General features: G+C 72.1%; 52 protein-coding genes (1 of these 52 cut by a window edge). 25 read left to right on the top strand and 27 right to left on the bottom strand.

The features are described from left to right. Both ACWDN5_RS22450 and ACWDN5_RS22445 read right to left on the bottom strand, forming a co-directional pair. Window positions 1-963: the 5' portion of an MFS transporter gene (locus ACWDN5_RS22450; RefSeq protein WP_449677647.1), read on the bottom strand. 246 nt of this gene lie to the left of the window's left edge; the window shows 963 of its 1,209 coding nt (coding positions 1-963); the start codon lies at window positions 961-963; its stop codon lies beyond the left edge, outside the window. A 65-nt stretch (window positions 964-1,028) separates the two neighbouring features. Then, a complete protein-coding gene (locus ACWDN5_RS22445) occupies window positions 1,029-2,024 on the bottom strand; it encodes a LacI family DNA-binding transcriptional regulator (protein ID WP_310975520.1) in 996 nt (331 codons plus the stop codon). A gap of 129 nt (window positions 2,025-2,153) precedes the next feature. Between ACWDN5_RS22445 and ACWDN5_RS22440 the strand changes: the two genes are divergently transcribed. The 4 genes from ACWDN5_RS22440 to ACWDN5_RS22425 are packed head-to-tail and all read left to right on the top strand — an operon-like array spanning window position 2,154 to window position 6,378. Next, window positions 2,154-3,809, top strand: coding sequence for a peptide-N4-asparagine amidase (locus ACWDN5_RS22440; RefSeq protein ID WP_449677646.1), 1,656 nt, complete (start codon window positions 2,154-2,156; stop codon window positions 3,807-3,809). Window positions 3,810-3,822: 13 nt separating this feature from the next. Then, a complete protein-coding gene (locus tag ACWDN5_RS22435; protein WP_449677645.1) occupies window positions 3,823-4,392 on the top strand; it encodes a hypothetical protein in 570 nt (189 codons plus the stop codon). A gap of 10 nt (window positions 4,393-4,402) precedes the next feature. After that, window positions 4,403-5,047 (top strand): class I SAM-dependent DNA methyltransferase, encoded by a 645-nt coding sequence (locus tag ACWDN5_RS22430; RefSeq protein ID WP_449677644.1) that lies wholly within the window; start codon window positions 4,403-4,405, stop codon window positions 5,045-5,047. A 53-nt stretch (window positions 5,048-5,100) separates the two neighbouring features. Then, window positions 5,101-6,378, top strand: a complete 1,278-nt coding sequence (locus ACWDN5_RS22425; RefSeq protein WP_310975526.1) for a cytochrome P450 — start codon at window positions 5,101-5,103, stop codon at window positions 6,376-6,378. Window positions 6,379-6,381: 3 nt separating this feature from the next. On the opposite strand, the gene ACWDN5_RS22420 is transcribed toward ACWDN5_RS22425, so the two are convergent. Beyond that, window positions 6,382-7,008, bottom strand: coding sequence for an alpha-ketoglutarate-dependent dioxygenase AlkB (locus ACWDN5_RS22420; RefSeq protein WP_449677643.1), 627 nt, complete (start codon window positions 7,006-7,008; stop codon window positions 6,382-6,384). Window positions 7,009-7,073: 65 nt separating this feature from the next. Further along, window positions 7,074-7,649: a dihydrofolate reductase family protein gene (locus ACWDN5_RS22415; RefSeq protein ID WP_449677642.1), complete on the bottom strand. Its 576-nt coding sequence runs from the start codon at window positions 7,647-7,649 to the stop codon at window positions 7,074-7,076. A gap of 245 nt (window positions 7,650-7,894) precedes the next feature. Between ACWDN5_RS22415 and ACWDN5_RS22410 the strand changes: the two genes are divergently transcribed. After that, on the top strand, window positions 7,895-8,473 hold the full coding sequence (locus ACWDN5_RS22410; RefSeq protein ID WP_449677651.1) for a hypothetical protein: 579 nt from the start codon (window positions 7,895-7,897) through the stop codon (window positions 8,471-8,473). A 21-nt stretch (window positions 8,474-8,494) separates the two neighbouring features. Here ACWDN5_RS22410 and ACWDN5_RS22405 read toward each other — a convergent pair whose 3' ends face one another. Both ACWDN5_RS22405 and ACWDN5_RS22400 read right to left on the bottom strand, forming a co-directional pair. Then, window positions 8,495-9,430, bottom strand: a complete 936-nt coding sequence (locus ACWDN5_RS22405; protein ID WP_449677641.1) for an RluA family pseudouridine synthase — start codon at window positions 9,428-9,430, stop codon at window positions 8,495-8,497. A gap of 15 nt (window positions 9,431-9,445) precedes the next feature. Continuing rightward, on the bottom strand, window positions 9,446-9,823 hold the full coding sequence (locus tag ACWDN5_RS22400) for a DUF5313 domain-containing protein (protein ID WP_449677650.1): 378 nt from the start codon (window positions 9,821-9,823) through the stop codon (window positions 9,446-9,448). An 86-nt stretch (window positions 9,824-9,909) separates the two neighbouring features. Between ACWDN5_RS22400 and ACWDN5_RS22395 the strand changes: the two genes are divergently transcribed. Further along, window positions 9,910-10,347 carry a MarR family winged helix-turn-helix transcriptional regulator gene (locus ACWDN5_RS22395; protein ID WP_449677640.1) on the top strand — a complete coding sequence of 146 codons (438 nt, stop codon included), beginning with the start codon at window positions 9,910-9,912 and terminating at the stop codon, window positions 10,345-10,347. A gap of 53 nt (window positions 10,348-10,400) precedes the next feature. After that, window positions 10,401-11,282: a TIGR03854 family LLM class F420-dependent oxidoreductase gene (locus ACWDN5_RS22390; RefSeq protein ID WP_310975532.1), complete on the top strand. Its 882-nt coding sequence runs from the start codon at window positions 10,401-10,403 to the stop codon at window positions 11,280-11,282. Window positions 11,283-11,314: 32 nt separating this feature from the next. On the opposite strand, the gene ACWDN5_RS22385 is transcribed toward ACWDN5_RS22390, so the two are convergent. Then, window positions 11,315-12,823, bottom strand: a complete 1,509-nt coding sequence (locus tag ACWDN5_RS22385; RefSeq protein ID WP_449677649.1) for an MDR family MFS transporter — start codon at window positions 12,821-12,823, stop codon at window positions 11,315-11,317. Between the two features lie 121 nt (window positions 12,824-12,944). Here ACWDN5_RS22385 and ACWDN5_RS22380 point away from each other — a divergent pair, with 121 nt between their 5' ends. After that, the gene (locus tag ACWDN5_RS22380) at window positions 12,945-14,105 is read left to right on the top strand and encodes a DUF1015 family protein (protein WP_310975534.1); all 1,161 of its coding nucleotides are present in this window, start codon (window positions 12,945-12,947) and stop codon (window positions 14,103-14,105) included. On the opposite strand, the gene ACWDN5_RS22375 is transcribed toward ACWDN5_RS22380, so the two are convergent. Continuing rightward, complete coding sequence (locus ACWDN5_RS22375) at window positions 14,102-15,025, bottom strand: squalene cyclase (protein ID WP_449677639.1); 924 nt, start codon at window positions 15,023-15,025, stop codon at window positions 14,102-14,104. The genes ACWDN5_RS22380 and ACWDN5_RS22375 overlap by 4 nt on opposite strands. Continuing rightward, window positions 15,025-15,531 (bottom strand): DinB family protein, encoded by a 507-nt coding sequence (locus ACWDN5_RS22370; RefSeq protein ID WP_310975537.1) that lies wholly within the window; start codon window positions 15,529-15,531, stop codon window positions 15,025-15,027. The genes ACWDN5_RS22375 and ACWDN5_RS22370 overlap by 1 nt, the downstream gene beginning before the upstream one ends. Window positions 15,532-15,585: 54 nt before the next feature. Here ACWDN5_RS22370 and ACWDN5_RS22365 point away from each other — a divergent pair, with 54 nt between their 5' ends. Both ACWDN5_RS22365 and ligD read left to right on the top strand, forming a co-directional pair. Further along, on the top strand, window positions 15,586-16,665 hold the full coding sequence (locus ACWDN5_RS22365; RefSeq protein WP_310975538.1) for an ATP-dependent DNA ligase: 1,080 nt from the start codon (window positions 15,586-15,588) through the stop codon (window positions 16,663-16,665). After that, window positions 16,662-17,666: a non-homologous end-joining DNA ligase gene (gene ligD, locus ACWDN5_RS22360; protein WP_310975539.1), complete on the top strand. Its 1,005-nt coding sequence runs from the start codon at window positions 16,662-16,664 to the stop codon at window positions 17,664-17,666. The genes ACWDN5_RS22365 and ligD overlap by 4 nt, the downstream gene beginning before the upstream one ends. Here the strand turns inward: ligD and ACWDN5_RS22355 are convergent, their stop codons facing one another. Further along, window positions 17,667-18,794: an MFS transporter gene (locus tag ACWDN5_RS22355; protein ID WP_449677638.1), complete on the bottom strand. Its 1,128-nt coding sequence runs from the start codon at window positions 18,792-18,794 to the stop codon at window positions 17,667-17,669. Window positions 18,795-18,886: 92 nt separating this feature from the next. Between ACWDN5_RS22355 and ACWDN5_RS22350 the strand changes: the two genes are divergently transcribed. Then, complete coding sequence (locus ACWDN5_RS22350; RefSeq protein WP_449677637.1) at window positions 18,887-19,435, top strand: TetR/AcrR family transcriptional regulator; 549 nt, start codon at window positions 18,887-18,889, stop codon at window positions 19,433-19,435. Here the strand turns inward: ACWDN5_RS22350 and ACWDN5_RS22345 are convergent. After that, window positions 19,432-19,680 (bottom strand): hypothetical protein, encoded by a 249-nt coding sequence (locus tag ACWDN5_RS22345; RefSeq protein WP_310975542.1) that lies wholly within the window; start codon window positions 19,678-19,680, stop codon window positions 19,432-19,434. The genes ACWDN5_RS22350 and ACWDN5_RS22345 overlap by 4 nt on opposite strands. A gap of 68 nt (window positions 19,681-19,748) precedes the next feature. After that, the gene (locus ACWDN5_RS22340; RefSeq protein ID WP_449677636.1) at window positions 19,749-20,774 is read right to left on the bottom strand and encodes a CobW family GTP-binding protein; all 1,026 of its coding nucleotides are present in this window, start codon (window positions 20,772-20,774) and stop codon (window positions 19,749-19,751) included. Between the two features lie 453 nt (window positions 20,775-21,227). Here ACWDN5_RS22340 and ACWDN5_RS22335 point away from each other — a divergent pair, with 453 nt between their 5' ends. The 3 genes from ACWDN5_RS22335 (at window position 21,228) to ACWDN5_RS22325 (ending at window position 24,310) form a co-directional block, all read left to right on the top strand. Then, window positions 21,228-22,361: a nitric oxide synthase oxygenase gene (locus ACWDN5_RS22335; RefSeq protein ID WP_449677648.1), complete on the top strand. Its 1,134-nt coding sequence runs from the start codon at window positions 21,228-21,230 to the stop codon at window positions 22,359-22,361. Between the two features lie 91 nt (window positions 22,362-22,452). Continuing rightward, window positions 22,453-22,959, top strand: a complete 507-nt coding sequence (locus ACWDN5_RS22330) for a flavodoxin domain-containing protein (RefSeq protein ID WP_310975544.1) — start codon at window positions 22,453-22,455, stop codon at window positions 22,957-22,959. A gap of 79 nt (window positions 22,960-23,038) precedes the next feature. Then, a complete protein-coding gene (locus ACWDN5_RS22325) occupies window positions 23,039-24,310 on the top strand; it encodes an MFS transporter (protein ID WP_449677635.1) in 1,272 nt (423 codons plus the stop codon). 26 nt (window positions 24,311-24,336) lie between these two features. On the opposite strand, the gene ACWDN5_RS22320 is transcribed toward ACWDN5_RS22325, so the two are convergent. The 3 genes from ACWDN5_RS22320 to ACWDN5_RS22310 form a co-directional block, all read right to left on the bottom strand. Beyond that, a complete protein-coding gene (locus ACWDN5_RS22320) occupies window positions 24,337-25,251 on the bottom strand; it encodes a hypothetical protein (RefSeq protein WP_449677634.1) in 915 nt (304 codons plus the stop codon). Between the two features lie 269 nt (window positions 25,252-25,520). Next, a complete protein-coding gene (locus ACWDN5_RS22315; RefSeq protein WP_449677633.1) occupies window positions 25,521-26,180 on the bottom strand; it encodes a response regulator transcription factor in 660 nt (219 codons plus the stop codon). Between the two features lie 9 nt (window positions 26,181-26,189). Next, the gene (locus tag ACWDN5_RS22310) at window positions 26,190-27,389 is read right to left on the bottom strand and encodes a sensor histidine kinase (RefSeq protein ID WP_449677632.1); all 1,200 of its coding nucleotides are present in this window, start codon (window positions 27,387-27,389) and stop codon (window positions 26,190-26,192) included. 171 nt (window positions 27,390-27,560) lie between these two features. On the opposite strand from ACWDN5_RS22310, the gene ACWDN5_RS22305 reads away from it, so the two are divergent. Further along, a complete protein-coding gene (locus tag ACWDN5_RS22305) occupies window positions 27,561-28,169 on the top strand; it encodes an MmpS family transport accessory protein (protein ID WP_449677631.1) in 609 nt (202 codons plus the stop codon). An 86-nt stretch (window positions 28,170-28,255) separates the two neighbouring features. On the opposite strand, the gene ACWDN5_RS22300 is transcribed toward ACWDN5_RS22305, so the two are convergent. Both ACWDN5_RS22300 and ACWDN5_RS22295 read right to left on the bottom strand, forming a co-directional pair. Further along, window positions 28,256-29,749: a sialidase family protein gene (locus tag ACWDN5_RS22300; protein ID WP_310975555.1), complete on the bottom strand. Its 1,494-nt coding sequence runs from the start codon at window positions 29,747-29,749 to the stop codon at window positions 28,256-28,258. Window positions 29,750-29,863: 114 nt separating this feature from the next. Next, the gene (locus ACWDN5_RS22295) at window positions 29,864-30,832 is read right to left on the bottom strand and encodes a YeiH family protein (RefSeq protein ID WP_449677630.1); all 969 of its coding nucleotides are present in this window, start codon (window positions 30,830-30,832) and stop codon (window positions 29,864-29,866) included. 70 nt (window positions 30,833-30,902) lie between these two features. Here ACWDN5_RS22295 and ACWDN5_RS22290 point away from each other — a divergent pair, with 70 nt between their 5' ends. The 3 genes from ACWDN5_RS22290 to ACWDN5_RS22280 all read left to right on the top strand — a co-directional run bounded on the left by ACWDN5_RS22290 (window position 30,903) and on the right by ACWDN5_RS22280 (window position 34,218). Next, on the top strand, window positions 30,903-31,802 hold the full coding sequence (locus tag ACWDN5_RS22290) for a LysR family transcriptional regulator (RefSeq protein WP_449677629.1): 900 nt from the start codon (window positions 30,903-30,905) through the stop codon (window positions 31,800-31,802). Between the two features lie 268 nt (window positions 31,803-32,070). Then, window positions 32,071-32,877: a PadR family transcriptional regulator gene (locus ACWDN5_RS22285; protein WP_449677628.1), complete on the top strand. Its 807-nt coding sequence runs from the start codon at window positions 32,071-32,073 to the stop codon at window positions 32,875-32,877. Window positions 32,878-33,186: 309 nt separating this feature from the next. Continuing rightward, the gene (locus ACWDN5_RS22280) at window positions 33,187-34,218 is read left to right on the top strand and encodes a class I SAM-dependent methyltransferase (RefSeq protein ID WP_449677627.1); all 1,032 of its coding nucleotides are present in this window, start codon (window positions 33,187-33,189) and stop codon (window positions 34,216-34,218) included. 1 nt (window position 34,219) lies between these two features. Here ACWDN5_RS22280 and ACWDN5_RS22275 read toward each other — a convergent pair whose 3' ends face one another. From ACWDN5_RS22275 to hrcA, 7 genes are all read right to left on the bottom strand, one after another. After that, complete coding sequence (locus tag ACWDN5_RS22275) at window positions 34,220-35,539, bottom strand: M14 family zinc carboxypeptidase (protein ID WP_449677626.1); 1,320 nt, start codon at window positions 35,537-35,539, stop codon at window positions 34,220-34,222. A 181-nt stretch (window positions 35,540-35,720) separates the two neighbouring features. Next, window positions 35,721-41,189, bottom strand: a complete 5,469-nt coding sequence (locus ACWDN5_RS22270) for an ATP-binding protein (protein WP_449677625.1) — start codon at window positions 41,187-41,189, stop codon at window positions 35,721-35,723. A 248-nt stretch (window positions 41,190-41,437) separates the two neighbouring features. After that, the gene (locus ACWDN5_RS22265; protein ID WP_310975569.1) at window positions 41,438-41,677 is read right to left on the bottom strand and encodes a hypothetical protein; all 240 of its coding nucleotides are present in this window, start codon (window positions 41,675-41,677) and stop codon (window positions 41,438-41,440) included. 148 nt (window positions 41,678-41,825) lie between these two features. After that, complete coding sequence (locus ACWDN5_RS22260) at window positions 41,826-42,809, bottom strand: hypothetical protein (RefSeq protein WP_449677624.1); 984 nt, start codon at window positions 42,807-42,809, stop codon at window positions 41,826-41,828. A gap of 239 nt (window positions 42,810-43,048) precedes the next feature. Then, complete coding sequence (locus ACWDN5_RS22255) at window positions 43,049-43,801, bottom strand: 16S rRNA (uracil(1498)-N(3))-methyltransferase (protein ID WP_449677623.1); 753 nt, start codon at window positions 43,799-43,801, stop codon at window positions 43,049-43,051. 3 nt (window positions 43,802-43,804) lie between these two features. Next, window positions 43,805-44,971, bottom strand: coding sequence for a molecular chaperone DnaJ (gene dnaJ / locus ACWDN5_RS22250; RefSeq protein ID WP_310972431.1), 1,167 nt, complete (start codon window positions 44,969-44,971; stop codon window positions 43,805-43,807). A gap of 31 nt (window positions 44,972-45,002) precedes the next feature. Continuing rightward, the gene (gene hrcA / locus ACWDN5_RS22245; protein WP_191307451.1) at window positions 45,003-46,028 is read right to left on the bottom strand and encodes a heat-inducible transcriptional repressor HrcA; all 1,026 of its coding nucleotides are present in this window, start codon (window positions 46,026-46,028) and stop codon (window positions 45,003-45,005) included. Window positions 46,029-46,238: 210 nt separating this feature from the next. Here hrcA and ACWDN5_RS22240 point away from each other — a divergent pair, with 210 nt between their 5' ends. Genes ACWDN5_RS22240 through ACWDN5_RS22225 form a run of 4 tightly spaced genes read left to right on the top strand, consistent with a single transcriptional unit; the run spans window position 46,239 to window position 48,644 of the window. Continuing rightward, window positions 46,239-46,649, top strand: a complete 411-nt coding sequence (locus ACWDN5_RS22240) for a YbaB/EbfC family nucleoid-associated protein (protein ID WP_449677622.1) — start codon at window positions 46,239-46,241, stop codon at window positions 46,647-46,649. Continuing rightward, window positions 46,649-46,975 (top strand): type VII secretion target, encoded by a 327-nt coding sequence (locus ACWDN5_RS22235; protein WP_449677621.1) that lies wholly within the window; start codon window positions 46,649-46,651, stop codon window positions 46,973-46,975. Before ACWDN5_RS22240 ends, ACWDN5_RS22235 begins: the two co-directional genes overlap by 1 nt. Beyond that, window positions 46,972-48,153 carry a PPE domain-containing protein gene (locus ACWDN5_RS22230; protein WP_449677620.1) on the top strand — a complete coding sequence of 394 codons (1,182 nt, stop codon included), beginning with the start codon at window positions 46,972-46,974 and terminating at the stop codon, window positions 48,151-48,153. The genes ACWDN5_RS22235 and ACWDN5_RS22230 overlap by 4 nt, the downstream gene beginning before the upstream one ends. Then, window positions 48,150-48,644, top strand: coding sequence for a hypothetical protein (locus tag ACWDN5_RS22225; protein ID WP_449677619.1), 495 nt, complete (start codon window positions 48,150-48,152; stop codon window positions 48,642-48,644). The genes ACWDN5_RS22230 and ACWDN5_RS22225 overlap by 4 nt, the downstream gene beginning before the upstream one ends. Here the strand turns inward: ACWDN5_RS22225 and ACWDN5_RS22220 are convergent. Continuing rightward, window positions 48,625-49,683, bottom strand: coding sequence for an aldo/keto reductase (locus ACWDN5_RS22220; RefSeq protein ID WP_449677618.1), 1,059 nt, complete (start codon window positions 49,681-49,683; stop codon window positions 48,625-48,627). The genes ACWDN5_RS22225 and ACWDN5_RS22220 overlap by 20 nt on opposite strands. Window positions 49,684-49,795: 112 nt before the next feature. Here ACWDN5_RS22220 and ACWDN5_RS22215 point away from each other — a divergent pair, with 112 nt between their 5' ends. Next, window positions 49,796-50,620 carry a helix-turn-helix transcriptional regulator gene (locus ACWDN5_RS22215; RefSeq protein WP_449677617.1) on the top strand — a complete coding sequence of 275 codons (825 nt, stop codon included), beginning with the start codon at window positions 49,796-49,798 and terminating at the stop codon, window positions 50,618-50,620. On the opposite strand, the gene ACWDN5_RS22210 is transcribed toward ACWDN5_RS22215, so the two are convergent. Then, window positions 50,592-52,082 (bottom strand): CoA-acylating methylmalonate-semialdehyde dehydrogenase, encoded by a 1,491-nt coding sequence (locus tag ACWDN5_RS22210; RefSeq protein ID WP_449677616.1) that lies wholly within the window; start codon window positions 52,080-52,082, stop codon window positions 50,592-50,594. The genes ACWDN5_RS22215 and ACWDN5_RS22210 overlap by 29 nt on opposite strands. Window positions 52,083-52,215: 133 nt before the next feature. On the opposite strand from ACWDN5_RS22210, the gene ACWDN5_RS22205 reads away from it, so the two are divergent. Both ACWDN5_RS22205 and ACWDN5_RS22200 read left to right on the top strand, forming a co-directional pair. Continuing rightward, on the top strand, window positions 52,216-53,853 hold the full coding sequence (locus tag ACWDN5_RS22205; protein WP_449677615.1) for a PucR family transcriptional regulator: 1,638 nt from the start codon (window positions 52,216-52,218) through the stop codon (window positions 53,851-53,853). Window positions 53,854-53,881: 28 nt separating this feature from the next. Next, window positions 53,882-54,244, top strand: a complete 363-nt coding sequence (locus tag ACWDN5_RS22200) for an SSI family serine proteinase inhibitor (RefSeq protein ID WP_449677614.1) — start codon at window positions 53,882-53,884, stop codon at window positions 54,242-54,244. 113 nt (window positions 54,245-54,357) lie between these two features. On the opposite strand, the gene ACWDN5_RS22195 is transcribed toward ACWDN5_RS22200, so the two are convergent. Beyond that, window positions 54,358-55,791 (bottom strand): DUF4153 domain-containing protein, encoded by a 1,434-nt coding sequence (locus ACWDN5_RS22195; RefSeq protein ID WP_449677613.1) that lies wholly within the window; start codon window positions 55,789-55,791, stop codon window positions 54,358-54,360. Between the last annotated feature and the right edge of the window lie 682 nt (window positions 55,792-56,473).

Genomic DNA, 56,473 nt, shown 5'->3' with positions numbered 1-56,473 from the left:
CTGCGAGCAGACGTTCCAGATCAGCACGGTCGCCGTCAGCGAGATCAGCACGGCACCGACCAGCGGCGGCCACGGCGGGACGATCGCGATCAGCAGCGTCACCACGGCACCGAAGCTCTGCGAAAACCGCATCGACCACGAGTAGCCGAGCCGGTCCACCACCTTCTGCACCACGAACGACGACGCGACCCAGCCGACGGCGAGGCAGGCGAGCAGCAGGCCGTAGCCGACCGGGCCGACGTGCAGGACCTGCGTCGCGTAGAGGACGAACATCGAGTTGCCGGCGCTCGCGGCGAACGAGCCGAGGGCGACGTTGATCGTGATCGACCGCAGCAGCGGCGTGCGCACCAGGTGCCGCAGCCCGCCGGAGAGGTCCCGCAGCGGGTGCGTCGTCGCGGCCACCACGGACTCGGACGGGATCCGGCGGGCCAGCAGCACGGCGAGGAGCGCACAGCCGGCGGCCAGCCACGAAGGCGCCCCGGCGGCGACGGCGATCAGGAACCCGGTCAGCGGCGGCACGACGAACCGCACCACGCCCTGGTCGATCACCGTGAGCCGCGCGTTGGCGTGGGCGAGCCGTTCAGGGCCGACGACGTCGGGGACGAGCGCACCGCTGGCGCCATCCCCGAGCACCCGCGCCGAGGTGATGACGAAGGCGACGACCAGCAGCACGGGCAGGCTGAGCACCCCGGCGGAGGCGACGGCGGCGAGCACCACGGCAGACCCGGTGAGCACGGCATAGGCCCAGGCCAGCACGGTGGTCCGCCGCACCCGGTCGATGAGCACCCCGGCGAACAGGGACAGCAGCAGCCACGGCGCTTCCCCGACGACGTTGATCAGCGAGACCTCGCGCGGATCGGTGGTGACGGAAACCGCCAGCAGCGGGATGGCGGCCAGCAGAAGGCCTTCGGCGGACGAACCGGACACCGCGACGGCCTGCAGCCGCACCCACCTGGACGCCATGAGCCCGAGCTTGCCGAAGCGATCGGTGAATTCCAACCGATTTACCGGTCAGGGGTGGGAAAAGGTCAGCGGCGCACCCGGGTCGATTCGCGGACGACCAGCTCCGGGGTGAAGACGACGGCCTGCCGTTCGGGTTTCGTGTCCGACGTCTCCGCCAGCAGCAGTTCCGCGGCCGTGCGGCCGAGGCGGCGAGCGGGCTGGCGGACCGACGTCAGGGGGACCGCCGCCGCGGCCGCGAACTCGATGTCGTCGTAGCCGACGATCGCCATCTCGTCCGGGACGCGCACGCCCGCGCCGACCATCGCCTGCAGCACGCCTAGGGCGAGGAGGTCGTTCGCGCAGAAGACCGCCGTCGGCCGCGGGCTCGTGCCGAGCAGGCGTGCACCGGCGTCGCGGCCGGAAGGGACGTCGAGGCCGATCGCCTCCAGCACGGTCAGTTCCGCTCCGGAGCCGGCCAGCGCGGTGCGCAGGCCCTGCTCGCGGTCGCGGCACTGGGCGAGGATGGCGGGGCCGTTGACGAAGGCGATCCGCCGGTGCCCGGTCTCCAGCAGGTGCCGTCCGCCGAGCGCGCCGCCGGCGACGTCGTCGACCGACACCGAGCTCGCCTCCGACGCCGGGGCCTTGCGGTCCACGAAGACGTACGGCGTGCCGGTGCGCCGGAAGGTCCGCAGCGCCTCGCCGGACGTCGCGACCGGGCTCAGCAGCACCCCGCGCACCCGCTGCTCGGCGAACATCGCCAGGTAGGACGCTTCCAGCTCGGACCGCTGCCCGCTGTTGCAGGTGATGATGTTGAGGCCCTCGGCGTGCGCGGCCTGCTCGGCCCCGCGGGCGACGTCGACGAAGAAGGGGTTCCCGAGATCGAGCACGAGCAGCCCCATGACGCGGCTGCGCCCGGCCCGCAGCTGCCGCGCGGACTCGTCCCGCACGTACCCGAGCTCCTCGATCACCGAAAGCACGCGGCTGCGTGTGGCGGCCGCGACGACGTGCGGCCGGTTGACCACATTGGACACCGTGCCGATGGAGACGCCCGCGCGCTTGGCGACGTCCTTGATGCCGACCACCGGACCCCCTCGTTGAGACGTGCGAGCCTACCACGATCTGAAACGTTTCAGGAGCCGATTACCGACGTTGGTCGGATGATCGCGCCGCTAGGCTCGGGCCGGGTGTGCCTGCCACGGGGAGGAGTCCGGGTGCGGATCTTCACGATCGTCCTGTCACTGGTGCTGACGTGGGTGTTCGCCGGGGCGATCGCCTCGGCTGCGCCCATTGTGGAAGGCGACACCGACAATCCCGTCACCGCCGCGCCGGGCGTCACCCGGCCCGGTACGCCGCACTGCACCGTCACGCTCGCCGACGGCTTCCGCTCGAACGCCGCCGATGGCAGCCCGCAGTACTACGAAGGCACCCTCACCCCGCCCAAGGCCTGCCCCGGGCCGTGGGCGAAGGTCGTCATGGATCAGACCGTCACCGTCAGCGGACGGCAGTACGACCGGATCGGCGACCTGCGGATCGGCGGTACCGAGGTCTGGTGGGGGACGACCGAGGAGCCCAGCGGCGAGGGCCGCCGCGCGATCACCTACCACTTCGACAAGGACCTGACGCCGTACTCCGCGCTGCTGCGGACCCCGCAGCCCTTCCACGGCGGTGTCGAGAACTACACCTCGCCGATCTACACCGGCGTCTACGCCCAGACCGTGACGCTCACCTACTACCAGGCCGATCCCCGGCACCCCGCGCCCGAGACGCCTGCCCACGTCGCCGGGTTCGGGCACGCCGACGCGACGCCCGCCGCGCCCACCGTGCACTTCACCGCCCAGGCCCTGCCGCGCAACATCACCCGCGCCTACCTCGAGGTCACCCTCGAAGGCCACGCCTGCGACGAGCAGTGGTTCGACGACGTCCCCGACGAGGTGGCCGCGAAGTACCCCGCGGCCGGCCTCTGCGGGAAGGGGCCGTACCGCGAGGCGAACTTCGCGATCGACGGGATCGCCGCCGGGAGCGCGTTCACCTTCCCGCACATCTACTCCGGCGGGATCGTGCCGCAGCTGTGGCGGCCGGTCGTCGCGATCGACACCTTCAGCCTGCACGCCGAGACCTACGACGTCACGCCGTTCGCGGGCCGTCTCGTCGACGGCAGTACCCATGACCTCTCGTTCTCCTTCCCGGACATCGGCGGCGAATTCACCGTCGTCCCGACGCTACTGCTCTACACCGACAAAAACGCGGCGCAGACGTCCGGAGCCCTCATCCAGCACGACGTCGCGGCCGCGCCGGCCCGGCAGACGACGGTCAAGGACATCTCCGGCGGCGTGAACGTCACGGTCACGGCCAAGCGACACGACGTCACGGCCGGCTACGTCGACACCTCCGCCGGCCGGGTGTACACCCGCGTCGAGCGCACCCGCGACTACCGCAACAGCGACGACGTCACCGGCGGCGGCTTCACCCAGCACGTCGTGCAGGCGGACTCCGGGCAGCAGACGTCGACGTCCACAGTGGACGACTTGGTCCGCGCGACGAGGCACACGTGGTCCTACCCGCTGACCACGGACGCGACGGCGAACATCACCGACGACCAGAACCTGCGGATCTCCGGCTCGGTGGGCATGACGAAGATCCTCGGCGACGCCACCGGCGACGGCCGGAACTGGCGGCCGGTGAACGCGTCGCGGGAGTGGCTGGCTTCATCCGGGGTGCTGGCCCGCACGAACGGCGTGAACACCGAAGCCGACGGCCGCTCGAAGACGCTCTTCACCGGCTCGGACGACCTCGGCCGGCCATACTTCCACTACGTCGCGAGCGAGCACGGGTTGATCACCGAGAACCGGGAACTGCCACCGCACTGACTAGGCTGCCGCCATGGCTTCCGGTCAGGTCTCGGTCTGGGTACCGATCGTCGTGGGCGTCATCGGCCTGGTCGGGGTCGTCACGGGCCAGTTGATCAACAGCCGCCGGGAAGACCGGCGGTGGGAGCGGGAAGCCGCGCGGGAGGAACTGCGGCACCGGCGAGAGGTCGAACGCCTGGCCGCCGAGCGCGCCCACGCGATCACGCTGCACTGGTCGCAGGAGCGCAAGGACGCCTACGCCGGTCTGCTCAAGGAGACCGGCGAGTACCTGAGCGAGCTGCTCAAGTGTATGGAGGCAGTGGCGCGTGGCGAAACGCCCGGTGAGTCCATGAAACTCATGGGCGAGCATGCGCACGCCGCCGCGTCCTTCCACGCGGCGGTCGACATCCTCGCCTCGCCCCGCATTCGCGCGCTGGCCGACGATCTCGTGCAGGCTGCGGTCGGCGCGCGGATCACCGTCAGCTCCTCCACGGGCATGGACGTCCGCTCCCGGGAGGTGGCTCTGCGCGAGGCCGAGCGCGCCAGGGACGCGTTCCTGGCGGAAGTCCGCGCGGAACTCGGCGTCGACACCCCGGCCGGATAGGGTCCGGCCCATGACCGAACCCGCCTTCGTGACCGAGACCCGGATCGCCTACGACACCGTCGCCGGCTCCTACGCCGAGCAGTTGCGGGACCTGCTCGACGAGAGCCCCTGGGACCGGGCGATTCTGACCACCTTCGCCGAACTGGTCGGGACGAGCGGCCCGGTCGGTGATCTCGGCTGCGGCCCGGGCCGGCTGACCGGGTACCTGGCCTCGCTCGGGCTGGACGTGTTCGGCGTCGACCTCTCGCCCGGCATGGTCGAGGTGGCCCGGCGGACGCACCCGGCGCTGCGCTTCGAGGTCGGTTCGATGGCCGCCCTCGACCTCGGCGACGGCCACCTGGCCGGGGCGGTGGCGTGGTACTCGCTGATCCACACCCCGCCGGCCGAACTGCCGCCGGTGGTGGCGGAGCTGGCGCGGGTGCTGGCGCCCGGCGGCCGGCTGCTGACCGGGTTCCAGGTCGGCGACGAGCGCCGGCACATCACGCACGGCTACGGCCACGACGTCTCCTTCGACGCCTACCGGTTGCCGCCGGACTACGTGGCCGACCTGTGCGTCGCCGCCGGGCTGGTGGTGGAAGCGCGGCTGGTCCGGGAACCGCACGGTCCGTACGAGAAGACGCCGCAGGCGTACCTGCTGGCCCGCAAGCCGGCGTGAACCCCGTCTCGCCTTCCCTCACCCGATCGGGCTAGTACGGTACTGTCGGTCCCATGGGGAGTCTCCGCTCACGGGTCCTGGGCTGGGTCGGCCGGCGCTACCTCGCCCGGCAGTCGAAAAAGGGCTTCGACCTCGAAAAGATGTCGTCGATCCTGCCCGATTCGGCGCTGCTGCCGCTGAAGCGGGACGGCCTCGACCCGGTCCCCGCGATGGCCGCGCAGCGCAGCGAGGCGCCGATCGGCAAGCTCGACCTGCCGTTCGGGATGAACGCCTGGCTCGTCACCGGCTACGACGAGGCGAAGGCCGTCCTCGGGAAGGCCACCGGGTTCTCCAGCGACTTCGGCAACCTCGTCGGCAACGCCGGCGTGACCGCCGACCAGAACCCGGGCGGCCTCGGCTTCGCGGACCCGCCGGTGCACACGCGGCTGCGGAAGCTGCTGACGCCGGAGTTCACCATGCGCCGGCTCGGCCGGCTGGCCCCGCGCATCGACGAGATCGTCGCCGAGCAGCTCGACGCGATGGCCGCGGCCGACGGCCCGGTCGACCTGTGGCAGGCGTTCGCGCTGCCGATCCCGTCGCTGACCATCTGTGAGCTGCTCGGCGTGTCCTATGAGGACCGCGAGGACTTCCAGCGGCTGAGCACCGCCCGCTTCGACCTCTTCGGCGGCGCGGGCGCCTCGCTCGGCGCGATGTCGGAGTCGCTGACGTACCTGCTCGACATCGTCAAGAAGCAGCGCGAACAGCCCGGGGACGGCCTGCTCGGCATGCTGATCAAGGAACACGGCGACGAGATCGACGACCGCGAGCTGGCCGGCCTGGCCGACGGCGTGCTCACCGGCGGCCTGGAGACCACGGCGAGCATGCTGGCGCTCGGCGCGCTGGTGCTGCTGCGCGACGAGAAGGCGATGGACGCCGTCCGCGGCGACGACGAATCCGTGCACCGCTTCGTCGAGGAGCTCCTGCGCTACCTGACCGTGGTGCAGATGGCGTTCCCCCGGTTCGCCAAGGAGGACATGGAGATCGGCGGCGTGCGCATCGCCGAGGGCGACATCGTGCTGGTGTCGCTGTCGGCGGCCGACCGTGACCCGAAGCTGGGCGCGGACATGGAGACGTTCGACGCGACCCGCGAGCCGACGTCGCACCTGGCGTTCAGCTACGGCATCCACCGCTGCATCGGCGCGGAGCTGGCCCGGATGGAACTGCGCACGGCGTACCCGGCGCTCGTCCGCCGCTTCCCGAACCTGCGGCTCGCGGTGCCGGAGGAGCGGCTGTCGTTCCGCAAGGTGTCCATTGTGTACGGTCTGGACGAGCTGCCGGTGCTGGTGGACTGACGCTCAGCGGACCCCACGCGGCCGGAACTGGATGCTGATCCGCGGCCCGGCCGCCCGGGTCGTCTTCGGGACCGCGTGTTCCCACGTGCGCTGGCACGAGCCGCCCATGACGATCAGGTCGCCGTGGCCGAGGGCGTACCGGCGGAGGTCGCCGCCGCCGCGCGGGCGCAGGGCGAGCCGGCGGGCGGTGCCCACCGAGAGGATCGCGACCATGGTGTCCTCGGTGCTGCCGCGGCCGATCGTGTCGCCGTGCCACGCGACGCTGTCCCGGCCGTCGCGGTAGTAGCAGAGCCCGGCCGTGCGGAACGGCTCGCCGAGTTCGCCGGCGTAGTGCTCGCTCAGCGCGGCGCGGGCTTCGGCCAGCACGGGGTGGGGGAGCGGCTCCGACTCGCCGTAGAAGCACAGCAGCCGGGGGACGTCGACGACCCGGTCGTACATCTTCCGCCGCTCCGCCTGCCACGGGACGCCGGTGACGAGGCCGGCGAACACCTCGTCGGCGCCGGCGAGCCAGCCCGGCTGCACGTCGACCCACGCGCCGGAGCCGAGTTCGGTCCGGCGGGGCGCCAGGGCGTGCAGCGTGACAGGGCCGGACTCGCCGAACAGCGATGCCTGCAGAGCCGGAGTGGTCATGGGTCCGACCCTACACGATGTTCGAACAGATGTTCTACGTGAAACATCGTGAGGGCCGGCCGCGGTCAGTGCGTGACGTCGTAGACCAGCTTCTGGACCCCGTTGCCGTAGGCCTCGCTCTCGACGAGCTTCAGGCTCTGCTTGTCCTTGTCGGTCTCGCTGAACAGCCGCTTGCCGGCACCGAGGAGGACCGGGAACACCAGCAGGTGGTAGCGGTCGATCAGGCCCGCGTCGGCCAGGCCGCGGTTCAGGGTGGCGCTGCCGTTGACGATGATCGGGCCGCCCTCGGTCTCCTTCAGGGCCGCGACCTCGTCCAGGGAACGCAGGATCGTCGTCTCGCCCCAGTTGTCCACCAGGTCCGCCTCGGTGAGGGTGGTCGACACGACGTACTTCGGCATCGCGTTGTAGCCGGCGAACTCCACGGTCATGCCCGGCCAGACCGGCGCGAACGCCTCGTAGCTGACCCGGCCCATCATCAGCGCGGTGGCCTCTTCCTGCTCGCTGCCCTTGATGGCGTAGGCGGCCGGGTCGAACTCGATGTCCTTGAACGTCCAGCCCGCGTTGCGGTAGCCCGGCTCCCCGCCGGGGGCCTCGACGACGCCGTCGAGCGAAACGAACGAGGTGGAGATCAGGGTGCGCATGCGGTGCTCCTCGGGAGGTGGTCGATCCTGCTTCTGCAAGTCTGTCGAACGGGGCGAGCCGGATTCGACACCGCGTCCGGAGAAAACTTCCGACACACCGCGCGGCCGGAAAGTGGGTCTTGCCCGCCGTCCCGCGGGCTCGTACAGTCACTGGCACGCCGGATAAAGGTCTGGACCTTTCGCCGAGCCACCGCCGCCTCGAGTGACACAGGAGGTTGACGGTGCGCAGACTTCACGGTGCGGGCGTGCTCGCGGCGGCGGCGCTGGGGCTCACCCTGCTCACGCCGGTGGCGGACGCCCAGGTCGGGACCGGTCCGTGGACCGCGGACTCGCCGGGCTACTCCGAACAGGAACGCGGGTGCGGGCAGATCTCCGGGCTGACGTTCCAGCTCACCTGCTCGACCGGCAGCGGCGACCAGCGCGCGGAACGCCGCTACACCACCTACACCGGCGGCACCCACCAGTTCGAGGGCTCCTTCAAGATCACCAGCATGTCCGGCTCCCGGATCAGCCTCAAGCAGACCTTCCGGGACGGCTCGAACGCCGGGCCGTACTTCATGCTGGCCGTCGAGAAGGGCGGCCGGATGTACGCGGTGGAGGGCGGGGCGACGCTGGGCAGCGGCGCGACCGTCGGCACGTCGGTGCGGGTCAACACGATCAACCAGGTCGGCAGCTCGCACAAGGTGTACCTCAACGGCTCGCTGAAGCAGACGATCGCGAGCCCGGGCGGCAGCTACTACGACAAGTTCGGCAGCTACCGCACGGCGAGCGGTGCCGGGCCGATCACGGTGCAGTGGAGCGGCGTCAAGTTCTGGCGCAAGTGACGGCCGCGGCGGCGTCCCCGGTCACGCCGGGGGCGCCGCCCAGGCTTCGGGGTCGTCCCAGGCGGACAGCCGCCGCCGGCTGGTGAACCGGCGGTGCGCGCCGGTCAGCGGGTCGTCGAAGTCGAGGACCCTGGCCAGCAGCTGCAGCGGTTTCGTGAAGTCGCCCAGGGGTTTCTCGCGCAGCACCGGGTAGAAGTCGTCGCCGAGGATCGGGACGCCGAGGCCGCTCAGGTGCACGCGCAGCTGGTGCGTCCGGCCGGTCGACGGGACCAGCCGGTACCGGCCCCGGCCGGAGCGGTGTTCGAGCAGCTCGACGTAGGTCTCGGCGTTCGGCTCGCCCGGCACCTCCTGCGCGGCCAGCACCCCGCGGTCCTTGACGATCCGGCTGCGGACGGTCCGGGGGAGGGCCAGGGCCGGGTCGTAGGGCGCGATCGCCTCGTACTCCTTGTGCACCCGGCGGTCGCGGAACAGCGTCTGGTACCTGCCGCGCAGCTCCGGCGTGATCACGAACATCACCAGCCCCGCGGTGACGCGGTCCAGCCGGTGCGCGGGGGACAGGTGCGGCAGGTCGAGGTCGCGGCGCAGCCGCACCAGCGCCGTCTCCAGGATGTGCTGGCCGCGCGGGATCGTCGCCAGGAAGTGCGGCTTGTCGACGACCAGCAGGTGCTCGTCGCGGTGCACGACGTCGATCGCGAAGGGCACCGGCACCTCGTCGGGGAGGTCCCGGTGGAACCAGATGAACGAGCCCGGCGCGTACGGCGTGTCGATGCCGAGCGGCCCGTCGGTGCCGTGGATGCGCTCTTCGCGCAGCATCTGCTCGATGCGGTCGGGCGCGACGCGCGGCAGCCGGTCGACGAGGTGCGCCAGCAGGGTCGGCCACTCGCCGTCGGGCAGTTTCAGCCGGGCGGGGTCCAGCCCGTGGCGGGGCGGGATCGGCGGGCGGAGCTTGCGTCTCATCGCCCCCGACTGTAGCTAACCCTCGGACGGCGTCCGGTAGCGCGCGAGGTAGCGGGCGGTCGCCTCGGCGTTCTTCGCCTCGGCGGCCTCGGCGCGGATGCGGCGCCCGGTGTTGTGCGGGAAGCCCTGCCGGCCGAGCCGGTGCTCGACGCTCTCCTCCATGTACGCGCACGAATAGAAGTACGCGACCAGGGCGGCCATCAGGACCAGCGAGAGCCGCAGCCAGATCGACCCGGGCAGCAGCAGCCACACGGCGCACAGCGGCGCGATGCCGATCGACCGCTGGAGCACGAACCGGGCCCGCCAGTGCTTCGACGTCGCGTCGTGCAACGCCCAGTTGTTGTAGCGCTCGGGGAGCCGCACGCCCACGGCGTAGCCGAACCAGCGGAGCACACTCGGTCGTTCCATGAGTCTGATAGTACACTAATGCTTAGTGCACTAATCAATAGCGCGATCGACGACACAGGAGGATCGGGGCCATGATCGACCTGGGTGAGGACCCCCTGAAGCTGGACCGGCAGGTGTGCTTCGCGCTGTCGGTGGCTTCGCGCAGCGTGATCGCGATCTACCGGCCGCTGCTCGAGCCGTACGGCCTGACCCATCCGCAGTACCTGGTGATGCTCGCGCTGTGGGAACGCTCGCCGCGCTCGGTGAAGGAACTCGGTGCGGCGCTGCGCCACGAACCCGCGACGCTGTCACCGCTGCTCAAGCGGCTGGAGGCGCTCGGGTACGTCACGCGCACCCGGAATCGTTCGGACGAGCGGCAGCTGACGGTCGAACTGACCGGGACGGGCCGGGCGCTGCGGGCGGAGGCGGAGAAGATCCCGTACAAGGTGGTCGAGACGCTCGGGATGGACGTCGCCGAGCTGGAAGCCCTGCACGCCGCGCTGACCCGCGTCATCGACGCGACCGCCTGAGGAATTCCCGGCCGCTCGGCGCGTTGCTCCCGGAGAGCCTTCCGGGAGGAATCTTGCTGAAGATCAGGCTGGGTGTCGCCCCCGCGGCCGGGACCGGGCCGGCGGAGTTCGCCGGACTGGCGGCCCGGCTGGAGGACGCGGGCGTCGATTCGCTGTGGCTGTCGGAGCTGGTCTACTCGCCCGAGGTCGACCCGATGATCGGCATGGCGCACGCGCTGGCGCGGACGTCGAAGCTGAAGGTCGGTACCGGTGTTGCGATCCTGCCGGGCCGGCACCCGGTGCTGGTCGCCAAGCAGCTGCTCACGCTGGCCGGGCTCGCGCCCAAGCGGGTGCTGCCGGTGTTCGGCCTCCGGCCGGCCCGCGCGGCCGAAGCCGGTCTGTTCCCGGTGCCGCCGGGCCGCCGTGCCGCGGTGTTCGACGAGTCGCTCGTCCTCCTGCGCCGGCTGCTGGAGGAGGACGAGGTTTCCTTCGACGGCGAGTTCTTCCAGGTCGACGGCGTCCGCCTCGGCCCGAAACCGGCGAAGCGCCTCGACGTCTGGCTGGGCGGATCGGCCCCGGCCGCGCTGCGCCGCACGGGCCGCCTCGCGGACGGCTGGCTCGGCAGTTTCCACCCGCCCGCCCAGGCCCGCGACGCCCGGCTCGCGATCCAGCGGGCGGCGGCGGAGGCCGGACGCGAGATCGAAGAGGACCACTTCGGGCTCAGCCTGGCCGTCGCGGACCGGGGGATCCCGGACGAACTCGCGGCGGTGGCGGCCCGCCGCAGCCCCGGCGTCCCGCTGACGGACCTGGTGGCAACGAGCTGGCCGGAGGCCCGCCGGCTGGTGGAGCAGCACATCGAGGCCGGGCTGTCGAAGTTCGTGATCCGGCCCGCGCACGCCGATTTCGACGGGTTCCTGGAGAAGTTCCAGGCGGAGCTGGTGCCGCTGCAGAACTAGGGGCGGCCGGCCCGGTCCTCGGTGACCAGTGCTCAGAACTCCAGCTGCTCGGTCTTCCGCGGCATCAGCACCAGCGCCCCCACCGACAGCACGGCCACGGCCAGCAGGCCCAGGAACACGTAGTGCGTCGCATCGGCGAGGGCCCCGCGCACGAAGACGGCCGCCGGCGAATCGTCCGCGTGCCCGCCCAGCACCAGGCTCGTCGCGTCCACCGAAGGCGGCAGCGGTCCCACTCCCGGCGGCGGCGAAGCGAACCGCGAAGCCAGCGTCGCGTTCGCGATCGCCCCGAACACCGCCGCCCCGACCGCACTGCCCAGGGAGCGGCTGAACAGGTTCGTCGCCGTCACCACGCCGCGGCGGTCCCAGCCCACCACCGACTGGATCGCCACCAACGTCGGGCTCGCCGCCAGCCCCAGCCCGATCCCGAGGACGAACGCCGCGAAAGCCGCCGCCCACAGCGAAGAACCCGCGCCCAGCAGGGCCACCAGGACACCGCCGGCGATGATGAACACGCTGCCGATCAACGCCGTGTCGCGGAAGCCGATGCGCAGGTAGATCTTGCCGGCCAGGGACGCCGAAATCGGCCAGCCCACCGTCAGCGCCGCCACCGCGAAGCCCGCCACCAGCGCCCCCGCGCCGAGCACTCCTTGGGCGTACGTCGGCAGGTACGACGTCAGTCCCATCAGGACCGCGCCCACCACCACCGCCACCAGGTTGCCGCCGACCAGGACCCGCCGCGTGAACACCCACAGCGGCAGCACCGGCTCCGCCGCGCGCTTCTCCACCAGCACGAACGCCACCAGCAGGACCACGCCCGCGACGAAGATCGCCACACTCGGCACCGAACCCCACGCCCACGCGACGCCGCCCTCGAGCAGGCCGAGGATGATCAGGGAACAGCCGATGGTGAGCAGACCCGCGCCCAGGTAGTCGACCTTGTGCGGCTTGCGCTCCACGCGCTCGGCGAAGCCGCGGAACAGCATCAGCGCCGCGATCGCGCCCAGGGGCAGGTTGATGAAGAAGATCCAGCGCCAGTCCAGGTACTCGGCGAACAGGCCGCCGAGCGTCGGGCCGACCACCGAAGCCGCGCCCCAGACGCTGGCCACGTAGCCCTGCACCCGGGCGCGTTCCTCCACCGTGTACAGGTCGCCGATGATCGTCATCGACATCGGCTGGATCGCGCCGGCGCCGATGCCCTGGACCGCGCGGGCGGCGATCAGCACCGGCATGCTCCAGGCGGCACCGCACAGCACCGAGCCGACCAGGAACGCCGCAATGCCGAAGAACATCACCGGACGGCGGCCGAGGACGTCGGCGAACTTGCCGTAGAGCGGCACCGTCACGGCCTGGGTGAGCAGGTAGATCGAGAACAGCCACGGGAACTGCGCGAACCCGCCGAGGTCGCGGACCACCGACGGGACGGCGGTCGCGATGATCGTGCTGTCCAGCGCGACCAGCGCCGTGCTGAGCATGACCGCGATCAGGACCGGGCCGCGTTCGGACCGGAAGCCGACTCCCGTGGTGGCGGCGGACGTCGTCATCGGCGGGGTGCTCCTCGGAACGGTCATGACCGGAGTCAACTGCTTTGCAGTCCTAAGCATTCCATCCCGGCGGTAGCGGCCCCAGCGGATTTCCGGACGCTCGTGGCGGAAGATGGTCGGGATGAGCGACTGGATCCGGCCGATCGGGCGGGGCTGGGTGGTCCGCGACGCGGTCCCCGGCCCCGACGTCGACGAGTTCGCCGAGCCCGAGCGGGTGATCGCCGCGCTGGCCGCGCCCGGCGCCGCGGACAGCCTGCTGGCCGTGCAGCACCCGGCCCGCACGCCCGCCGCCCTGGCGCGCGGTCTCGACCTGACGGCCGCCGTCCCGGTCGCCCGCGCCGTGCTCGAACGGCTGAAGAAGCGGTTCTACCGGCCGGTGCGGGACATCGTCGCGCCCTACCGGGTCGAAGGACCGGACGGCGTGGCGCTCGGCCTGCTCTGCCTGGTCGACCCGGCGGCGGTGACCGACGACGGCGCCGCGCGCGTCCGCCACACCGAGGACGTCTACCCCGACGTCGTCGCCGAACGGGCCGCGGTGCTCGCCGGCCTGGGCTGCGCGACGAGCGCGGCGCTGCTCGTCCCGGCCGCCGGCGGCCCGGAGCTGACCGAGCAGGTCGAACAGGCCTGCGCCGGCCTCGGCCTGCCCGATCTGTCCACTTCGGACGCGGCCGGGCGGCGGCACGACCTCTGGGTGGTGCCGGAAGGACCGCTGCAGAGCCGCCTGCTGGCCGCGGTGGCCGGCACGGACCTGCTGGTCGCGGACGGCAACCACCGCGTGGCCGCCGCGGCGGCGGCCGGCCACGGCGCGCTGCTCGCCCTGGTCACCGCCGGACCGGCGCTGCGGATCGGCGCGATCCACCGCGTCCTCACCGGCACCGGCCTCGGCCCGGAGGACCTGGTGTCGCGCTGGTGCGCGGCCGGCCTGGACGTCCGCTACGACGAACACGCCGTGCCGGTCCCCGGCGAGGTGGTCGTGCGCGCCGGCGGGGCCGTGCTGCGAGTGCCGCTCCCGGCCCCGGACGGCCCCTGGCCGGTGATCGACCACGAGCTCGTCGAACGGGTCCTGTTCGCCCGCGCGCTCGGCATCGACCCGGACGGGCCGTGCGTCCGCCCGCTCCCGGCGGGCCGCCCGCTGCCCCCGGACGCGGACGCGGTGGTGCTGCTGGCCCCGGTGGCCTACGCCGACGTCCTCGCCGTGCACGCCGCCGGCCGCCGGATGCCGCGGAAGGCCACCTACTTCACGCCGAAGCCGCGCAGCGGGCTCGTGCTGGCGGAGCTCTAGCGGGCGTCCCACCAGTTCAGGACCCGGGTGGCGAACAGCGTCAGCCACTTCGACGGCTGCCCGGCCGGGACGTCCACGTCGAACCACACCCGGCCGGCGTCGGTCCGCTCCTGCCGCCACGTCCCGTCCGGCTGCCGGGCTGCGCGGATCAGGGCGATCGCCTCGGCCAGCCGGTCGTCCCTGCGGCCGGCGTCGCGGAAGTAGGAAGCTGCGTTGAGCACGTCGTAGCGCCAGCGGAACGGGTAGCCGAACTCCGTCACCCACGGGCCGATCGGCTCACCCGTGGAAAGCCGCCGGAACAGCCCGCGTTCCAGCAGGTATTCCTCGCCCGAACGGCGCGCCGCCCGGGAATCCGCGGTGCCGCCGGTCGCCACCTCGTAGGCGAGCAGGCCCTTGAGCGCGTTGAGCGTCGAGTGGACCGACGAGCGCGTCGAGCCCTCGACCCACGCGCAGTTCCAGCCGCCGTCGGGGAGCCGGTGCTCGACGAACCACCTCGCGATGCCTTCGACGTCCGCACCGAGCCACACTCCGTTGGCCAGCGTCCAGGCGTTGATGCAGCAGTCGACTTCGCCGTCCCAGTACGGCAGGTCGTCGTACTCCCAGCGGCAGTTCCGGGCGAGCCGCTCGGCCGTACCGCGCAGGACGGCGCCGTCGAGGCCCCACTCGCGCAGGGCGTTCAACGACCAGGTCGTCGCCGTCCACGGCTGCGGTTCACCGTCGGGGAAGCCAGCCGGGAAGTACGCGCCGCCCGCCCACCGGCCGTCGGCGTCCTGCAGGTCCAGGAGCCGCGCGCCGAACCCTTCGGTGGCGACCCGCGCCCGGGTCGCCTCCCAGACCGCCGGGGGTTCGCCCGCCAGGTCGCGCTCCACCTGCCAGCGCAGGGCCGGGTCGGTGTCGCGCAACCAGGCGAGCGGGTCCACTACGCCCCCGTGACGCCGTCGATGGCCTCGCGCAGGAAGTCCGCGTGGCCGTTGTGCCGGGCGTACTCGTGGATCATGTGCAGCATCACCAGCCGCAGCGAGACGTCCTCGCCCCAGCGCGGCTGGTGGCCGGTGACGTCCAAGGACTCCGCCGCTTCTTCGATCTTGCGCGATTTCTCGACCTCGGCCTGCCACGCCTCGAAGGCTTCGGCGCGCGTCGAGGAACTCGCGTCGTAGGCGGCCTGGAAGTCCCCTTCGGACGACCAGCGCAGCGGGACGTCCTCGGCGTTGATCACCCGCCGGAACCAGGTGCGCTCGACCTCGGCCATGTGCCGGACCAGGCCGAGCAGCGACAGCGTCGACGGCGGGCTCGACGCGCGCCGCAGTTCCTCGTCGGACAGTCCGTCGCACTTCATCGCGAGGGTGGCGCGGTGGAAGTCGAGGAAGGTGCGGAGCATTTCGCGCTCGCCCCCGGTCAGGGGCGGTGCGGGGCGTTCGAAGGTCACGCGGGAGTGTCTATCACGCCTTGAAATGTCATACCCGTGTTTTAAGCTCGCGCGGTGGACTTGCCCGTTATGCCGCCGGTGCGGCCGATGCTCGCGAAAGCGGTGCACGAGGTGCCCCGTGCCCCGGGGCTGCTCTACGAGCCCAAGTGGGACGGTTTCCGGTGCGTCGTGTTCCGGGACGGCGACGAGATCGAGCTCGGCTCCCGCAACGACCGCCCGCTGACCCGCTACTTCCCGGAGCTGGTGGAGCTGCTGGCCGCCGCGCTGCCGCCCCGCTGCGTCGTCGACGGCGAGATCGTGGTGGTCACGCCGGCCGGGCTCGACTTCGAGACGTTGATGCTGCGGCTGCACCCGGCGGCTTCGCGCGTGCGCAAACTCGCCGAGGAGACGCCGGCCAGCTTCATCGCCTTCGACCTGCTGGCCCTCGGCGACACCGACTTCACCGGGCAGCCCTTCCGCGAGCGGCGCAAACAGCTCGAAAGCATCTTGGGCAACGCCGCCGAAGGGCTGCAACGCGTCCACCTGACCCCGCTGAGCGAGGACCCGGCGCAGGCCGAAGACTGGTTCACCCGGTTCGAGGGCGCGGGCTTCGACGGCGTCGTGGCCAAGCCCGGCGACCTGCCGTACGAGCAGGACAAGCGCGTCATGCTGAAGGTCAAGCACGAGCGCACGGCCGACTGCGTCGTCACCGGGTTCCGCTGGCACAAGGACGGCGTCGGCGTCGGCTCGCTGCTGCTCGGGCTGTTCGACGACGAGGGCGTCCTGCACCACATCGGGGTGGCCACCAGTTTCACCAAGGCCCGGCGGGCCGAGCTGGTCGAGGAACTGGCGCCGCTGCGGGAAAACGCGCTCGAAAACCACCCGTGGCGCACCTGGGCCGAGTACGAACCGCAGCCCGGCCGCCAGCCGGGCGCGAACAGCCGGTGGGCGCCGCAGAAGGACCTCTCGTGGGAGCCGCTGCGGCCGGAATGGGTGGCCGAAGTGCGGTACGAGCACCTGCAGGGCGGCCGGTTCCGGCACGGCGGGCGGCTGGTCCGGTTCCGGCCCGACCGCACGCCGGAGTCCTGCACGTACGCCCAGCTCGACGAGGCGCCGCCCGCCGAGCTCGCGAAGCTGTTCGGGGAGGCGCGATGAGCGGGGCGGTCCTGGTGGACGCCGACGGCGTCGAGGTCAAGATCAGCAGCCCGGACAGGGTCTACTTCCCGGAGCGCGGCGAGACGAAGCTCGACCTCGTCGAGTACTACCGGGCGGTGTCCGGGCCGCTGCTGGCCCGGCTCGGCGGGCGCCCGCTGCTGCTGGAGCGCTACCCGGACGGCGCCGGCGGCAAGAACTGGTTCCAGAAACGCGTCCCGAAGGGCGCGCCGCCGTGGCTGACCACCACCGTCGTCTCGACCCCGAACGGCACGACCAGCGACGCGCTGGTGGCGAAGGACCTGGCCCACATCCTCTGGGCGGTGAACCTCGGCTGCCTCGGCTTCCACGTCTGGCCCTACCTCGCCGACACACCCGAGGTCACCGACGAGCTGCGCGTCGACCTCGACCCGTCGCCCGGCATCGGCTTCGACCAGCTGCGCGAAGCCGCGGCGCTGACCAGGGAGTTCCTGGCCGAGAACGGCATCGAGGGGCACCTGAAGACGTCGGGCTCGCGCGGGTTGCACTTGTACGTGCTGCTCGAGCCGCGCTGGGACAGCTTCCAGGTGCGGGCGGCCGCGGTCGCCCTGGCCCGGGCCCTCGAACGCCGGCACCCGGAGAAGATCACCGCGCAGTGGTGGAAGGAAGAACGCGGCACGCGCGTGTTCGTCGACTTCAACCAGAACGCCCCGCACAAGACGGTGTTCGGCACGTGGTGCGTGCGCCCGCGGGTCGGCGGCCAGGTGTCGACGCCGATCGGCTGGGACGAGCTGGACACCGTCGAGCCGGACACGCTGACGCTGAGCACCGTGCCCGCCCGGCTGGCCGAGCGCGGCGATCCGTGGGCGGGCGCGGGGGAGCGGCCGCAGTCGATCGAGCCGCTGCTGGAGATGTCCGAGCGGGACATGGCGGCCGGGCTGATGGACGCGCCGTGGCCGCCGGTGTACCCGAAGATGCCCAACGAGCCGCCGCGGGTGGCGCCGAGCCGGGCGAAGAAGACGTGATCACGGCGGCCCGAGGCGCGGGTGGAGTTGGCTCCACGCGGTGAGCGCGACCAGCGCGGTCAGCCCGAACACCGCCCCGGACCCGAGGCCCGCGGCCGCCGCGCCGGCCAGCGGTGAGGCCACGGTCTGGCCGACGCCGAGCCCGGCGAACGACCACGTGATGCCCCGGGCCGGCCGGTCGGGGAACAGACGGGCCGCCCAGAGGATGCAGAGCCCGGTCAGCGCCATGTAGGTGCTGCCGAACAGGGCGCCGGAGAGCAGGGCGACGGGCACCCCAGGGTTCGGCAGGGCGAGGAGGGCGAGGCCCGCGGCGGCGAGGGTCCACGTCGCGAGGTTGACCGTCCGCAGGCCCGCGCGCCCGGCCGCCCGTCCCGCCAGGCCGCCGAGCAGCCCGGCCGCGCCGATCGTGGCCCAGCACCAGGTCGCGGCCACCGGGCTCAGCCCGGTTTCGGCGAGCCGGGAGGTGGAGAACGTCCAGTACGGCGCGCTGGTCACGCCGATGAGCGCGGAGTTGGCCACGAGCGGGACGATCCCGCGGACCGGCCCGGAGACGGTGGGCACGCCGGGGGACCGGGGCAACGTCCGCCAGGCGAGCAGCGTCACCGCCACGCCGAGGGCGGCGAACGCCGACCAGATCACCGGCCAGCCGAAGGCCAGCAGGGGAGTGAACGCCGACGCGGCCAGCCCCAGGCCGGTCCCGGTGTTGGCCCAGGTCTGCGCCCGGTCGCGGGTCCGCGTCCCGACCGTCTCGCCGATCAGCTGCGCGACACCCGGCGACACGAGCCCCGCGCCGGCCCCCGCAACGGTGATCCCGGCGCCGAACACCACGACGTGCGGTGCCAGCGCCATGACCGCGAGCCCGGCCGTCGCCGACGTCGCGGCCAGCAGAACGGTCCCGCGTGCCGACCGCGCGGACGTTCTCGGCGCCAGCAGTAGCCCGAGGCCGTATCCCGCGGTGGAGAGGCCACCGAGGACGCCGACGCCGACCGTGGTCAGCCCGAACGTCTCGCTGAACCGCGGCACGAAAGGCCCGTAGGCGTAGCGCGCGAACCCGTAGCAGAGGGCGATCACGACCGCGCCGACCGCGGCCGTGGAGGCCCAGCTGTCCGTCTTCGTCCGCGTCGTCACCTCGTCCACCAAACAGACAGGTCTGTCTGATGTCAAGTAATGATAGGATCACCGCAGGTAAAGAACCAGACCGATCTGTTCGGAGGGATGCCGTGGGCCGGACCCGTCCCGGCGACGCGGGCGCGAAGGTGCTCCAGGCCGCGTCGGCGTTGTTCTACCGCGACGGCATCCACGCCGTGGGCGTCGACACGGTGGCCGCCGAAGCCGGGGTGACGAAGGCGGCCCTCTACGGCAACTTCGGGTCCAAGAGCCGGCTCGTCGTCGCGTACCTGCGCGAGCGCGATCGGCAGTGGCAGGAGGAGATCGACCGGATCACCGCCGCGCACACCGATCCGCGCGAGCGGGTGCTGGCGGTGTTCGACGCCTACGAAGCCTGGCTTTCCCGCGACGGCTACCGCGGCTGTGCCTTCCTGAACGCGGCCTCGGAATTCCCCGACCCCGCCGACCCGGTCCGCGAAGTGGTCCGCCACCACAAGACCGGGTTGCACAGTTACCTGCGGGCGCAGCTCCGGAGCGACGAAGGCGAGCTGGCCGACGAGCTGATGCTCCTGCTGGACGGAGCCACGGTCATGGCAGTGGTCGCCCAGAACTCGCGGCCGTTCGACACCGCGAAGCGGCTCGCGCGGACGTTGATCGCCTAGACCGGCAAGTCGAGGGCGAGCTGTCCGGCGCCGACGCCGGACAGCGTCGCGACGCACGCCGGGCACGGCGCGAGCTCGGACGTGGTCAGGTCGACGGGTTTCCAGCTGCGGGACTCACGCGCCCCGCACGCCGAGCGCCGGTAGCGGAGGTCGCCGGAGCGGGTCATCAGGTGGGCCAGGGGGACGTCCTCGGGCAGCACGCCGACCAGGTACCAGCGTGGTGCGCTCACCGCGGTGGTCGTCATGGCGGTCAGTGTCCGTCGCGGTGGCCGCGGCGGCGGCGCATTTGCCGATCTTCGGCGTGGCGGGGCGCTCAGGCCTGGTCGGGCAGGTACCGCAGGATGTGCAGCAGGCCGCGTTCGTCCACGGTGTCCGGGTCGTCGGCCACGCAGCGGTCCAGGTCGGCGAGCACGGCGTCGGTGTCGATGCCGGCGCCGATCAGCACCAGCTCGGTCCGCCGCGGCTCGCCCGCCGGCCAGGCCGACCGCTCCAGCTGCACGAACCCGCCGACGGTGTGCAGGTGGAAGCGCGCTTGCGCGCCGGTCGGGCCGAAGTCGGCCTGGCCCTTCATCCGGTAGAGCCCGGCCGGGCGCCGCTCGAGGAACTCGACGAAGGCGCGCGGCGCGAGTGGCGTCCCGGCGGTGAAGGTGACCGTCTGGTACTCGGCGTGCAGGTGCCGCGAATGGTCGTGGTCGTCCTCGCGCAGGTCGTCGAACGACAGCTGGCCGGCGCGCTCGCCGCGGGGTTCGGGGTCGAAGAACAGCCGCGGGTCGACCCGGCCGTGCTCGGTGACCAGCAGCGGGCGGCCCGGGGCCAGCTCTTCGACGGTCGCGGCGAGCTTCGCGAGTGCCTCGGCGGGCACCCGGTCGGCCTTGTTCAGGACCACGAGGTCGGCGAGCCGCAAGTGGTCGGCGAGCTCGGGGTGGCGTTCGCGGGCGGCCTCGAACTCGGCGGCGTCGACGACCTCGGCCAGCCCGCCGTAGCGGATGTCCGGGTTCTCGCTGGCGATCATCAGCCGGATGAGGTCGCGGGGCTCGGCGATGCCGCTGGCTTCGACGACGATGACGTCGATGCCGGCTTCGGCGCCGGACAGCTTCGCGAGCATCGCGTCCAGCCCGCTCGCGTCGACCGCGCAGCACAGGCAGCCGTTACCGAGGGAGACCATCGTGTCGACCTGACCGGCGACCGCGAGCGCGTCGACGTTCACCTGGCCGAAGTCGTTGACCACGACGCCGACCCGGGCGCCCTCGCGGTTGGCGAGCAGGTGGTTGAGCAACGTCGTCTTGCCCGCGCCGAGGAACCCGGCGACCAGGACTACGGGGATGCGCCTGGCGGTCACGAAAACTCTCCCTCCGCTGCCGATCACCGCGACTCTAACGCGGGCGCGCGTACCCGGGTGGCCGCCCCTGGTGAAGGCCGTTCGCCGATTGCCCACGAAAAGACGAAGGCCGGCCGCCGATAAAGGATCACGCGGGTTTTGCCGCCCGGGGTGATCGATTGACCGGAAATGCGCTGCGCCATGTCCGAATAACGCTTGGTAGCAGTTATTTTTTCAGCCGGACCTCGTGTGCGCTGGAATTCCGGGATCGCCGGGACGGCGTTCCCGAGTGGCGGAGCCCGTCCCGCGAAACGTGGGGTATCCTCCCCCGCCTGGCCGGAGTTCCCAGGGCAGTGGGGACTTCCGGCCGGCAGTGTCGTCGGCGACCCTCGGAGGAACGGTGAACCTTTTCGTCGGGCTGCAGATCGCGATTTCGGAGAGTGGGGAACCGCGGTGACCGTTACACCCGAGCGGGTGACGGCCTCGTTGCCGCTCTACCCGCAGCGCGTCTCGGAAGAGCAGAGTGTCAATTCCGCGGAAGCGGAGGAATTCCTGGACCGGATGTTCGCCGAAGGCGCCGCGGAACAGGGCGAGCGGTTCGAGGACCGGCTGGCGCAGGTGCGCGCGGAAATCATGGAAACCGGCACGTACCGGCACACGCCCGCCGAGCTGGCGTACGGCGCGCGGGTCGCGTGGCGCAACTCGGCGCGCTGCATCGGCCGGCTGTACTGGCGCAGCCTGCGGATCCGGGACCGCCGCCGGGTCACCGACCCCGCCGCGATCGCCGGCGAGTGCGTCGCCCACCTGCGCCAAGCGACCCGGGGCGGGCGGATCCGGCCGACGGTCACCGTCTTCGCGCCGGACACGCCCGGTGCACCGGGCCCGCGCATCCACAACGAGCAGCTGATCCGCTACGCCGGGTACCGCTTCGAAGACGGCTCGGTCCTCGGCGACCCGCGGTACGCCGAGTTCACCGAGCAGGTGCGAAGACTCGGGTGGCGGCCGCCGGAGCGAAGAGGTTCCTTCGACGTCCTGCCGCTGCTGATCGAGGCCGTGCCCGGCGAACCGCGGCTGTTCACGCTGCCGCCGGACGCCGTCCTGGAGGTCCCGCTGACCCACCCCGACCACCGCTGGTTCGCCGGGCTCGGGCTGCGCTGGCACGCCGTGCCGGCGATCAGCAACATGCCCCTGGAGATCGGCGGCGTGACCTACCCGGCGGCGCCGTTCAACGGCTGGTACCTCGGCACCGAGGTCGGGGCCCGGAACCTCGCCGACGAGCAGCGCTACGACCTGCTGCCGGTCATCGCGGAGCTGATGGGCCTCGACACCGCGTCCGAGCGCACGCTCTGGCGCGACCGCGCGCTGGTGGAGCTGACGCTGGCGGTGCAGCACTCCTTCGACGCGGCCGGCGTCACGATGGCCGACCACCACACCGAATCGCACCGGTTCCTGTCCCACCTGGAACGGGAGGAGCGGGCCGGGCGCCGGTGCCCCGCGGAGTGGAGCTGGATCGTGCCACCGATTTCCGGCGGGCAGACCGCGGTCTTCCACCGCTACTACGACGAACCGGACCCGTCGGAGCGACCCGCGTTCCTGCCGCCGCCGTGAGAACCGCGGAGAGTAGCGTGGAAGCGCCCGTTCGGCGGATCGTGGGCGACCCACGGGGCAGTCCGGTCCGCGAAGGCCGACAATGGACCGCATGACCGCAGTCCTCGTCGCCTACGCCGGGCGTCACGGCGGAACCCGGCAGATCGCCGAGGTCATCGCCGCCGAGCTCGGTGCAGCGGGCCTGACCGTCGACGTGCGCGACGCCGCCGACGTCGCGGGCGTCGAGCACTACGCCGCGGTCGTCGTCGGCAGCGCGCTGTACTACCACCGGTGGCGGCCGGAAGCCGTCCGGCTGCTGGAACGCAACGCCCGGGCGCTCGCCGAGCGTCCGGTGTGGTTGTTCCACAGCGGACCGTGCGGCCCGGGCGCGGCCACGCACCAGGTCAGCCTGCCGGCGAACGTGGCCCTGCTGGCCGCGCGCATCGACGCGGAGCGCACGGCCACCTTCGGCGGCCGGCTGGACCCGGCGACCGTGCACGGGCTGATCCCGAAGCTGCTGGCCTCGGGCCGGCGCGCCGGCGACTTCCGCGACTGGGACCGGATCAAGGCCTGGGCCCGGGACGTCGGCCGCCGGGTCCGCACCCGCGTCTCGCTCTGATCCTCTTGCCCGCCCGGGGTGGTGGGTGCTAGACCGAACCCGAGGTCTTCCGGTGGGAAACCGACGGAACGGGGCGAACGTGACGGATCGGAAAGCGCTTACCGCGGACCAGCGCAACAGTTTCCTCGCCGCACTGCTCGGCTGGAGCATGGACTCGTTCGACTACTTCCTGGTCGTGTTCGTCCTGGCGGACATCGCAAAGGACAAGTCGTTCGGCGCGACGGCCACGCAGCTGGCGTTCATCACGACGGCGACGCTGGTGATGCGCCCGGTCGGCGCGCTCCTGTTCGGCCTGTGGGCCGACCGGGTGGGCCGCCGCATCCCGCTGATGGCCGACGTCGTGCTGTATTCGGTGGCCGGCCTGCTGTGCGCGTTCGCCCCGAACTACGCGGTGCTGCTGGTGCTGCGGTTCGTCTACGGCATCGGCATGGGCGGCGAGTGGGGCCTGGGCGCGGCACTGGCGATGGAGAAGATCCCGGCCGAGCGCCGCGGCTTCTTCTCGGGCCTGCTGCAGGTCGGCTATTCGATCGGCTACCTGCTGGCGGCGCTGGCGTACCTGCTGTTCCATTCCGCGCTGGGGCTGCAGTGGCGCTGGATCTTCGTGCTGAGCATCTTCCCGGCGCTGATCAGCCTGCTGATCCGCGCGCGCGTCCGCGAGTCGGAGGTGTGGGAGACCGCGCGCGAGAAGCTGAAGGTGACGCGGACGTCGGTCAAGGACATCCTGCTGAACCCCAAGGTGATCCGCCGCTTCGGCTACCTGATCCTGCTGATGACGGCGTTCAACTGGATGAGCCACGGAACCCAGGACGTCTACCCGAGCTTCCTGAAGGCCCACGACAACGGCGGCGCGGGCCTGAGCGCGTCGACGAGCACGTGGATAGCCGTGCTGTACAACATCGGAGCCATCATCGGCGGGTGTGCGTTCGGGACGCTGTCGGAGAAACTGGGCCGCCGCCGCACCATCGTGGCGGCGGCGGTGCTGGGCCTCCCGGTGGTCCCGATCTTCGCGGTCGACCACGGCGCGGGGATGCTGGCGCTGGGCTCGTTCCTGATGCAGATCATGGTCCAGGGGGCGTGGGGAGTGATCCCGGCGCACCTGACGGAGATGTCCCCGGACGCCATCCGCGGCTTCTACCCGGGGGTGACGTACCAGCTGGGAAACCTCTTGGCGGCGTTGAACCTGCCGATCCAGCAGGCGATCGCGGAGTCCCACGGGTACCCGTCGGCTCTGGTGTGGACGGTGGTCCCGGGGCTGATCGCGGTGGCCGTGCTGACGGCGATCGGGAAGGAGGCGAAGGGAATCCGGTTCGGCGAGTCCGCGGTGGCCACTGCACCGGCGGGTTCGAAGTGAGCGCAGCTGTCTGAAGGATCGACTCGTCAGCGCAGGAGCAGGCGCACGTACTTGTCCAGGATCACGATCGCGTCACGCCAGGCATCCCTGACATCGTGCGGGACGTGATTGCCCGGCTTGTTGATCGTCATCAAATGCTTGTTCAGCAGGTCCGGCGCGGTCACCCGGTGCATGAAGTTCTCGGCGCAGAACTCCATGAAGTCGCCCGCCTGGTACTTCTGCCTCTCATCGGGCTCTCTGCCCTGACCCAGGTGGAGTCCGAGCAGGTACTGTCCGTCGTTCCGCCGCAGCACCGTCCAGGCGTCGCGGAACGCCTGCTCGTCCTGGTTCAGGGCGTCCGGCTTGGTGGTCATCAGCATCCGCTGGAACGAGGCATGCCCCAGCTCGTGCAGCAACAACCGAAGGAAGATGCCCGGACGCTCCCCTTCGACCCCGGGTTCGAGATGCACGATCCTGTCCGCGTGCGTGTAGAGGCCGCCGATGTTGTTGGCGCTCTTAGACCTGAAAAATATTCTGATGCCGGCCTTGGTCAGATAATCCACGAATGCCGGATTCGTGTCCAGGAATCTGTTGAATTCGCGAAGGTTGGGCACGGAGACCGTCTCGGCATATGATGTTTTGACTTTCGAGTTCAGCTTTTTGGCTTCCTGTTGTTTCTCCAGTAGCTGCAGGGCGATTCTGCTTCTCGGGTTGTCCGGCGAAGGCTTGGGTGGGTTTTTCTCGTACTCGAAAAGGAGGTCGATGATCTTGGGGATCTCCTTGACGGCCAATCCGACGGTTACCCTGTGGATCCGGCGGTCGTCGATCATGGCCTCGATGACCGGCTGCACGAACATGCCGTATACGGCGTCGATCGATTTCTTGATCCGGTCCCGGTCTTCCTGCGGGAGATCCTCGTAGGTCGCCACCGGCTTGCCGTGCCATGCCAGTGTGCGCTGCACCGGGAGGTGTCCGGCCAGGAGCCCTGATACGGCCTGGTTGCCGGCGGTCCGTTGTAGCTGTAGCGCGCGGACGGCCGCGGGAGGAAGCGCCGGACCCGGTCGTTCGCCGCGTGCCGGCGTTTCCCGCGGGTCCCGTGCCGAATGGTCAATCCTGTTTCTCGAATGGCGCACGGTTCCCCCTGGGGTCACGACGTCCGACCCGGCTTATGGTCCTGGCGGCCCGGGTTTCGTGTCAATACACGAACGGGTGACTTTCGAGATTGGGGAATTCACGGCGTCACAAGCGCCGCTTCATAAGCGAAGATCGTCAGCTGCACCCGGTTCGACACATCCAGCTTTGCGAACGCCCGCGTGATGTGCGTCTTCACCGTCGCCTCGCTGAGAAACAGCTCCGCCGCGATCTGAGCGTTCGGTTTGCCCTGCGCCACCGCCGTCACGATCTCGCGCTCCCGCTCGCTCAGGAGCTCCAGCTTGGCCTGGGCCCGCGATCGCCTCGGGTTCGCCCGTGTTGCCACGAACTCGCCGATCAGCTGCTTCGTCATCCTGGGTGACAACATCGCGTCGCCGTTCGCCACCACTCGGACGCCGTCGATGATCTCCTGCGGTGAGCCCTCCTTCAACAAGAACCCGCTCGCTCCCGCCGCCAGCGCCTCGAACACGTACTCGTCCAGGTCGAACGTCGTCAGGATCAGGACCTTCGGCGGCCTCGGCTGGGCCAGGACCGCCGCCGTCGCCGCCAGGCCGTTCATGCGGCGCATGCGGATGTCCATGATCACCACGTCCGGCGCGTGCCGGGCGACCTGCTGGACCGCTTCGTCGCCGTCGCCGGCCTCCGCGACCACCCGCAGATCGGGGGTGCTGCCCAGGATCATGGACAGTCCGGTGCGGACCAGCGGGTCGTCGTCGACGAGCAGTACGCGCACGCTCACCCGCCCATGCTAGGGCGCCGGTGCCACCCACGGCAGCCAGGCCCGCAGGGCGAACGTCCGCTCGTCGAACGGGCCCGCCGACAACGCCCCGCCGAGCAGGGAAATGCGCTCGTTGACGCCGGTCAGCCCGGTGCCCGACCCCGGCGACGGCACCGAGTGCGGTGGCAGCGGGTTGAACACCTCGACCGACAGCCCCGGGCCCGGGCCGCCGCGGACCAGCACCTCCGCCGGCGCGCCCGGTGCGTGGCGCAGGACGTTGGTCAAGGCTTCCTGGAGGATCCGGTACGCCGCCGTGCCGAGCGGGGCCGGGGCCGTCGACGCCTGGTCGAGCAGGATCGTCACGTTGACCGCCAGACCGGCCTGGCGGGCGCCGGCGACCAAGTCGGGGATGTCGGCCAGCGTCGGCTGGGGCGGCTCCGCGGGCCCGCTGGGCGTCCGGTCGGTGAAGCCCGAGCCGCGCAGCACGCCGATCACCTGCCGCAGGTCGTCGAGCGACTGCCGGGCCGTCGTCCGCACCGTCTTGGCCGCCTCCACCGCGTCCGGCGTCGTGGCCGCGGTGACCTCCAACGCGCCCGCCTGCAGCGAAAGCAGGGACAGCCGGTGCCCGAGGACGTCGTGCATCTCGCGGGCGATCCGCGCCTGCTCCTCCCGGCGGGCCACCTGGTCACGCAAGGCCGCCTCTTCGGCGGCGAGGCGCCGCCTCTCGGTGAAGCTGTACCGGACGATCCCCAGCGTGAGCGGGACCGCCGTGTAGACCGCCGCGGTGACGACGACGCCGATCAGCTTGGCGCCGATCGTCTCGGTCGAGATCCAGGCCTCGGCCAGCGACGACTCCACGGGCCGGCTCGCGTCACGCCACACCGCGAGCCCGGTCGCGGCGAACACGAGCGCCGCCGCGCTCCAGCGCCACCAGCCGGTGAAGCGGGTCGTGAGCGCGGCGAGGGCGATCAACGCGGCCAGCGAGTCGGCCACCAGCAGCAACGGCGGCGCCACCGCGATACCCGTCACCACCAGGGGCCAGCGCCACCGCCACACCAGCATGATCGACGCACCGACCCCGAAGAACCAGCCGAGCGCCGCCGCGGCCGTCACGTGCAGAGCGTCGGTGCCGGGCAGGCTGATCTCCAGCGACACGTTCACGATGCCCGTCACCAGGCTCGCGGCGACTGCCAGCACGGTGCACACCACGCCCAGCACGGACCGTCCCATGGGGATCAGCCTACGAGGTGACCACCCCGTCCCCATCAGCCGTTCCGCTCGTCCGCCTCGCGGCCGGTGACGACTTTCGTCGTACGCGGCCGAGGCCTGCGGACGACGCGGGCGGGGCCGCGCCGCTGGTTTTCTTCTCGCCGTCAAGCGCCAGGTGAAAGGAAAACCCCGATGACCGACTACACCCCGCTCCAGCAGCACCCGGCCCCGCAGGCGGCGCCGCCGCGCAACGGCCTGGGCACGGCCGGGTTCGTCCTCGGCCTGATCGGGTTGGTGTTCTCGCCGATCCCGCTCGTCGGCGTGGTCGCGTGGCCGCTGGCCGTGCTCGGCCTGATCCTGGCGGCGGTCGGCGTGGCCAGAGTGCGGTCCGGGAAGGCGACCAACAAGGGTCTCTCGATCGCCGGTGTCGTCGTGTCGCTGCTGGCCCTGGTCGTCAGCATCCTGTGGGCGGTGGTGATCAGCAAGGCGATCAGCGACGTCAACGACCAGGCCACCGCCCACCACACCATCGTCTACGAGGTGAGCGGGGACGCGAAGGTCGCCGACGTCGTCTACAGCACCTTCGACCGGGACACCATCCTGATCAACACCGAGGCCGGTGCCGCGGTGCCGTGGACCAAGACGGTGGAAGCCACCGGGTTCCTCGCCGGGTCCCAGTTCACCGTCACCGCCGGGCCGGACGGTGGCTCGGTCAGCTGCAAGGTGACCGTCGACGGCAAGGAAGCCAAGACGGCGACCGCGGCCGGCGCCGGAGCCATCGCGAGCTGCACCGGCTTCTGAACCGCCCGTGCCGCCCGGACGAGGGGGCCGGGCGGCACGGGGGAGAGGGGGGACCCGGCCAGGGGGCGGGTCCCACCCTCCGCGGTTCAGCTGCAGTGCTCGAACTCGCTGTCGTAGGCCTGGCCGCCGGCCGAGCCGCCCCACTTCACGCACTTGTCCGCCGCCGCGGCCTTGACCGGGCCGGCGAACCAGGAGAACGAACCCGAGTCGGTCTGCCGCGCCGAGCCCTTGACCTCCAGGTAGGCCGAGGTCGCGGTGGCCGTGCCGGCGGAGCCGTTCTTCATCGTGCTGACGCAGTTCTGGCCGTTGGCCGCGTTGTACGACAGGTACACCGTGCCGGCCGCGCCGCCGGTGCCCAGCGGCGCCGAGTCGATGACGCTGTAGCCGCCACCGCACGCCGGGGCGCCGAGCGCGTCATCGGTGACCGTGGCGAAGCGGATCGCGTCGTACGGGTGCTCTGTGGGACCCACTTCGAACAACACCCCGGCCGACGACTGCGAAAGCGGCACCATGTCCGAGTACGCCGCGCCGCCGCCCCACACGAGCAGGCTGCCGGCGTTGCCGGTCCAGTTGGCGCCCTCGTCGAACGACGAGTGCACCCGCAGCTGCTCGCGCTCGCCGCACACGGACGGTGCGGCGAACAGGATCCGGTTGTACTTGCCGCCGGTGTCGGTGGCGCTCATCCGGGCCGTCGAGCCCTCGACCGTCGGCGCGACGAGGTCGGTGGCGAAGCCGAACTTCGAGCTGAACGTCGCGCCGCCGTCCGAGCTGATCGCGAATGCCCGGTTGCGGGTGCCGTCCGCGAGGCACTTGTTGCCGTCGTTCGCCTGGTTGCGCGCGGCGGCGTAGATCCGGCCGTCCCGGAGCTCGGTGACGCTGATCTCCTGCGGGTTGATCGCACTCGTCGCCGGCTTGTCGGTGGCGCCGAGGTGCCACGTGCTGCCCTGGTCGTCGCTGTAGACCAGCGCGCCGATGTTCGAGTAGCTCATCCCGGCGACGAGCCGGCCCTTGTGCGCGCCGCGCGTCAGCACGATCCCGTGGGACGGCCCGGTGGCCAGCCAGCCCGGCGCGGCCGAGAAGCCGAGCTCGGTGGTCAGCGTCTTCGGCGCGCCCCACGTCTTCCCGTTGTCCTCGCTGATGGACACGCGCGGGATCCGGCCGCAGTCCGGGTTGGTGTAGCACTGCATGGTCGACAGCAGCACGATCCGATTGCTGCCGGGGATGACGATCGGCGCGGGGTTGCCCTTCGTGTCGCCGAACGCGGTGATGACGGTGTTCAGCGCGCCCCACGTCTTGCCGCCGTCGGTGGAACGCTTCATCACGAGATCGATCTTGCCCAGGTCGGCGCAGGCGTGGGCGCCGCTGTTGCGGCCTTCGGCGAAGGCGAGCAGGTCGCCGTTGTTCGCCTTGACGATGGTGGGGATGCGGTAACAGTCGTGGCCCTCGGTGTTCTTGTTGAACACCAACGTGCTGGCCACATCGGCCTGGGCGGTGGCGGCACCGACGGCCGCCGGGACGGCCAGGGCGGCACACCCCAGCAGCCCGGCGAGCAGCCCTTGAGCGAGTCGGGTGATCTTCACGGTTCGAGCTCCCTACGGATTCGTTCTTCGTCTCGCCCAGCAGCGTCGACACGATCCGTACAAGAGCCGTACAACCTCGCGTATAACGAACTATACGTGACGCGTAGGGAAAATTCAGGTGAACGCGGCCAGGGTCCCGAACCCCGTTGCCAACACCAGAAGCGTGGACAGGAGACCCAGGAGCAGCGCCCGGCCGCCGCCGCGCAGCAGGGTGCCGAGCCGGACGGCGCAGCCGAGCCCGAAGAGCGCGCCCGCGAGCAGGAGCGTCGACGCGATCTTCGCGATGTCGAGCACGAACGGGGGGACCAGGCCGGTGCTCCGAACCGCGACCATCGCGAGGAAGCCGAGGACGAACAGCGGCACGAGCGGGGCGTGCGTGTCGCGGCGGCCGCGTTCGGCGGCGCCGACGAGTGCGACCACCGGGGCGAGCAGGACCACGCGGCTGAGCTTCACCACGACGGCGATCCCGACCGCGGCGGCGCCCGCGGGCCCGGCCGCCGCGACGACCTGGGCGACCTCGTGCACCGAGATCCCGGCCCAGCTGCCGGTCCTGGCGGCGTCGAGACCGAGCGCGTGGGCGAGCAGGGGGAGCGCGGCCAGGGTGAAGCTGCCGTAGCAGGTGACGAGCGCGACGGCGGTGGCGACGTCTTCGTCGTCGCGCTCGATCACGCCTTCCATCGCGGCGATCGCCGAGGCGCCGCAGATCGAGAAGCCGGTGGCCACCAGCAGGGCGAGTCCGCGGGGGACCCGGACCAGCCGGCCGAGGCCGAGCGTGCCGAGGAAGGTGACCGCGACCGTCAGCACGACCGCGGCGAGCGTGCCGGGGCCGAGCGCGAGCACCGTGGGGACGGCGAGCTGTAGCCCGAGCACGACGACGCCGGCGCGCAACAGGCGTTTCGTCAGCTGGGCGACGGCCCGGCGGTGCTCGTCGGTCAGGACGGGCGTGCTGCCTACGGCGACGCCGAGCACGACGGCGACGGTGAGCGCGCCGGCCACCGGCCACACCGAGCTGAGCGCGTACGCCGCGGCGACGCCGAGCCCGGTGATCGCCAGGCCGGAGGTTTTCGCCGCTGTCAGTGCCATGCCTCCAGCGTCGCCGGTGCCGGGCGCGCGCGGTAGCCGGCGGTCGGTGCTGAGGTCATAGACTGAAGCTATGACCGGACCGGATCTGGACTCGCTGCGCCTGCTGGTGCTCGTCGACGACCTCGGCAGCATCGGCCAGGCGGCGGGCGCACTCGGCATCGCCCAGCCGTCGGCGAGCAAACGGCTGTCCACTTTGGAACGCCAATTGGGACTGTCCCTGGTGGACCGGACCCGCCGCGGCTCGGCCCTGACCCCGGACGGCCGGGTGATCGCGGGCTGGGCCCACCGCGTGCTGACCGAAGTGGACGGTCTGCGCACCGGCGCGGAGGCCCTGCGCACCCAGCGCGGCGCGCAGCTGCGGGTCGCGGCGAGCATGACGCTCGCCGAGCACTTCGTGCCGGCTTGGATCGGCGAGGTCAAGCGGACCGGGCCGGACACCTACGTCGGGCTCGAGGTGGTCAACTCCGAGCAGGTCGCCGACCTGGTCGCCCGCGGCCGCGTGGATCTCGGGTTCGTCGAGTCGCCGGGACCGTGGCCGGGCTTGGCGACCCGCCGCGTCGCCACGGACCGGCTGGTGGTGGTGGTCCCGGCCGGGCACGCGTGGGCCCGGCGGCGCCGTCCGCTGACGGCGGGCGAGCTGGCCGCGACGCCGTTGGTGGTCCGCGAGCCGGGCTCGGGAACGCGCGAGACGGTCGAGGCGGCGTTGCGCCGGGCGGGGGCGGGGCCGGTGACACCGTTGCTGGAGCTGGGGTCGGCGTCGGCGGTGCGCAACGCGGTGATCGCGGGCGCGGGGCCGGCGGTGATCAGCGACCTCGACGTGGTGCGCGAGGTGGCCGGCCGGCGGCTGGTGCCGGTGCCGGTGGAGGGGGTGGAGCTGGGCCGGGTGCTGCGAGCGGTGTGGCCGGCGGGCCGGCGCCTGACAGGCCCGGCGGCGGACCTGCTGACGCTGGCGGTGAAGTCGGGTTCCTGAGGGCTGCCGCCTTTCGTGGTCGAGGGTGCCCGCTTCCTGGTCGGGGGTCGGCTTGCCGTCGGTCGGTCGGTCGGCTGTGGGGCTGGGCTGAGGTGGCCGCATTCCGTTCGGGGTGATCGGGGTCGGCTTGCCGTCGGTCGCGCGGCTGCGGCTGGTGTCCTTCGCGGCCGGAGCTGTCTGCTTCCTCCTCGGGCGAGGGAAGTCGCCTTGCCGTCGATCGAGCGGCGATATATCGTGTGAATGTCGCCGATACGATATGGAGGTCGTCATGGAGATGAGCGCAGGCGCGGACCGGATCTTCGCCGGGTTCGGGAGGCACGGGGGACACCACGGACCGGGGCACGCCGGGTTCGGGCACCCGGGGCATGGGATGCCCGGTCATCCCGGGGCGGGGCACCTCGGCCCGGAACACGGCGTGCCGGGGCACGAGGACTGGGACGGCGGCCCGGAGCTGGCGCGCGGCTTCCCGCCGCCACCACCGCACCCGCCCCAGCCTCCGGGTTTCCCCGGTTTCCCGGGCGGCCCGGGCTCGTTCGGCGGCCCGGGCGGCTGGTTCGGCGGTGCCGGCCCGTTCCAGCGGGTCCGCGAGTTCCGCGGCGGCGGCGGCCGCCCGCCGGCCCGCCCGGTGCGGCCGGCGGTGCTGGCGTTGCTGGCCGAGGAGCCGATGCACGGCTACCAGCTGATGCAGGAGATCCGCCGCCGCACGCACGACCGCTGGCGGCCGAGCCCGGGCTCGGTGTACCCGATCCTGCAGCAGCTGGAGGACGAAGGCCTGGTCCACACGGTCGAGACGGCCGGTCGCCGCGTGGCGGAGCTGACCGACGCGGGCCGCGAGCACGTGGCGGGCCGCGAGGCGGAGTTCGCGGCGCTGTGGGAGGAACCGGAGGAGGAGCCGGGCGCGGATCGCTTCGCGGCCCTGTGGCACGCACTGGGCGAGCTCTCGGGAGCGGCCGCGCAGGTGGGGTACAGCGGCAACGAGGCCCAGGTCGCCGAGGTGAAGAAGATCCTCGCCGACGCCCGCCGCCGGGTGTACGCCGTCCTGGCCGACGCGGGCCTGGAGGACGAGGACGCCTGACACCCGCGCCTGGCGTGGCTCGTGCTGCGGCTCCGGCCGCCGCCCCGAGCCACGCCCACCCGGGCCGATGGCTCACGGCCTGGTCGCGCCAGGTCCTGCTGGTGCCGGTCGAGCCCGCCGGTGCCGGCCGCGTCTCGCCGGTGCGCGGCCCGGGTTCCGCTGGTGCCGGTCCCACTCTGCCGATGTCGGCCACACCTCGCCACGCGCGGCTCAAGCCGCCGGCGCGGGCTGCACCCAGCCGGCGGCAGCCGCACCCGCCGGGGTGGATCGTCCACATCGGACGGTCCACCGGCGGGGTAGGCTCCACCCATGGAGGAGAAGGACTTCGCCGCCCACCTCACCGCGACCATGACCGGCAGCGCCCTCACCATGCTCATCGGGGTCGGCCACCGCACCGGGTTGCTCGCCGCCGCCGCGCGGGGGCCCGCCACCAGTGGCGAGCTCGCCGCGCGCGCCGATCTGCACGAACGCTACGTCCGCGAATGGCTCGGCGCCATGGTCACCGGCGGCATCTTCACCTACGACGGCCGCGAGTACACCTTCCCGCCCGAGCACGCCAAGTTCCTGCTCGGCGAAACCGCGTCGAACCTCATGCCGTCCCTGCTGACCCTGTCCGCCTTCACCGGCATCCTGCCCGACCTCGAGCGCGCGTTCGCCGAAGGCGGCGGTGTCCCCAGGTCCGCCTACGGGCCCTACCTCGAAACCCTCGGCGCGAAAACCGGCGACAGCTGGAAGCACATCTACCGCGAACACCTCGTCGACGGCTTCTTCGGCGCGGTCCCCGGCCTCAACGAGCGGCTCACGGCCGGCGCGCGCGTGCTCGACCTCGGCTGCGGCACCGGGAACGCCATCGCCGTCGCCGCCCGGGCCTTTCCCGCCTCGCACTTCACCGGCCTCGACATCAACCCGGACGTCGTCGCGCAGGCCGGCGAACACAAGCCCGTCAACGCCGAATTCGTCGTCGGGGATGCCGCCGAGCTGCGTGCCGATCCACCCTACGACGTCATCACCGCGTTCGATGCCGTCCACGACCAGGACCGGCCCGACGTCGTGCTCGGCCGGATCCACGACGCCCTCGCGCCGGACGGGCTGTTCTTCATGGTGGACACCAACTTCTCCAGCCACCTGGAGCGGAACGTCGGCAACCCGCTGGCCGCCCTCACCTACGCGATCAGCCTGATGTACTGCACGACGACGTCACTCGCCGAGGGCGGCGCCGCGCTCGGGGCCGTGTGGGGTACCGAAAAGGCGTCGGAAATGCTTGCGGACGCGGGGTTCCGGCACGTCGACGTGCTCGAATCCCCGCGCCCGCAGAACTGCATCTACGCCTGCCGGCCGTGACTCACTGCTGGTACGGCGCCGCCGCGGCCTTGGCCGCGGTGATCAGCGCGCCCTTGTTCTTCGGCCAGAACGTGCTGTCGACGCACGTGTAGCGCGGCAGGAAACCGCCGCACGTGCCGCTCGAGCCGCCGACCTCGAACGTCACGCTGGCGACGCCGAGCTCGCCGTAGGTGAAGTCGTCGGTGGTGCCGGTCGTGTCGTAGCCGACCGTCTCCTCGTTGGTGCCGACGAGATACCCGTTGGACGCGGCGTACTTCGCGCCGAGCCTGCGGTACTGCGCGTCGTTCGGCGACGTCGCCTGGGTGAAGCCCCACGGGATGATGATGTCGTTGCCATAGCTGTGCAACGTGATCATCGTGCCCTTGGCCGTCGCGGGCGCCGGGTCGTTGTTGCCGGTGCCGCGCTGGTCCGGGAAGATCGCGCGGGCCAGCTTCTCCAGCGCCTGCACCTCGGGCTCGGAACCCGCGCTCACGCCCTGGTAGGTCTCGGAGCAGGCGGAGTTGGAGTCGCCACCCCACTTGAACGTCGAGTTGCGGTTGAGGTCGACGCCGATGTTCGTGCCGCTGCAGCCGCGGGAGTTGTTGGCGTTCTTGCGCTGCAGCTTCGGCGAGTTCCCGCCGGAGGCGACGATGTCGACGCCGTCGGGGTTGGCGATCGGCACCACCCAGACCTCGGTGGTGTCCAGAATGGACTTCGCGGTCGCGTCGGTGGCGTAGCCGTCGGCGAGGTAGTCGATCCAGCGCCAGGCGAGCTCGCCGGTCGACAGCTCACGCGCGTGGATCTGGGCCATCAGGAAGAACTTCGGCTTCGTCGACGTCGTCGACAGCGTGCAGTCGCCGGCCTGCTTCTTGGTCAGGCAGATCGCCTGGACGTCGTGCCCGCCCTGGCCCTTCAGCTTCTTCCAGGACTGGCCGATCGTGTACTTCGTGGCCAGGTCGGGGTGCGCCGAGGCGACGGCGGCGAGGTGGTTCTCGTGCGCGGTGACGGTCCGGTACCCGCCGTAGTAGGTGTCCGCCGCCAGCTTGTTCGTCTCGGCGGGCAGTTCCTTGTAGACGGTGTCGAAGAACGACGGCCGGTACCCGAGCGCCCGCAGCTTCGCGGCGACGGCCCGCCCGCCGACGACGTTGACGCTGCCAACATCGTCCCCTTCTTCGACGTCGAACCCGGCATCGGTCAGCGCCTGTGCCTGTGCGGCGGTGGCCGGGACGCGCCAGAACACCGGCGTGTCCGCCGTCTGCGCGACGGCGGTACCGCCGAGCACGGAGGTGAGCAGGACCCCGGACGCCGCGAGGGCGAGCCGGGACAGGGACCTTGACGCCATCGGGGGATCTCCTCACGCCGCACGGATGGAGGTCCGGTCGGAACCCGTGGTCACCGTACCGGCACGCACAGTGTGTCGGCCCGGTGCAAAGGGGTCATACCCCCGAAAGTCGCGAAACGCCGGAATGCCGAAGGGGCACTTCCCCGGGAAAGTGCCCCTTCGGATCGGACGACGCCGACCGCTACTTCTTCAGGCCGTGTTCGATCGCCTCGATGATCCGCGGCCGCAGCTCGGCGGCCGAGATGATCGCGTCCACCGAGCCGACCTCGACCGCTCGCTGGATGCTGTGGACGCGGTCGAACTCCGCCGCCACTTCGCTGACCTTCTCCGCGCGGACCGACGACTGGAGCTCCGCCAGCCGGGCGTTCAGCGCCGCCCGGGAGGCGCCCGTGGCCGACGTCACCTGGGCCTGCAGCTCCGTCACGCGCGGGTCGTTCGCCGTGCGGTTGTTGACCTCGCCCGCGAACACCACCGCCGCCGCCGGGGCGCCGCCCAGCACCGAGGCGAACGAGCCCTCCAGGGCCAGCACCGTCATGTTCGGGTTCAGCGCCTTGGAGAACACCACGAACGCGCCGCCGTGGTAGCGCGAGATCACGGTGAACACGATCGGGCCCTCGAAGTTGACGATCGCCCGGCCGATTTCCGCGCCGTACTCCAGCTGCAGCTTGCGCAGGGACTCCGGCGAGCCGTCGAAGCCCGACAGGTTCGCCAGCACCACCAGCGGCCGGTTGCCCGACGCCGCGTTGATCGCGCGGGCCGTCTTCTTCGACGACCGCGGGAACAGCGTGCCCGCGGTGTAGGTGTCCGGGCCATCGGTGGGCGGGAAGCCGCGCCGCGGCACCGAACGCGACTCGATGCCGACCAGGCAGACCGGGCGGCCGCCGATGTGCACGTCCTGCACCGCGGACGTCTCCGCGTCCGCCATCCCCGCCCAGCGCTCCAGCACCGGGTGGTCCTGGTCGGACAGCGCGCGCATCACCGTGCGGATGTCGAACGGCTTCTTGCGGTCCGGGTTGTGCTCGGCCGAGAAGATCTGGCCCACCGTCGTGAAGTCGCTGCCGGCGATCGCGTGCGGGAACGGCGAGACGTCCCGGTCGACCGGGTCGCTCGTGCCCACCTTGCGCGGCCCGGCCTCACCCGGCACCACGTACGTGTGGTCGTAGTGCGCCATCAGCACTTCGCGCGCGGCCGGCAGGTTCGGCGCCCAGTACTGCGCCTGGCCGTTCGGGCCCATCACGCGGTCGTAGCCGCCGATGCCGAAGTTGTCCTCGGCCGACACGCCACCCGAGAAGTCGAGCGCCTGCTTGCCGGTGAGCACCATCGCCGAGTCCGGCGTCATCACCAGGATGCCCTTGGTGTGCATGAGCATCGTGGCTTCGGCGTTCCAGTACGGCTGGGCGCCGACGTTGATCCCGTTGACCACGATGTTGATCTCGCCGCCGTCCTGGGTGAACGTGACGATCCGCTTGAGCGCCGCGGCGACCCAGTCCATGTTCTCGGTGCCCGAAGACATCGAGATCCGCGCGCCCGACGACAGCGCGAACCACTCCAGCGGCACCTGCATCCGCTCGGCCAGGTCGAGCGCCGCGATCACCCGCGAGCACTCCGGCTCCGACAACGCACCCAGCGACTTGGTCGGGTCGCCGAGCAGCACGACGCGGGTGACGCCCTCGGGGTGCCGCTCGGTCGGGGTCGTGACGACACCGGCGATGATCGCCGCGGTGTTCTTGCCCTTCGGCCGGTCCACCGGCACCAGGACACCCGAGGCGTCCAGGTCGTGCTCGGTGAAGGTGCCCTCCGGACCGGAGAGCAGGCCGGTGATCTCGTACGGGTAGACGGTCCCGCGCCGCGCCGCGCGCAGCACCTTCAGGCGGTAGTCGTCGAGCGGCTTCACCGGCTCGGTCGACGGCGCCTCGACGTGCAGCCGCGCGCCGTGGCCGGGGTCGAGGGTGATCCGGACGGCGAGCTCGGTCAGCTTGCCCGCGTCCGTGCGCCGCCGCGCCAGGAACTGGACCTCCTCCAGCCCGGCCCCGACCGACGTCGGCAGGATGCGCTGGACGAGCTGGTTCAGTTCCTCGGTGGTCAGGTCGGTCGGCGGCCAGATGTACATCATGATCCGGTTCGTGTCGAACCGCTTGTTCTGCGGCCGCTGCGCCTGGATGTTGCGGATCGCGTCGAGGCAGGCGGTGACCGCGTCCTCGAGCGCGGGCAGCGCGACCAGCCGCCCGTCGGCTTCGCGCAACGGCGTCAGGTCGCGGACCTGGCCCATCGCGATCAGCCGCTCGTCGGCCGGGTTGGTCTTCGCCGCGGCCTTGAACAGGTAGATCTCCTCGTCCGCCGACGGCAGGCGGGTGAGGTCGAACTCGCGCAGCCGCTCCAGCTGCAGGCGCTGCGCGATCTGCGGGTGCAGGCCGCGGATCAGGCGGTCCTCGGTGAAGCTGTCGCCGTCGCGCTCGAAGGTGAAGTGGTGGTGCATCACCGCGCCACCGGTACCGGCCACGGTGATCACGACCCGGCGGACGCCCGCGGGCAGCGGGTTGTCCGCCAGCAGCGTGCCGAGCCGCTCCGCGGTCGCGTCGACGTCCGGCTGGTCCTCCCAGCGCAGGTACAGGTCGGCGACCACGCCGTCGGTGGCCACCTCGCCGAGCGCGCGCAGGGCGTCCGGCAGCTCGGCGATGTCGACGGCGGTGGTGACCAGCGGCAGCACGCCGCCGGGGGCGTTCAGCTCGGCCGTCAGCCAGCGGTGCCCACCGGCTTCGCGCACGGCGACCCCGGACAGCCGCCGGTTGCCGTAGTAGCGGCGGGTCAGCACTTCCAGCAGCGGCGCGCGATCCCGGCCCGGACGCGCGATGCGCTGCCCGATCAGCCGCACCAGGGGCTCCGAGCCGGTGATCATGGCCTGGATCCGCTCGGCGCGGTCCGGCGCGTCCGGGTGCTGGTCGAGGTAGGTCAGCTCGGTGCGGACGGCGGCGTAGACGCGGGCGCGGTTGCGGCGCAGCAGCGGCTGGGCGAACCAGCGGAAGACCACGCCGCGGGCCAGGTCGGACACCGCGGGGAAGCGCACCTGCGTGGCTTCGACCAGGTGCTCCAGCGTGAGCCCGGCGCGCTCGCTCAGCGCCTCGGCCGGCGGGGCCCCGGTCAGCCACTGCCGCAGCAGTTCCGAGACGACCGCGATGTCGGCCGCCATCCGCTGCTGGGCCAGGAAGATCCGGAAGACCGCGGCCTCCAGCTCCGGCGTGCGCTCCAGGTCCTCGACGCCGTAGTGCGCGAGGACGCGCTTGAGCTTCGCCTGGAAGCCTTCGGTGACGCCGGCGCGTTCGACGTCGAGGCTCTGCAGGTAGGTGTGGAAGAACTCGCGCGGGCTGTGCACCGCGCCGTTCGGCACGGTGTCTTCGCCGCCCGGGGTGTTGCGGCTCAGCTCGGACAGGTCCGCGAAGACGGTGAGCAGCTCCAGCTCGCCCTCGACCGGCCGGTTGCCCAGCTCGGTGCGGGCCTCCACGTACGCGGCGACCAGCCGCTTGCGCTCGGCCGGGTCGACGTCGAAGCCGAGCAGCAGGCTGCGGAGGTCCTGCAGGCCGCGTTCGACGCGCTCGGCCGCGGAGACGCCGTCCGGCACCGAGGGCAGTTCGATCTCGACGGTTTCGGTGTCGTCGGCCGCTTCGTCCGCGGCGTCGTCGGCCAGCGGTTCCAGGCGCATCAGGGGCGCACCGGTCTCGACCTGGCTGCCGACGGACACCGGGCATTCGCGGACGCGGGCGCGGAACGGCGCGCGCAGCACCGTCTCCATCTTCATGCTCTCCAGCACGAGGATCGGCGCGTTCGCCTCGACCTCGTCGCCGACGGCCAGCGGCGTGGCGACGACCAGTGCGGGCGCGGGGGAGCGGACGACGCCCCCTTCGTCGCGGCTGATGCGGTGGGTGACGCCGTCGACCTCGACGAGGTGGATCGGGCCGTGGGTGGCCGAAACGAGCCGGAAGCGCCGTCCGTTGACCAGGATCTGGCCGCTGTGGGCGTCGAACCGGTCGATCTCGATGTCGGCGTGGTGGACGTCGGACGCGCCGGCCGAGATGCCGACGCGGAAGCGGCTGCGCCCGGCCCTGGCGACCGAGACGCGGTAGCCGACGCCGCGGAGCTTGAGGTCGAGCGGGCGGCCGCTCTCGTGCTGCACCTGCGGGCGCCCGCCGTGCGCGGTGGACAGCAGCCGCTGGACGGAAACCTCCTCTTCGTCCTGGTAGGCCTCGATGGCGGCCGCGGCGAGCGCGATCGCGGAGTGCCGGTGGGTGACCAGGCGGCCTTCGGCGCGGACGCGGTCGATCCAGCCGGTGTCGGCGCTGGCGTCGATCACCTCGGGCTGGTCGAGCAGGTCGAGCACGAAGCTCTTGTTGGTTGCGCCGCCTTCGATGATGACGGTGGTCTCGGCCATCGCCCGGCGCAGGCGGCCGAGCGCCTCGTCGCGGTCGCGGCCGTAGGCGATGATCTTGGCGATCATCGAGTCGAAGTCGGCCGGGATGGTGTCGCCCTCGCTGACGCCGGTGTCGACGCGGATGCCGGGGCCGGCGGGCAGGGCCAGCCGCGCGATGCGGCCGGGGGAGGGCGCGAAGTCGCGGTCGGGGTCCTCGGCGTTGAGCCGCGCTTCGACCGCGTGGCCGCTCTCGGCGGGCTGGGTGCCTTCGAGCTTCCCGCCGCCCGCCACGTGCAGCTGCAGCTTGACCAGGTCGGTGCCGGTGGTGATCTCGGTGATCGGGTGCTCGACCTGCAGGCGGGTGTTGACCTCGAGGAAGGCGAACAGCTTCTCGCCCGGGTGGTACAGGAACTCGACGGTGCACGCGCCGCGGTAGCCCACGGCCACCGCGAGCCGTTCCGCCGACGCCTTGAGCTCGGCGGTCTGCGCGGGCGCGAGGACCGGCGACGCCGACTCCTCGATGATCTTCTGGTTGCGCCGCTGCACCGAGCAGTCGCGGACGCCGAGCGCCCAGGCCGTCGCGCCGTCGGAGATCACCTGGACCTCGACGTGGCGGGCGCCGGTGACCAGGCGCTCGAGGAAGACGACGCCGGACCCGAAGGCGCGCAGGGCTTCCTGGCTGGTGCGCTCGTAGGCGTCGGCGAGGTCCTCGCCGGAGGCGACCATGCGGATGCCGCGCCCGCCGCCGCCCGCGGTGGCCTTGAGCATCAGCGGGTAGCCGATCTGCTCGCCGGCCTTCAACGCGTCTTCGAGGGTCGCGACCTCGCCGCGGCTCCACGGCGCGACCGGCACGCCGACCTCTTCGGCGATCAGCTTCGCGCCGATCTTGTCGCCGAGCTTGCGCATCGCGTCCGCGCTCGGCCCGACGAAGGTGACGCCGACCTTCTCGCACAGCTCGGCGAACGCCGGGTCCTCGGCCACGAAGCCCCAGCCGACCCAGGCGGCGTCGGCCTTCGTCTCGACCAGCGCCTTCTCCAGCTTGGCCAGGTCGAGGTACGGGCGGGCCGAGGCCGGGCCGAGGTCGTAGGCCAGGTCGGCCTCGCGGACGAACGTCGCGGTGCGGTCGGCGTCGGTGTAGAGGGCGACCGTCTCGATCCGCGTCCCGGTTTCCGCCGACAGATCCCGGACGGCGTGGATGAGCCGCATCGCGGCCTCTCCGCGGTTGACGATGGCGACACGACTGAACACCGGCTGAGCCTCCCAAGTACCCACGCGCAGAAGGCGACGTACCCGTCGTGGAACGTCGCCTGCACTTGTCTACACCCTGGTGGATGAGGATGGGTCGGACCAATGTCCGCCATGGCGCATGCCGGAGCGGCTGAGTTGTGGGAACCCGACAAAAAGCGACCCGCGCCACACCGTGTGGACCGGCTTTCACGCGAGGTTCGCGACAAAGCACTCAACGCGAGTGCGAACGGCGGGTGACGCGGAAGCGATCAGGAGGCGAGCAGGACCCCGCCGTCCAGCACCTGGCCCAGCTCGCGGCGTTCGGCCTCCGACAGCGAGACGGCGGCGACGTCGCTGCGGCCGTCGGACCCGGGTGCGGTGGTGACCACCAGCGTGGGCCGCCCGTCCACCTCCCGCAGCGTGACGCGGCCACCGCAGGCCAGGTCCACGGTGATGCCCGGGCGCTCGCGATGCCTGCCCAGCCAGCGGCCGACGAAATCGAAGGTCATCGCGGTCTCCCCTCGGTACGGTGCACTCCCCCGGGAGCACAGGTGCCCAGTGGTGATGCCCCGGATACCTCGGGTTTACACCCGTTCGAGCGAAACGACGGGCCGGCACCCCCCGACGTGGTGCCGGCCCGTCCGCTCTTCCCGGTGGTCAGCGCAGGGGCGCCTCCAGGACGTACCGCTTCGCCAGGCCCGCGCCGCAGTCGACTTCGACGGTCCGCCGGACGACCGGGGCACCGTCGTCGCCGCGCAGGGCGTAGCCGACCGCCGTCGAGTCCGGGATCGTGCGGACCTCGGCGGGCACGCGGCCACCGGCGGCCAGCCGGCGCAGCAGCCGCTGCATCGGCGCGTCGAGAGCCTCGTCCACGGTGGCCGGCTCGCGCGTGGCTTCCCCGGCCGACGGCGGTGCGGTGGGCGCGCCGTCGCTCAGCCGCTCGACCTCGCGGGTGGCGTCGACGATCGTCGTCACCGTGCCGCCGCCGTCGATGGCGACCCGGACCTCGCCGAGCCCGGGGGTGACGACCGGGTGGCCGTCGACCAGCTGCGTGAATACCACGTGCGTCTCGCGCACCCGCGGGTCGGCGACGTCGTCGGCGGTGCCGCCCGCGTGGTACTGGTGACGCACCTTGTCGGCGACCAGGTCCACCCGATCGGCCAGGCCGAACGTCTCGACCGCGTCCTGGGCGATCCGGACGGCTTCGTCCGCGCTCGGCGCGTCCCGGCCGGTGCCGTCGGCGTCGGCGAAGGTGATCTCGCGGACGCCGCGGTGGTCGACGCTCAGGCGCGGCCCGTCCTGGCCGGCGCCCAGCACGACGCCGTGCGGGCCCATCGCGTCCTCCGGCACCCCGCCGCCGAGCCGGACGCCGTAGTGACCGGCCAGCTCGGCCAGCCGCGACGGCGAAAGCCGCTGCGGCGCGAACCGGGCGGTCTGCACCGAGCCGGGCAGCTCCAGCCGTGGCGCCCGGATGCTCTTGGCGGCGTCGTACCAGGTCCACCACCACCAGTTCTTCGACGCGGCGGCGGTCTGGAAGGTCCCCTCGTTCCACAGCCGGTCCTGCGCCTCGGCCTGCGTCGCCCCGCACGCGACGGCCGACGGCGCCTGGTGGTTGACCCCCAGAGAAGAGGACGAAACCAAAGCCGCGGCTCGACGGCGAGCGAAGCGAGCAAGGAGATGCCGCGGCGGCGGTGAAGCCTGGGGGTCGCCTCACCGCGGCCGCGGCGGCCGCCGGACCGAGGGGGGAGGTGCCCGGCGGAGTCTTTCTTCCCAGTGCGCACCGAGCCGATGGTCGGTGCGTTAGTAAATGAGAGTAACGGGTCGGAGCGTGATCGCGCCATAACTGGGCGCAAAAATATGGCGTCGATTTTCGCCGTGGGCTACTGCCAACGGGTGGTGAGGGCTCCGAGGGCTCCCAGTGCCACGGCGGCCGCGGTGGAGGTGCGCAGGACCGTCGTTCCCAGCCGTACCGCGCGGGCGCCGGCTTCGCGCAGCGCGGCGAGTTCCTCGTCCGTGATCCCGCCCTCGGGTCCCACGATCAGCAACACGTCTCCCGCGTCGGGGAGCGGCAGGTCGGCGAGCCGGTCGGGGACGTCCGACTCCAGGACGACGGCCAGCGACATGGTGGCCACGAGCCCGGCCAGTTCGCCGGTGGTCACCGGCTCGGTGACGTCCGGCACGTGCGCCCGCCGCGCCTGTTTCGCCGCTGTCCGGGCCGTGGCCCGCCACCGCGCGAGCGCCTTCTCCCCGCGCGCCCCGTCCTCCCACTTCGCGACGCTCCGCGAAGCCCGCCACGGGACGATCGCGTCGACCCCGGCTTCGGTGGCGAGCTCGACCGCGAGCTCCCCGCGATCGCCCTTGGCCAGCGCCTGGGCCACCAGGACCCGCAACGCCGGCGGCTCCTCGGTCCAGTGCTGCTCGACCGTCAGCGTCACCTGGGCGTCGCGCCCGGTTCGGACGCCCTCGACGACGCAGCGGGCCATGGCGCCGGCGCCGTCGGAGAGGACCAGCCGTTCGCCCACGCGCAGACGGCGGACGGTCGCCGCGTGCCGGGCTTCCTCGCCGTCGAGGACCGCGCGGCCCGAGGCCGGGACCGAGGCGGCGAGGAAGACCGGCAGGGTGGTGTCGGGCACGGCTCAGCGGTGGTTCTTGGCGCGGAGCTTGGAGAACAGCCCGCCGTGCTTGGTGCCGTTGGACGCCAGCGTCGGGACTTCTTCGCCGCGCTGCTGGGCCAGTTCGACCAGCAGGTCGCGCTGGGCTTCGTCGAGCTTGGTCGGGACCACGACGTCGATGTGGACGTGCAGGTCGCCGCGGCCGTCGACGCGGCCGGAGGACCGCAGCCGCGGCATGCCCTTGCCGGTCAGGACGAGCTCGGCGTTGGGCTGGGTGCCCGGTTCGATGTCGAGGTCGTAGTCGCCGTCGACCAGGGTCGAGATGGGCACGGTCGCGCCGAGGGCGGCCGTGGTCATCGGGATGCGGAAGTTGCAGTGCAGGTCGTGGCCCTGCCGGACGAAGACCTCGTGCGGGGTCTCGTCGATCTCGACGTACAGGTCGCCGGCCGGGCCGCCGCCGGGGCCGACTTCGCCCTGGCCGGACAGCCGGATGCGCATGCCGTCGCCGACGCCCGGCGGGATCTTGGCGGTGACGTTGCGGCGGGCGCGGATGCGGCCGTCGCCGCCGCACTGGCGGCAGGGGTCGGGGATGACCTCGCCGAACCCGCGGCAGACCGGGCAGGGGCGGGCGGTGACGACCTGGCCGAGGAACGACCGCTGGACGGACTGGACCTCGCCGGCGCCGCCGCAGGTGTCGCAGGTCTTGACCGAGGTGCCTTCGCTGGTGCCGGCGCCGCGGCAGAGGTCGCAGACGATGGCCGTGTCGACGGCGATTTCCTTGTCGACGCCGGTCGCGCACTCCTCGAGGGTGAGGCCGAGCCGGATCAGCGCGTCGGAGCCGGGCTGGACGCGGCTGCGGGGGCCGCGCCCGCGCCCGCCGCCACCGCCGGCCGCGCCGAAGAAGGCGTCCATGATGTCGCCGAGGCCGCCGAAGCCGGCGAACGGGTCGCCGCCGCCCCCGCCGCGCGCGCCGCCGTCCATCGGGTCGCCGCCGAGGTCGACGATCTTGCGCTTCTGCGGGTCGGACAGGACCTCGTACGCCGTCGTGACCTCGCCGAACTTGTGCTGCGCGTCTTCCGACGGGTTGACGTCGGGGTGCAGCTCCCGGGCCAGCTTCCGGTACGCGCGCTTGATCTCCTGATCGCTCGCGTTCTTGGCCACCCCGAGGATGCCGTAGTAGTCCCTCGCCACCGTCTCTGCTTCTCCTTCTGCTCTGCCCGGCTCAGCGGCCGGCCAGGATCTGCCCCACGTAGTTGGCGACCGCCCGCACCGCGGCGATCGTGCCGGGGTAGTCCATCCGGGTCGGGCCGACCACCCCCATGCCGCCGAGCACCACGTCGTCGCGGCCGTAGCCGATCGAGACGACCGAGGTGCTGCGCATCTGCTCGTCTTCATTTTCCTCACCGATGCGCACCGTGATCGCACCGGGGTTGCGCGCGGCGGCCAGGAGCTTGAGGACGACGACCTGTTCCTCGAGCGCTTCGAGGACCTGCCGCAGCGAGCCCGGGAAGTCGGCGACGTTGCGCGTCAGGTTGGCGGTGCCGCCGAGCACCAGGCGCTCCTCCGGGTGTTCGGCCAGCGACTCGACCAGCACGGTGGTGATGCGGATGAGCGCGTCCCGCAGCTCGCCGGGCGACTTGTCGGGCAGCTCGGCGACGCGCGCCGCGGCGTCGTTGAGCCGCCGTCCGGACATCGCCGTGTTGAGGACGGTGCGGAGCCGCGCGACGTCTTCTTCGGTGACGACGTCGCCGAGGTCGACCGTGCGCTGGTCGACGCGCCCGTTGTCGGTGATCAGCACCAGCATCAGCCGGGCCGGGGTGAGCGGCACCACTTCGAGGTGCCGCACCTTGGCGTTGGTCAGCATCGGGTACTGGACGACGGCGACCTGCCGGGTCAGCTGGGCGAGCAGCCGGACCGAGCGCTTGAGGACGTCGTCGAGGTCGGTGCCGCTGTCGAGGAAGGTGGTGATGGCGCGGCGCTCGGCGGCGCTCAGCGGCTTGATCTCGGAGAGCCGGTCGACGAAGAGGCGGTAGCCCTTGTCGGTGGGCACGCGGCCGGCACTGGTGTGCGGCTGGGTGATGTAGCCCTCTTCTTCGAGCGTCGCCATGTCGTTGCGCACAGTGGCGCTGGACACACCCAGGTTGTGCCGCTCGACGATCGCCTTGGACCCGACGGGTTCCTGGTTGGACACGTAGTCGGCCACGATCGCGCGCAGCACGTCGAAGCGGCGTTCCTCCGCGTTGGCCACCGGTTCCTCACCTACCTCGCTCGCTGCTCGATCCGAGTTTACGGAAGCCTGAGCCGGTCGCGCTCAACGCGGCCCGCCCCCGCCGGGTAAAGAGCACACAAACGGGCTCCCATGAATTGTTCTCGAAATACTTTTCCGGCTTGAACGGGGAACCGAAAACCGGTTTGCTCCCTCTGACCGACGCAGCTTTCCCCGACAGACGAGGTCGCCGTGAACAATTTTGACCCGGCTTCGGCCGGTATGCCCGAAATCGCCCGGCGCGCGGCCGAGGCGAAGGCGCGGTTGCAGCGTGTCTCGGCGACCGCCACGAGCGCCGACGGGGCCGTCACGGTCACCGTCAACACCGCCGGTGCGCTGCAGGAACTCCGGTTCGGGCCGCGTGCGGACGAGCTGCCGCGGACCCGGCTGGCCCAGGCGGTCCTGGCCACCGCCAAGCGGGCCCAGCTCGACGCGGCGCAGCAGCTGACCGAGGTCATGGCGCCGGTGATCGGCGAGCGCAGCGAGGCGATGGAATTCCTGAAGGAACAGATTCCGGCGCCGGAACTGCCTGCCGAGGAACCGCGCCGGAAACCGCCGTCCGACGACGAATTCGGCGGCCCGATCCTGCGCCGGGGGCTCTGATGACCCGGCAGGGTCTGAGGGTCGACTTCGACGTCCTCGGCGGGCACGAGGACGAGATCCGCGAGATCGCCGGCAGGGTCCGGCAGGCCCTCGACGCGGCGGGCACCGCGCAGGCCCTCGACTTCGACGCGTTCGGGCTGGTCGGCCAGGTCTTCGCGGTCCCGATCCAGGGGTGGCTGACGACGGCCGACGGCTTCCTCGCCGCGGCGGTCGAGGCCGGCCACGAGGTCGCGGACCGGGTGAAGACCGCGCACACGGCCTTCCGCGAACACGAGCAGAAGACGAAGTGCCTGCTCGAAGGCATCGGCAAGGAGCTGCCCGCATGACGGAGAACCCGCTGGTCGCGACGGCCGAACCGGCCGGCGGCTTCTGGAGCGGCATGGGCGACGGCTCGAAGGGCGAGCTCGACAACCTCAACGCGCAGACCGGCGGCGCGGGGATCTTCAACGACGCCGCGGCCACGCTCACCGACGCGCGCAACGGCGACTGGGGCAACCTCGCGCTTGACGTCGGCACGGACGCCCTCGACCTGCTCGGCGCGGCGATGGACCCGTTCGGGACCCTTGCCGGCGCGGGCGTCGGCTGGCTGATCGAGCACATCAGCTTCCTCAAGGACGGCCTCGACAAGCTCGCCGGCAAGCCCCAAGCGATCACCGCCAAGGCCGTGACCTGGACGAACATCGCGAAGCAGCTCACCGAGACGGCCGAGAGCTACGAGCGGAAGGCCAAGCGGGTCCAGCAGTCGTTCAGCGACTGCGGGTCGGCGGAGGCGTACCAGCGGACGGCCGAGAGCTACGTCGGCGTCCTGCGCGGCGCGGCTTCGCACGCCGAAGGCGCGTCGACGGCGATGAACGTCGGCGCGGCGCTGGTCGGCACCGAGCGCGGGCTGATCCGGGACCTGATCTCGTCGTTCGTCGGCGAGCTGATCGTCAAGGCGCTGGCCGCGCTGGCGGCTTCGTGGTGCACGTTCGGCGGCACGATCGCGGCCTTCATCGCGGACACGGTGATCGAGGGCGGGGTGCTGGCGGAGAAGATCAGCACGCGCATCGCGAAGATCGTCGAGAAGCTGGAGGGCCTGGCGAAGGGCGCGGGCAAGTCGAAGGCGGCCCTCGAAGGGGCGGCGAACGCGCTGAAGAAGGCGGGCCAGGCGGCCGACCGGATCGTGGACCGCAGCGTCGAGACGGCGGCGGGCATCGAGCGCCGGGCGAACGAGCTCGAGCAGGCGGGCCGCGAGGCGAAGTCGGCGGAGGAGACCGCGAAGGGCTGGAGCGACGCCGCCAAGGAGCACGTCCCCTTCCGGGAGAAGCTGGAAGGCCCGGGCCGGTACTCCGAAGAGGGCCGCAGCTTCCTCAACCAGAAGAAGTGGCAGGAAGGCGACGGGGTGCCGGGGTTCAATTTCGCCGACGGTATCGGCGTGGCGACCGAGGGCCGCCGCCAGGAGAACGAGCAGTACGACCGCTACCACGAGGCCCAGGAGGCCTACGAGAAGGAGCACCCCGAGTGAACGACCGGCCCGAGGTGGAGCTGGCCAACCGCACCGGCCGGCTCCACCCCGCGCAGCGCGGCACGCTGCTCGACCTGACCTTCTGGATGACGGCGGCCGTGGCCGTCGCCGGTCTCGTGGTGACGGTGGGCATCGCCCTCGTGGCGGAGACCGCGGGAGAGGTACTGGGCACGGTGGTCCCGCTCCTGGCGATCACCGGCTGGTTCGCGTTCGTCTGCTGGCGCCGGCTCGCCGACGCGTTCGGCGGCCGGCTGGTCGCGGTCACCGGCTGGACGCACGACTTCGACAGCGGCCGCCTCACCGACGAGTACCCGATCGGCCTGCACCGCAGCCCGGAAGGGTTCAAGAGCCTCGAGTCGTTCAGCCTCCGCGCCGGCGGCCGGACCTACCCCCTCGATCGGAAGCTCCGCGAGCGGATCGAGCCCGGCCGGAACAACACCGTCCTGATCGCGCCGCGGTCCAAGCTGCTGATCAACGTCCTCCCGGCGTAGCCCGGGGCTCGATCACCAGGTCGCCGCGGGTCACCGCGCGGAGGTGGTCGCCGCCGAGCAGGTCGTGCGGGTAGCCGAGCTCGATCGCGCTCACCTCGTCGAGCCGGGCCAGCTGCTCCGGCGTGAACTCGACGTCGAGGGCACCCAGGTTGCCCTCCAGCTGGGCGAGCGTGCGGGCACCGACGATCGGGGCCGTCACGCCCGGGTTCCGCAGCGTCCAGGCCAGCGCGACCTGAGCGGGCGTGTGCCCCGCCGACGCCGCGACCTCGGTCACGGCGTCGGCGACGGCGAGCGTGCGGTCGGTGACCAGGCCCAGCCCGGCGTTGAAGCCGCGGCGGGTGCTCTCCCCGGACCCGGCGCCGCGGTACTTGCCCGACAGCACGCCGCCGCCCAGGGGCGAGTACGGCGTCACGCCGAGGCCGACCTCTCGCGCCATCGGGATCAGGTCGCGTTCGGCGTCCCGCCGGATCAGGCTGTACTCGACCTGCAGCGCGATCAGCGGCGACCAGCCCCGCAGGTCGGCGATCGCCTGCATCCGCGAGACCTCCCAGGCCGGGACGTTCGACATCGCCACGTACCGGACCGTGCCCCGGCGGACCAGGTCGTCGAGGCCGCGCAGGATCTCCTCCACCGGTGTCGTGAAGTCCCAGACGTGCAGGAAGAGCAGGTCGAGGTAGTCCGTGCCCAGCTGCCGGAGGCTGGCCTCGACGGAAGCGAACAGGCTCTTGCGGTGCGGGCCGCCGGAGTTCGGGTCGCCGGGGCGGCGCAGCGTCGAGTACTTCGTCGCGAGCACCAGGCTCTCGCGACGGTCACGCGCGAACTCGCCGAGCAGGCGCTCGGAGCTGCCGCCGGTGTAGGTGGGCGCGGTGTCAACGAAGTTGCCGCCGCGCTCGACGTAGGTGTCGAACAGCCGGCGCGCCTCGTCCTTCTCCGCGCCCCAGCCCCACTCGGTGCCGAAGGTCGCCGTGCCCAGCGCCAGCGGGGAAACCCGCAGCCCGGACCGGCCCAGCAGCCGGTAGGTGTCGAGGGTGAGTGCCATCGGAGTCCTCCTGTGCTCGGTCGTCGGGCACCAGCCTCGGACCACCGCGGACCGGGGGTAAGGGAGGGAACTTCCTGGGAACACGAGGCCCACCCCGGTGGTTGGACCGGGCATGATCACCGCTACCCGGGAGCTGGCCGCGTTCCTGCGGACCCGGCGGGAACGCCTGGACCCGCGCGACTTCGGCCTGCCGGTACGCCGGTCGCGGCGGACCCCGGGGCTGCGCCGTGAAGAGGTCGCCGAGCTGGCCGGCGTCAGCGTCGACTACGTCGTACGGCTGGAGCAGGCACGCGGGTTGCGCCCTTCGGCGTCCGTGGTGGAGGCGCTGTCGGCGGCGTTGCGCCTGACCGGGGCAGAACGCGCCTACTTCTACGACCTGACCGGGCAACGTCCCCGCGGCACCGGCGACCCCGTCACCACCGCGGAGCCGGCGCTCGCCCGGCTCGTCGAAGACCTGTCGCCCCTGCCGGCCATGGTGCTGAACCACCGCTTCGACATCCTCGCGTGGAACGCGGAGATGGCCCACCTGCTGCTGGATTTCGCCGAGCTGCCACCGGCCCGGCGGAACGCGATGTGGCTGTGCCTGGTGCACCCGGAGATCCGCGCGTACTACGTCGACCGCGAACGCGTGGTGCGGGAGGGGATCGCCCACCTGCGCGCCGCGTGGGCCGCGCACCCGGACGACCCCGTGCTGACCGCGCTGATCGCCGAATGCACCAGCGGCAACGAGGAGTTCGCGCGGTGGTGGGCGGAACGGGACGTCCGGGGCACCGGCCGCGGGAGCAAGGTGCTGCGCCACCCGAGCGCCGGGGTGCTCACCGTCGACTTCGAGGTCCTCGTGCCGGTGCGGGACGCCGGCCAGCAGCTGCTGATCGGCCGTCCCGCGGACGACGCGAGCCGGGCCGCGCTCAGGAGTTCCGCGGGAAGCCCAGGTTGACCCCGGCGTGCGAGCGGTCCGGCCACCGGGAGGTGACCACCTTGGTCCGGGTGAAGAAGTGGAACCCCTCCGGCCCGTACGCGTGGCTGTCGCCGAACAGCGAGTCCTTCCAGCCCCCGAACGAGTAATAACCGACCGGGACCGGGATCGGCACGTTCACGCCGACCATCCCGACCTCGACCTCGTTCTGGAACCGCCGCGCCGAGGACCCGTCGCCGGTGAAGATCGCCGTGCCGTTGCCGTACAGGTTCGCGTTGATCAGCTCCAGGGCCTCGTCGTACGAAGCCGTGCGGGCCACCGACAGCACCGGGCCGAAGATCTCGTCCGTGTAGATCGACATCGACGGGCGGACGTGGTCGAACAGCGTCGGGCCGAGCCAGAAGCCGTCCCCGGGCACCTCGATCCCGCGGCCGTCCACCACCAGCGAAGCACCTTCGGAGACCCCGGCGTCCACATAGGACGAAACACGGGCGTGGTGCGCCGCCGTCACCAGCGGCCCCATCTCCGACGCGGGGTCGCGGCCGTCGCCGACGCGCAGCCGGGACATCCGCTCGGTGATCTTCTCCACCAGCGCGTCGCCGACCGGGTCCACGGCCACCACCACCGACACCGCCATGCACCGCTCCCCCGCCGAGCCGAAGCCGGCGGACACCGCGGCGTCCGCGGCCAGGTCGAGGTCGGCGTCCGGCAGCACCACCATGTGGTTCTTCGCCCCGCCGAGGGCCTGGACGCGCTTGCCGTGCCGGGTGCCGGTTTCGTAGACGTAGCGCGCGATCGGCGTCGACCCGACGAACGAGATCGCCTTGACGTCGGCGTGGGTCAGCACCCCGTCGACGGCGGCCTTGTCGCCGTGCAGCACGTTGAGCGCGCCCGCGGGCAGCCCCGCCTCGGCGAACAGCTCCGCGATGAACACCGCCGCGGACGGGTCCTTCTCGCTCGGCTTGAGCACGACGGTGTTCCCGCAGGCCAGCGCGTTGGGGACGAACCACAGCGGCACCATGGCCGGGAAGTTGAACGGCGAGATCACACCGACCACGCCGAGCGGCTGGGCGATCGAATAGACGTCGACGCCGGTCGAGGCGTTTTCGCTGAAGCCGCCCTTGAGCAGCTGCGCGGCGCCGCACGCGAACTCGACGTTCTCGATCGCGCGGGCGATCTCGCCCGCCGCGTCGGACTCGACCTTGCCGTGCTCGCTCGTGATGATCTTCGCCAGCTCGTGCTTGCGCGCGGACAGCAGCTCGCGGAAGGCGAACAGCACGCGCGTCCGGCCGGCCAGCGACGTCCCGCGCCAGCCCGGCAGCGCGGCCTTGGCCGCGGCGACGGCGGCTTCGACCTCGGCGTCACCGGCGAAGTCGACGTGCGCCCGGACCTCCCCGGTGGCCGGGTCGAAGACCTCGCCGGAACGCGCGGCGGTCCCGCCGAACGGCTTCCCGTCGATCCAGTGGCTGATGCGGTCGGTCACGGCGGGCACTCCTCGCACTCGGCAACATCCCGTCCCGAGTCTCCGGGCAGGCGCCACGCCAGGCCATCGGCAACGTGTACGTCAGTTGGCTGCCGGCCGTACAGTCTGTCCCTGCCGATCATCTCGAGGAGCCATGTACCCGACCGTCGCCGAGGTCCTCGCGCTGCCGGTGCTGCGCCAGGGCCGCCCGCACGTCGTCGCCGGCGCCGCCGGGCTGGACGCCCCGGTGCGCTGGGCGCACGTCGCCGAAGTCGCCGACATCGCGCACCTGCTGCGCGGCGGCGAGCTGGTGCTGACCACCGGCGTCGCGCTGCCCGACGACGGCCCGGCGCTGGCCCGGTACGTCGCCGACCTGGCCGGGGTCGGCGCCGCGGGCGTGGTGGTCGAGCTGGTCCGGCACTGGAGCGACAAGCTGCCCGCGGCGCTGGTCGGCGCGGCCGAGGAGCACGGCCTGCCGCTGGTCACGCTCTCGCGGGAGACGCGGTTCGTGAGCGTCACCGAAGCGGTGAACGGCCAGATCGTCGACGCCCAGGTCGCCGAGCTGCGCGCCGCCGAGCGCGTGCACGAGACGTTCACCGCGCTGACGGTCGCGGGCGCCGAACCCGGCGTCGTGCTGGGCGAGGTCGCCCGGCTCACCGAGCAGCCGGTGGTGCTGGAGACGCTCTCCCACGAGGTCCTCGCCTACGACGCGGCGGGCACCGACCCGGCCGAGCTGCTCACCGGCTGGCCGGCCCGCTCGCGGGTGGTCCAGGTCGGCGAGCGGACCGGCTACCACCCGGGCTCGGGCTGGCTGGTGACCGTGGTCGGCGCGCGCGGGCACGACTGGGGACGGCTGATCCTCGTCTGCGCCGACCAGCCGCCGCACCGCCACCGGGTGGTCGCCGAGCGGGCGGCGTCCGCGCTGGCCGTGCACCGGCTGGTCGCCAAGGAATCCGACGGCCTCGAACGCCAGGCCCACCGCGCGGTGCTCGCCGAGCTGCTCGCCTCACCCGCGCCGACGGCGGAGCTGCTGGCCCGCGCCTCGGCACTGGCCGTGCCGCTGCCCGGGCGGCAGCTGACCGGGCTGGCGGTCCGGCCGCGGCTGACCGGGACCGCGCGCCCGGCCCTGTCGACCCCGCCGGTGCTGCGCGAGCTGGCCGAGGCGACGGTGCTGGCGGCCCGCCGCGCGAAGGTGTCGGCGCTGGTGGCGACGGACGACCTCGGCGTGCGGGCGCTGATCGCGCTGTCCCCGGAGGCCAACGCCGACGCCGTGCTGCGCCGGCTCGCCACCGACGTCCACGAAGCCCGCGGCAGCGCCCCGGGCGTGCTCGCGGTCGGCACGACGGTGTCGTCCCCCGCCGAAGCCCGCCGGACGCTGCTGGAGGCGAGCCAGGTCGCGGCGGCGGCGCTGGGCACCGGCACCGATCGGGTGGTGCACCGGTTGTCCGACGTCCGCCTGCGCGGCCTGCTGCACCTGCTTTCCGGCGACGAGCGCGTGACGGCGTTCGCGGCGCGGGAGCTCGGGCCGCTGCTCCAGCGCGACGCGGCGTCGGGCAGCCGGCTCGTCCAGGCGTTGCGGCACTACTGCGAGCAGGGCGGCAACAAGTCGGCGGCGGCCGCGGCGGCCCACACTTCGCGGACGGCCTACTACCAGCAGCTCGCCCGGATCGAGCAGGTGCTCGGTGTCCGGCTGGAGGACCCGGAGTCGATGTTGTCGCTGTATGTGGCGCTGCTGGCCTGGGACCTCACCCGGCCGAGCGAAGAAGACTCACCCGGACGTGCAGCACAGTGATCGACTCCGGGCGGCCGATGACACCGATATGGCCCTACTCCCCTTCGCAGCCTGTTTGCTGAGCCTCGGCTGTCTGGCGCCGGCGCAACCCCCGGCGTCGACGCTGCAGCTGACCACCCACGACACCGCCGGCCGGATCGGCTCGGTGCTCCTGACGTGCGACCCGGCGGGTGGCACGCACCCCAAACGCGACAAGGCGTGCGCGGTGCTGTCCGGTGCCGGCGGCGACTTCTCCCGGATCAACGCCCGGCACCAGGCGTGCACGCTGATCTACGCCCCGGTGGAGGCCACGGCGATCGGCACCTGGCACGGCAAGCCGGTGTCGTTCAGCACGACCTACGCGAACCGCTGCGAGGCGGACCGGGATTCGGACGAAGTCTTCGCGTTCTGAGCGCTTCCGACCGCCTTCGAACGCCTTCGCACGCGCGGAAGCCGCCGGGCCGCCCCCACGACGGCCCGGTGGCTCCGCGTACCTCATAACCACGCACCACCCACCGGTCCGGTTCAGCCGCAGCCGGTGACCGGGCCGAAGGTCACGTCCCGGGCCGCCGAGCGGCCGGCGTTCCAGGCCGGCCAGCCGTCCGGGGTGTCGTCGCGCAGGACCTGCCGCAGCACGCACGTGCGCAGCGGTTCGGGCAGGCGGGCCGAGACGACCGGGACCACGTCGGCGGAGAAGCGGGCCAGGTAGCGGTCGTCCAGGGACTTGCCGGCGGCCGCGCGGTCGAGGTTGGCGTCGGCGATCAGGCGTTCCGGATCGAGCACGGCGAGGACGAGCAGCGCCGCCGCGGCCGTGCCGATCGCCGCGCGCGGCAGCCACGCCGAGCGCAGCCGGACCAGTGCCGCCAGCACCAGCACGAAGACCGCGCCGAACCAGAGTTCGCAGACCTCGACGAGCAGCCGCAGCACGGTGAAGCCGTACGCCTCCTGGTATGTCCACATGCGACTCAGCGCCGAGCCGACGAGCACCAGGGTCAGCGCGCTGAGCGTTCCGAGCAGGACGCGCTGCCGGAGCCGGTCGGCCTTCGTCGCGTTCGGCGCCCACCGCAGCGCCGCGGCGACGATGCCCAGCGTCAGGACGGTGACGGCGCACAGCTGCCAGAAGCCGCCGCGGGCGTACTCGGCCGACGTCAGGCCGCTGGTGCGCAGGACGTACTCGGTGCCGCCGAACAACACGACCAGCCGGACCCCGACGAAGACGGCGAACACCAGCACGAGAACGCCGAGCGGGAACGTCCACTCCAGACCGTATTTGGACCGTTGTGGACGATCAGCGGACGCACGCGGCGCCGGAGCGGCCAGGAAGTAGCAGGCCCCGGCGGCGACCAGGGTGACGACGGCGAAGACGGAACACCACCGCACGAGCGTCGCGAAGCTGAGCTCGGGCACGACCGCGTTGACGACGGCGGCGAAGGCGGCATCGGCACTGGCCAGCAGCGGAACGAAGACCCCGACGAGCCCGGCGGCGGCGAGCACGGCGAGCGCGATCCGCCGCGCGACCCCATCACGGCGGCCGGCGAAGCGCCCGGCTCCGCGCCCGACCCACGGGATGGCCCGGAAGGCCTCGATCGGGACGGCGAGCATGTCGTAGAGGACGGAGTGCACGGTCCGTTCCCCGACGACGGAGAGGGACCCGGCCACGACGGCGGCGACGACGCAGAGGGCGAACAGCCACCCGGAGGCCCGCACGGCGCCCACGGCGAGCAGCGCGAGCGCGAGGGCGGCCCACCCGGCGTTGCGCCAGGTGAGAGCGCTCGGCTCGCCGTCCCGGGAGCGCCGATCGGCAACCACGACGGCGACGACGACGGCCAGCCCGCAGAGCAGCCACCCGACCCCGGGCCGGTCGACGGGGAGCAGCAGGGCCCCGGCCACCCCGGCCAGCCCGGCTGCCGGAAGAACGGCGGCGGGCAACGGGACGACAGCGGACTTCGGCGGCGGCATCGGCCGGAGGAGAACGGACGGAGCGGCGACGGCAACACCACCGCCGGAGACCGGAGCACCCGGGCCGGCGAAGGCGGCGGAACCGCGGCCCGGGGCTTCGCGGGCTCCCACCCCGCCGGCCGAATTTCCGCCGCTTCTCCGCCTGCCCCCAGCCGCGCCTTCTGCCGACCGGCCCCCCGCCGAACCCCCGCCAACCCCCGACCCACCCTCGGCCGCCAACGGGACCCCCGCCGAACCCCCACCAACCCCCGACCCACCCTCGGCCGCCAACGGGACCCCCGCCGAACCCCCACCGGCCCTCGCCCCACCCTCAGCCGCCAACCGGCCCCCCGCCGAACCCCCACCAACCCCCGACCCACCCTCAGCCGCCAACCGGCCCCCCGCCGAACCCCCACCAACCCCAGGCCCACCGTCGGCCGCCGCCGCCGCGTCCCGCACCGCCCGTTTCCCCCGCGGCACCCGGTTCCCCGGCTCCCCGCCCACACTGCTCTTCGGCATCTCGCCCACCTTTGTGTTTGCTTTAGCGAACATCACCGCCCGAGCCCGGCGCCCCAAGGTCGCGAATGACTCATTCGGGACCTCGGGCGTCCCACCAGGCGCGATCAGGCCGTCCACCGCCCGATCGCCGGGCCGGTGCGCCCGACGACGACGAACAGGATCCCGTCGGCCACCGCGAGGGCCA

This window comes from Amycolatopsis sp. NPDC003731 (genome assembly GCF_053586895.1).
Note: the sequence above shows the minus strand (reverse complement) of the source record. Positions and strands in the feature narration are given on the sequence as shown.

What these genes read in the sequence shown, in the direction of transcription:
- ACWDN5_RS22405 (WP_449677641.1), bottom strand. Translation starts at nt 9,430, where the DNA reads ATGAGACGCAAGCTCCGCCCGCCGATCCCGCCCCGCCACGGGCTGGAC.
- ACWDN5_RS22295 (WP_449677630.1), bottom strand. Translation starts at nt 30,832, where the DNA reads ATGGCACTGACAGCGGCGAAAACCTCCGGCCTGGCGATCACCGGGCTC.
- ACWDN5_RS22425 (WP_310975526.1), top strand. Translation starts at nt 5,101, where the DNA reads ATGGGGAGTCTCCGCTCACGGGTCCTGGGCTGGGTCGGCCGGCGCTAC.
- ACWDN5_RS22380 (WP_310975534.1), top strand. Translation starts at nt 12,945, where the DNA reads ATGAGCGACTGGATCCGGCCGATCGGGCGGGGCTGGGTGGTCCGCGAC.
- ACWDN5_RS22435 (WP_449677645.1), top strand. Translation starts at nt 3,823, where the DNA reads ATGGCTTCCGGTCAGGTCTCGGTCTGGGTACCGATCGTCGTGGGCGTC.
- ACWDN5_RS22215 (WP_449677617.1), top strand. Translation starts at nt 49,796, where the DNA reads ATGATCACCGCTACCCGGGAGCTGGCCGCGTTCCTGCGGACCCGGCGG.
- ACWDN5_RS22420 (WP_449677643.1), bottom strand. Translation starts at nt 7,008, where the DNA reads ATGACCACTCCGGCTCTGCAGGCATCGCTGTTCGGCGAGTCCGGCCCT.
- ACWDN5_RS22280 (WP_449677627.1), top strand. Translation starts at nt 33,187, where the DNA reads ATGGAGGAGAAGGACTTCGCCGCCCACCTCACCGCGACCATGACCGGC.
- ACWDN5_RS22415 (WP_449677642.1), bottom strand. Translation starts at nt 7,649, where the DNA reads ATGCGCACCCTGATCTCCACCTCGTTCGTTTCGCTCGACGGCGTCGTC.
- ACWDN5_RS22275 (WP_449677626.1), bottom strand. Translation starts at nt 35,539, where the DNA reads ATGGCGTCAAGGTCCCTGTCCCGGCTCGCCCTCGCGGCGTCCGGGGTC.
- ACWDN5_RS22220 (WP_449677618.1), bottom strand. Translation starts at nt 49,683, where the DNA reads ATGGCACTCACCCTCGACACCTACCGGCTGCTGGGCCGGTCCGGGCTG.
- ACWDN5_RS22395 (WP_449677640.1), top strand. Translation starts at nt 9,910, where the DNA reads ATGATCGACCTGGGTGAGGACCCCCTGAAGCTGGACCGGCAGGTGTGC.
- ACWDN5_RS22290 (WP_449677629.1), top strand. Translation starts at nt 30,903, where the DNA reads ATGACCGGACCGGATCTGGACTCGCTGCGCCTGCTGGTGCTCGTCGAC.
- ACWDN5_RS22345 (WP_310975542.1), bottom strand. Translation starts at nt 19,680, where the DNA reads ATGACGACCACCGCGGTGAGCGCACCACGCTGGTACCTGGTCGGCGTG.
- ACWDN5_RS22265 (WP_310975569.1), bottom strand. Translation starts at nt 41,677, where the DNA reads ATGACCTTCGATTTCGTCGGCCGCTGGCTGGGCAGGCATCGCGAGCGC.
- ACWDN5_RS22195 (WP_449677613.1), bottom strand. Translation starts at nt 55,791, where the DNA reads ATGCCGCCGCCGAAGTCCGCTGTCGTCCCGTTGCCCGCCGCCGTTCTT.
- ACWDN5_RS22430 (WP_449677644.1), top strand. Translation starts at nt 4,403, where the DNA reads ATGACCGAACCCGCCTTCGTGACCGAGACCCGGATCGCCTACGACACC.
- ACWDN5_RS22305 (WP_449677631.1), top strand. Translation starts at nt 27,561, where the DNA reads ATGACCGACTACACCCCGCTCCAGCAGCACCCGGCCCCGCAGGCGGCG.
- ACWDN5_RS22200 (WP_449677614.1), top strand. Translation starts at nt 53,882, where the DNA reads ATGGCCCTACTCCCCTTCGCAGCCTGTTTGCTGAGCCTCGGCTGTCTG.
- ACWDN5_RS22285 (WP_449677628.1), top strand. Translation starts at nt 32,071, where the DNA reads ATGGAGATGAGCGCAGGCGCGGACCGGATCTTCGCCGGGTTCGGGAGG.
- ACWDN5_RS22235 (WP_449677621.1), top strand. Translation starts at nt 46,649, where the DNA reads ATGACCCGGCAGGGTCTGAGGGTCGACTTCGACGTCCTCGGCGGGCAC.
- ACWDN5_RS22230 (WP_449677620.1), top strand. Translation starts at nt 46,972, where the DNA reads ATGACGGAGAACCCGCTGGTCGCGACGGCCGAACCGGCCGGCGGCTTC.
- ACWDN5_RS22310 (WP_449677632.1), bottom strand. Translation starts at nt 27,389, where the DNA reads ATGGGACGGTCCGTGCTGGGCGTGGTGTGCACCGTGCTGGCAGTCGCC.
- ligD (WP_310975539.1), top strand. Translation starts at nt 16,662, where the DNA reads ATGAGCGGGGCGGTCCTGGTGGACGCCGACGGCGTCGAGGTCAAGATC.
- ACWDN5_RS22385 (WP_449677649.1), bottom strand. Translation starts at nt 12,823, where the DNA reads ATGACGACGTCCGCCGCCACCACGGGAGTCGGCTTCCGGTCCGAACGC.
- ACWDN5_RS22330 (WP_310975544.1), top strand. Translation starts at nt 22,453, where the DNA reads ATGACCGCAGTCCTCGTCGCCTACGCCGGGCGTCACGGCGGAACCCGG.
- ACWDN5_RS22205 (WP_449677615.1), top strand. Translation starts at nt 52,216, where the DNA reads ATGTACCCGACCGTCGCCGAGGTCCTCGCGCTGCCGGTGCTGCGCCAG.